We start from the raw sequence: 41,135 nt of genomic DNA, 5'->3' as shown, positions 1-41,135 counted from the left end.
AGTCTCGCACACTATTTTCAGATGCCCGTTTGGCATGCAGTAAAGCTTACATTTTTGGTGCTTCTAGGTTAATTATACGACAAATATATGAATTTGTTAAGGTGCAAAACAGAAGTTACTTCCGCAGATTTACTACGGTTAGAGATTGCTGGAATTTAATTTTTCATTTAAGTCCGTATCGGCACTCGTGTTTTCTTCTTCAATATCATCTTGTTCTGGTTACAATATCTTAGAGTTAAATGGAGAGGCTGACCATCTACATCTACTTTTTGAAGCGACTCCAGGAATGGCTTAGGCGGAATTTGTAAATGTGCTAAAGACCAAGACAACAGGATTTGCCCAGCGAGATTTTCCTACGGAAGTAGGGAGGTTTTACGGGAAGCCATACTTTGGGTCAAGTAGCTATTTTGTTGCTACTGTTAGCGAGCAAAGTCTTTCTTTGGTACAAGAATATATAAAAAATCAGTAGCATTCACCTTTTGCCTTTGCACGTTTTATGGACGTGGTACTCTGCTTAACTTTATAGAAGGTCATTCGTGAAACACCAGCTTTTTGACAAAGTTCAGAAACAGTTATTTTACTTAATGGTTTTTGAGATACCAGCAAAAGTAGAGCAGAAACGATATATTCCTTGGCCAGAATATTTGTGCGGCTTAGTCTTCTTTCATCCATGTTACAAATCAAACCTCCTTGTCACAGTATCTCCATGTTATATTGAAAAGATTTTTTGGCAATGTTACAATTTGTAACAATATTATAAATGAAGTGAAAGGATTTGCCAATGTCTTGGCAAGGAAGGGATGATAAGGGAATGGTGAATAAAGAAGCAGTTGCCAAGGGTATAAGAGTATTGTCGGTACCGCCGATTATAGTTTCCATACTGGTGTTCATCTTAGCGAGGGTAAGAAGTGACATTTTTCGGAGTGTATCAGAGGTGCTTATTATTGGCATACTATTAGGTGTCGTGCCTATCATCGCCTATCCTCTGCAAAAACTTATTCCTTCTCTGAAAGAGAAAGGCCGAGAGGGTCAGCGAAAGCTAGCGTTTATCATGAATCTTCTCGGATATGGGATAGCACTTGTTTGGGCGTTTGCAGTAAGTGCCACTAAGCAGGTAAAGCTAATCTGTCTAACGTATTTTATTTCTGTGTTATTACTGACGCTGTGCAATACGTTACTTCGCTTTCGGGCTAGTGGTCATGCTTGTAGCTTTACAGGACCATTATTGTTGCTCGTTTATTTTGTAGGCGTAAAGACAATTATACCTTGCTTGTTAGTAGCAGCCCTAATTATATGGGCATCTTTGTCTTTAAAAAGGCATACGGCGAAAGAATTATTAGGGGGGATTTCTGTCTGCGTAGTGTCTTTTATCCTTGCGCACTTAATAACCTTCTTTGTGCTATAATTATTGAAAAGTAGGAGGGTAAAGACGATGGATTGGCTTAGTGATGTTCAGAATAGAATGAAGAGAAAGAACCAGATACTCTTTGGTAAGCATAGTGAATTTCTCGCAGATTTAGAGGGACTGATTCAGCAGCAAAATCACCAAACAGTAATCTTGTGGGCGTTAGAGTTTGGCGATGAGATAGTAGTAGATATGAAAAAACGCTATCCAGATGAAGAACGATTAGCGAACGCGGTGAGTATATCTCGGGACTGGGCCGCTGGAAAGGTTAAGATGCCAGTTGCTCAGCGGGCGATTCTTGATGCCCATGCTGTAGCGAAAGAAATCTCTTCACCAGTGGATATGGCCTTATGTCACGCCGTCGGTCAAGCCTGTGGTGTAGTTCATACTAGTGGTCACGCCATGGGTCTCCCTATCTACGAGTTGACAGCGATTGTCAGAAAACACGGTGTGCCAGCGTGTCAGAATCCGGTAGAAACAAGAAAGCAAGAATACGTAGAGCGGCTTTTATATTGGCGTGAGCATAACGAGGAGTATCAGGGGGACTGGGCAGCGTTTATAACGAAGGAAAGCTAATGATTCCTAGAGGTGGGGCGCGCTTTTTTATGGGCGCGCTTGTATTCGTACATCAGCTCGTCAGCGATAGCTAGCAGCTCGGATGCGTTACGCTGCTCGCTGCTGTCGATTTCCACTACCCCATAGCTAATGCTGTATTGATAATCACAGCCTTCAGGCATAGGAAAGTTAATCATATTTGTACGCAGTTCTTCTAAAAGAGTATTTATATGCTCTTTTTTTTCGTTTTGAAGTAAAAGCATGAATTCATCACCACCGAGACGACTAACGCTCATTACCGGAATGGAGCTAGCAAGAGACTTTAAGTCGTCAGCAGCTTTTATAATATACAAGTCACCTTCTGTATGTCCGTATTTGTCATTGACGTATTTTAAGTTATCAAGATCGATGAAACATAGACAGAAATCTTTTTTTTCGTCAAGCCATTGGTAGAAAAGGGACATGCCAAAACGGCGATTGTGAAGCTGGGTCAATTCATCTAAATAAGCCATGTTTTCCAAACGCAGCATTTCTTCCCGGTTCGCACTAATGTCCTCGATAGAAAAAGCGATTACATTTTGCTTTTCAAGAGTGAGTGGATAGCATTTGACGGCTAGATAAATAGGACCTGTTCGGCTATCGACGCTTAATTGAAAAGAATCCGTGTTAGACATATCTATCTGGGAGCTTAAATAGTCCCCTAATAGAAGAGGCAGCTCTGAAGCGATTAAAGGATCCTCGGCAAAAGAACTCTTAGCGGCCGCATTTGTATAGGCCAATCTCTTTGATTGGCAATCAAGAGCGATAATCCACCCGGGAATCTCGTCGGCAATCGCCTGCAAGAAGGTGTTATTTAGAGCTAAAGCCACCCGTTGCTTTTCGATTTTCTCAATCTTATTTAGAAGCGATTGTTGGCGCTCATCAAGCTGGTGAATCATGGTGTTAAAGGCTTCGGCGAATTCACCCATAAAATCAATTTGTTGACCGTAATCGCCCTTAGCCACTTGTTGTGATTGCCAGGTAATGTGGCGGAGGGAAGATTGCAGTGATTTAAGCGGCGCAGCAAGATCGTTATCCCTAGAAGGCGGTGGCGTACTTAAGTTGCCGTGAGCCAAAGCACTTGCAAAGGTTCGCTGTTCGTTCACACAGTCACCTAGAAAAAGGAGACCTTGGCCTAGCTCTTTGAACTCAACAGGTAAAGCGTCCACATCTAAGTGGGCGCTTTGGGGATGATAGAGTAGATTTTTTAAATATTCGAATAATAAGTCAGCGACTTCTTTCATTTATCTTTTACCTCTCATCAATCCATATTAATCGTTGTTGTCTTCGCTTACTTCGCCGGAAAAGCGGCAAACGCGGTCGCCATTAGCCCAGCAATCGATTTCCTTCACTTGGTAGCTTTTGCCTGTATAGGCATTTAGGATACCGGAAATAAAGCCTTCATCATAGGTGCAGACATTTTCGTTGGTTACCGGTAGACCGCTACAGTCCAAATCTTCCCCTACGGTGAGGATGATGTTTCCGCTTTCGCTGTCAAAAGCTTCCATTTTCAAAATACCGATTTTATATTCTTGTAATTTCTGCTGGAGCTCAGCCACAAAGGTATCAAAGTCAACGTCTAGATTGAGAACGTTTTTGGCAAACTCTGTTCCTGAGAGAAAGCCGGCACGGTGAAAATAAACATTGGCCTGTTCTTCCCCTAAGTCCTTTGAAAGAACATCTAACATTGTATACTGCATCATCCGATAGACTAAGACAGGCATGCTTTCCCCGAGCTCGCCTCTACCGCCTTTGATATCCCCTAAGTTCTCCCATGCGAAATCACTATGCTTCGCCTTTGATTTAAATACATTTTCCATTTGTAAAACCCCCCAATTTTATAATGTTTTATTTTAGATATCATTTTATCACATTTGCGACAAATACTTAAGAGTAGTTTTAGAATTGTTTGAATACAGAAGTGTTACAATGATGTGTGTACAAAGAATAGGAGGAACAGAAATGTATGATGTTATAATAATTGGGGCCGGACCGGCAGGTGTGAGTGCAGGAATATACTCCGTTAGCCGGGGCAAGCGTGTGCTTGTCATTGAGAAGAAAGCGGTAGGAGGTCTCGTTGGCAATATCTCGACGGTAACCCATTACGCAGGAATTATGAGTCAGGAGACTGGCGAAAGCTTTTCTGAAAGATTAAAAGCTCAAGCGGAAGCGGCTGGTATTGATTTTGTCTACGAAGAGGTAACGAAAGTTTCTTTAATTGGCAGCACGAAGACAATCTATACAGAGAATAATAAATACGAAGGAAAAAAAGTAATCTTAGCAAGCGGTACCACTCCTCGTAAGCTAGAAATACCTGGAGAAGCGGAGCTATCTGGTAAGGGCATGGGTATGAACGCTGCCAGAGACGGTGTAAAATATGCAGGGAAGAATGTATACGTAGTGGGTGGCGCGGATGGTGCTATTAAAGAAGCGATTTTCCTTTCACGAATTGCTAAAACCGTTACGATTGTTCATTTTGAAGAAACGCTAGGATGTATCGCAGAATTCAAAAAGAAAGTGGAAGCAGCAGATAACATCAAGGTAAGACTACATTCAAGAATAACTGTTGTAGCGGGAAGTGATCGTGTAACCTCTTTAGATATCTTAGATGAAAGCACAGGAGAGACGCAGAGGATAACAGATTCAGATGTTGGTATATTCGTGTATGCAGGCGCCACACCGAATACCGAGCTCTACTCCGAACTGAAACTAGTTGAGGGCTTTGTACCCACGAATGATCAGATGGAGACAGAGCTCTCAGGTGTCTATGCCATTGGCGACATTCGCTTAAAGGAGGTTAAGCAGATTTCAACAGCAGTCTGCGACGGCACGCTTGCTGGTATTGCGGCAGCGAAAAATGAATAAGATATAATCAACACCCCTGAATCACACAAATAGGATGATTCAGGGGTGTTATCTATGTCTACTCAACGACAATGTTAAAGTTATAATTCGCCCCGCCAAAATCGGATAAATCGTCTTTTAGAGCGGTCAAGAGCTTGTCTAAATTCTTATCCCGTAGGCTGCTTAGAATAGGAGCGTGATTGCGGGTGTCAATGGATAAGGGAGTGCTGTCATAGCTATTCCAATAAAACTGAGCATAAGCTATTTTAAGACGGCTCATACAGTTTTCTAGTTCATTTAAGGCATATGCGTTTTGGCAAAAGGCCATCAGCTTTAAATGAAACTCAGTATTATATTTCCAGTGTTCCCAAATATCATTCTCGAATTCCGTACATTTGGCATCAATCTCTTCTAAGCGCTTGATTTGTGTCTCATTAATATCCTTATATTTGAGCTTTAGCAGCCCGCTTTCTAGGATGTAACGATATTGGAGCATATCGCCAACATCATCAGAGGTAATCCGCACGATTTCGTAGCCGTAACGGGGAATGTTGCGAAGGACATTATCGTTACAAAGTGCCTGTAGTGCCTCGCGAATGGGCGTCTTGCTATATCCGTATTTTTCCACCAACGTTTTCTCGTTTAGAACTTCATTTGGTCGGTATTCGTAGGATAAAATATCATTGACAATGGCTTTGTAAACGATATCTTTTATATTTTGATTATTCTTCATAGGGCCTCGCTTTACGTGTTTTTTATTGACAGCCATAGGGAGTGATATATATACTGGCTATATTGCTGATTATATCACGAATAGTAACGAGAAAGAAGAACAAAAATGTAGGGGGTGGGTACTTGAACGTTGCAGATTTAGCGAAGGAAAAGGAAGCGTACATAATCGAAAGAAGACGGTATTTTCACCAACATCCGGAGCTTTCTTTTGAAGAGAAGGAAACTACGCAAGTCCTAGCAAGCGAGCTTGCGCGAATGGGTCTTGAGGTAGAGACTTTTGCCGATTATAATGGAGTGGTGGGCGTACTTAGAGGTAGGCAGCCAGGAAAGACGGTCATGCTTAGAGCAGATATTGATGCCTTGCCGGTAAAGGAAGCCTGTGAATTGCCGTATAAATCCGAAAATGACAATATGCACGCCTGTGGTCACGATTGCCATATGGCGATGCTTTTAGGAGCAGCAGAGATTCTAAGTGAATACCGGCAGAACCTTGTGGGTACGATTAAGTTTTTATTTCAGGCGGCCGAAGAGTCTACCTACGGTGCTAAGTACTACCTGAAAAAGGGTGTGTTAGACGACGTGGACGCTATTATGGGGATGCATATTTGGTCAGGCCTTGCAGCTCATAAGCTGAGTATTGAGGGCGGTCCGCGCATGGCCTCTTGCGATAATTTCGTGATTAAAGTTAAGGGACTGAGTTCCCATGCCTGTGCCCCTCACTTAGGGAAAGATGCCATATTAGCGGCAACGGGGATACTGATGAATCTGCAATCTCAGGTAAGTCGGAATAACGATCCGAATAATCCCTTAGTTGTATCTGTAGGCACCATAAATGGCGGTACCCGCTTTAATATTGTGGCCGATCAGGTGGTGATGGAAGGTACTGTTCGCACCTTTTCGCCAGAGCAGAGGCAGAAGAACGAAGAGGAAATCCGTAATCTGGTTACGCAGACGGCGAAAGCTTTTGGTTGTACGGCCAAGCTTACGTATACGTATGGCCCAGGGGCCGTTATTAATACGGATGAAAAGTTAGTAAGTATGGTCAAAGAAGCTGGGGTAGCTCTCTACGGTGAAGACTTTATTGGCGACTATGAAAAGCAGATGGTTTCTGAGGATTTTTCTTATTATAGTGAAAAAGTGCCTTCGGTTTTTGTCTTTTTAGGGTGCCGCAATGAAGCCATAGGGGCAGCTTATGCTCATCACAACGAATGCTTTCAAGTGGATGAAAGTGTATTAAAGGAAGGGGCAGCTCTATATGCCAAGTTTGCCCTTCAGTATTTGGAAGTGGAAGAATAGGTTTATTTGGGAAAGCGAGGAAGAAAAATGGCAAAGTACAAAATTGGTTTTATCGGTTGTGGCAATATGAGTGGAGCGATTCTTAAAGGGGCTCTCGATGGCGGTGTATTAAAGGCCGCAGAAGTAGCTGTCTACGACATTAGTCCTGTAGCCAATGAGAAGGCGGCCAGCTGGGGCGTTGCCACAAAAGATAGTAGCAGCGCGTTATGCCAAGAGTCAGAGATGGTAGTCTTAGGGGTAAAACCGCAACAAGCGCCAGAGATGTTAGCAGCATGTAAAGAGGCCTTAGAGGATAAGGCCGCGTTATCGATAGTGGCAGGAATTACCGTCGAACGTCTACAGGCGATGATGGGAGATAATACCCGGATTTTACGAGTCATGCCTAATACGCCAGCTATGGTTAAAGAAGGAGCGACGGTGTTGTGCTCAGACAGTACCTTTACCAAGCAGGAGCAAGCGCTAGCTGAGGCAATCTTTAAAGGCATCGGCAGTGTAGAGTGGGTGCCGGAGAAATTAATGGATGTGGCTTGTGGCTTAAGTGGCGGTGGTCCGGCTTATGTAGCGTTATTTATTGAAGCGCTGGCTGACGGAGCGGTAAAGCAAGGGTTGCCAAGAGCTCAGGCTTATAGCTTAGCCCAGCAAACGTGTCTTGGATCAGCGAAGATGTTGATGGAGACAGATATTCATCCAGGGGCCCTAAAGGATATGGTCACCTCACCTGGTGGAACTACCATTGAAGGAATTGAAGCGTTAGAGCGCGGTGGCTTCCGCTTTGCGGTAATGGATTGCATTAAGGCGGCTTCGGAAAAATCAAAAAAATTATAAATTAGAAAAGTCTACTGCCAAATCTTACGGCAGTAGACTTTTTTTTAACGTGCGCCAGGCGGCGCACGTTTCTAACCGGTAGGTGTGGTACCCAGGGAGTTCTGTGTGATAGGCTCTGAAAGGAGTAACCACTGTACAAGGAAACGAGGCAGTGCTGAACACGCAGGAGTTAGCAGAGGAAATAGGCAAATATCTACAAGAAAATAAAGGAATACGCCTATCAAGAAAAACAATATAAGCAACAAACTTATCAAAAAAAACAATAACTATTCGTAGCGCGACACATTGACAGTAAATAGAATCGACGTGTAGTATGGCAATGGGTGCTTGTATGAGAGGGGCTTAAATTAAGAAAAAAGGATGGTAAGAAAATGAAAAGAAAAGTATTAGCACTATTTTTGGTGGGGGCTATGGTTTCCAGTTTTGTTGTAGGATGCGGTAAGTCAGATGGAACAGATAGTGGTAGCCAGTCAGAGAGTGAAAAAAACGAAGATATTGTGACGCTTAAATATGCCACATACCGAGTTGGAAATCATCCAAGTGCGGCACAGGAAAAAGCGTGTTTGGATAGGTTTGAAGAATTATACGGTGATGAGATTAAGCTAGAGATTGAGGAGCTGCCTAGCGATCAGGCATATGCTGATAAAATGAAAGTTCTGGCTGCATCAGGTGAACTACCAGATGTAGTAGATGGTAAAAACGGAATCAAGGAGTTGGCAATTGATAACGGGCAGGCAGTTGATATTCTACCGATGCTTGAGGACGACCAGGAATGGAAAGCTGACCTCAGTGAAGATGCCATTCAGGCTAATATGAGTGAAGATGGAAAGCTGTATTCTTTGGTTGCTCTGACTCAGCTATCAGGCTATTTCTATAATACAGAAATGTTTGCCGATGCCGGAATTGAACCTGCAAAGACCTGGGAAGAATTTATGGATAATTGCGAGAAGCTGGATGCGAAAGGGCATACTCCGCTAGCATTAATGACTGGCGAAAACTGCTGGGCGACAAATATTCTGCTAGCAGCAATGATTGGAACTAATGGGGAAGCGGGCAATGAATTTATGAATACTAAGTATCCCGACACCTATCAGACGCCAGAGGTGATTGATGCATTAGAGCGGATGAAAGTACTTTTAGAGAAGTACACAACAGAAGATGCCATTGGTGCGCTTTATGCTAATGCAGCTAATAACTTTATGCAAGGTGAAGCGGCAATGTTCTGTAATGGGCTATGGATGACCCCTGATTTTGAGAACCCGGAAAAGAGTATGGAAGGGTTTAGCGATAAAGTGGGGATTGCCATGTTTCCGGAGAACGGCTTAATGACAACTTATCCAGAGGGATGGGTGGTGTGTGCTGACTCGCCGGAGAAACAAGACGCGGCGATGAAACTCTTGAAAGTCTTCACTGATGCAGAGGGGCAACAAGCTGCAATGGAGTATACAAAAGATGTTCCGTGTGGCAATAATGTTGAAATTACCGATCAATTCGCAGCAGAGAATCCTCTGTTTGCACAAATGATGGAAGATCGCAAAGGCACGGAATATGCATTTGCTACTTTCGATGTAACGGCGTATCCGACAGTAGTAGACTCATTTAGTAAATATTATCCGGACTTGGTCTATGGCAATATTACTGCTGAAGAAATGGCGAAAAAGTTAGACGAGGCAGCTGAAAGCTCTAAATAAGGGAAAAGTATATGAAAATAAAAAAAAAGTGGGTTGTAGCTTTTTTAGTTCCGAGCACACTATTGTTTCTCTTTGTATATGCATTATCCCTAGTAGTTTTGCTCGTCACCTCATTTACACAGTGGAATATTGGTCAGGAAATAAAGTTTATTGGAATCCAGAATTATGTCGAGCTTTTTACGTCCACAGTTTTTAAGGCAGCTGCTCTTAATACGGTGAAGTGGGTCCTCCTGCAGAGCTCTGTGCATGTGCTTATCGGAGTGATGTTTGCGCTAGTGGTATCGAGACGGGCAAAATCGTGGCATGCACGGTTTGCCCGTACGGTATTCATGATTCCCAACATCATTTCGAGTGCAGCATGGGGAATGGTGTTTCTTTGTATATTGAATCCGAAGTTTGGCTTATTGAATTCGATTGTTCGCCTGTTGAGTCAGGAGGAGTATAGCCAGAACTGGTTTATGGATCCGAAGACGGCATTTCTGTCTGTTACAATGATCTGGTTACCTTTTGCAGCAACAGTTGCGCTGATTGTATCAGCAGAAATGACTGCGGTAGATTCGACGGTATATGAAGCTGCTTCCATAGATGGTGCGACATATTTTCAAACAAGTGTTTATATTACTCTGCCATTAATGAAAAATGCAATTGCTACCGGAACAATTCTTTCGGCGACATCGATGCTGCAAAAACTGGATATCATTCTAATGACAACAAATGGTGGACCCGGAACAACTACCATAAATATGCCGCTACTGATCTATGAGACATCAATGCGTGAGAATAACTACAGCCTAGCGAGTGCTCAGGGGATAATTTTAATCATGATGGGTCTAGTATCGATTGGTATCATCAATCGTATTTATCGTATGAATAAGGAAGACTAAAAGATGAAGAGAATAAGAAACTATATTGTAAAGGTACCAACTTTTATATTTGTTGGAGTCATTATTGTAATGTCAGTTGTACCGATCTTATGGGTACTGGTCTCATCTTTTAAACTAAATCCGGAGATTCTGTCATCGACTTTTGATTTTCCGACCGGATTACATATTCAGAACTATGTCAATGCCTTTCGGGTGTCACCTATTGCGAAGTACTATATGAATAGTTTTTTTGTATCAATAACAGCAACGGTATTGAATCTGGTGGTTATGGGAATGGCGGGATATGTTATCGCAAGGGCATCTTTTAAACTGAAACGTTTTTTTCGGGCAATGTTTTCGTTGGCGCTACTGGTGCCGGGTGCGGCTTTGCTGATTCCGTTGTACACTACGATAAAAGCAGTCGGGTTGTATGACACCAGATTGGGACTAATTCTTGTATATGCTGGTTTCGGTATACCTACGACACTATTTATTGTATCAGGTTATTTTATGGCCATCCCTCGGGAATTGGAGGAATCAGCATATATTGACGGGAGCGGGTTTCTGAATACCTTTATAAAAATAATTGTACCGTTGGGAAAACCGGCATTTGCGACGGCCGGGGTACTACAGTTCCTGACTTGCTGGAATGAGTTTCAATTCGCTATGACTTTGACGACTGGACATGAGAGCCGGACGTTACCTGTTGCGCTCTATTACTTCAAAAGTGCTTTTGCCAGCGATTATGGAGCGATGTTTGCGGCGACCGTGATGATATCTTTACCGAGCATTATCATCTACATATTAATGCAAAAACAAATTGTAACAGGACTCACGGGTGGCGCAGTAAAAGGTTAGTCGGGATGAATATGGCTATTTGTATGACATCGGAAGCGCAGATAAGGAGAATAAAAGTGAAAAAGAAAGGCGTCAAGATTACTACAATAGGAGGAGGGAGCAGTTATACTCCAGAATTAATGGAGGGATTCATTGAACGGTATGAACAGATGCCGGTTCGGGAAATATGGCTGTTAGATATTGAAGAAGGAAAAGAAAAGATGGACATTGTCGGGAAGATGGCACAACGGATGTGGGATGCATCTCCTTATGATGTCAAAGTATACCGTACCTTGGACCGGCGAAAAGCACTAATGGATGCGGATTTTGTCACGACACAGTTTCGGGTCGGACAGATGAATGCTCGAATCAAAGACGAACGGATTCCGTTTTCATACGGTCTGCTAGGACAGGAGACGAATGGAGCTGGTGGTATATTTAAAGCACTCAGGACGATTCCTGTTGTCCTTGAGATTGTAGAGGAGATGAAGGAATTATGTCCAGATGCGTGGCTTATTAATTTCACCAACCCCAGCGGAATGGTGACAGAGGCGGTGATCCGTTATGGTAAATGGGACAAGGTGATTGGTCTGTGTAATGTGCCAATAAGTGCGATGAACAAGGAATATAAATTGCTAGGAAAAGAAACAGCAGATCTGACATATAAATTTGCGGGTCTGAATCATTTCCACTGGCATCGAGTATTCGATACAGAGGGTCGGGAAGTAACAGGCCGGATTATTGAGAATTTGTATAAAGGTGATGCTGGCATGCCTAAGAATGTTCCAGAAGTTCCGTTCTATATGGAACATCTGAGAAACATAGGCATGATTCCGTGTGCATATCATCGCTATTATTATCGTCAAGAAGAAATGCTTAAACAGGGACTAGAGCAGTACCGAAGTATTGGTACGAGGGCAGAACAGGTAAGAGATACAGAAAAACAGTTATTTGAAGAGTATCGGGATGAGAAAATTAATCAAAAGCCGGAAGCTCTTTCGAAGAGGGGAGGAACACATTATTCGACGGCCGCATGCGAGACAATCGTATCGTTATATTGTGATAAGAAATCGCATATGGTTGTTTCAACAAAAAATCAAGGCGCATTGCCTGATTTGGATCCTGATTGTGTTGTTGAGGTTTCAGCTTATATCAGCGCAGCTGGGCCATTGCCCATTTTTTTTGGGCCTCTGAAACCAGCAGAACGGGGTTGGCTTCAAGTTATGAAAAATATGGAACTATGCGTGTGTGAAGCGGCAGTTACAGGAGATTACGGAATGGTTCTTCAGGCATTCACCCTCAATCCGCTGATTCCCTCCGGGGAAACATCCAGAAGAGTGCTCGATGAACTGATGATTGCACATAAAAAATATCTGCCACAGTTTAAAGGTGTGGTTAATCAAATAGAAGCTAAAGGAATAACGATTAAAGATGATTTATCTAGGAATTGATATTGGCGGATCTTATATAAAATATGCGGTGCTAGATAACCAGTACCGGATTTTAAAGGCCTGGAGGAAAGAGACGGGCTATCATACTGATAAAGATACCTTTTATGATTATATGTGTAAAGACATTGATTGCAGAGACGTGGAGTGTATCGGGATTAGCGTGCCGGGAAGAGTTCACCCTGATTCATTACAGGTGCTTTCCAGGGCGGCTGATACGATTGCTGTATTGTATGGGACTAATATCAGAGAAGAAGTAGAAAAGCGCCTCTTCAGACCGGTTCAGGCATTAAACGATGCTAAAGCGGCAGCGTACTGTGAACTGAAAATGGGGAATGGTAGGAATACATCATCTAGTGCATATTGGCTAATCGGTACAGGGATAGGGGGGTGTATCTGCTATGGTGGCGAGATTTTATCAGGCATCGACGGGATTGCGGGAGAATTTTCCCACATTCCTATAGCTGTAAAGAATTGTAAAACCCGTGGAATAGGAGATATTGCTTCGGTAAAAGCGTTGGTTGCAACGTATAACCAGAATAAAAACTATGAAAACCATGCCCGCTATGGGAAAGAGGTATGTCAAAAGTATTTGGCCGGAGATCCGGAAGCAATAGTGGCTATGGAAGAGTGGATTCAGAATCATGTACAAGGTTTGTATATTCTGACTTCTGTTTTTAATCCGGAGGTGATTTGCATTGGTGGTGGTATTAGTGAAGAGGAATGGTTTGTAGAAAAACTGGTAGAGGCCTTTGAACAGACGGATTATCGGTTTTCTCATTTGCTGACAACAAAGATAATAAAGTGTATGTATAGCAATGACGCAAATGTAATTGGAGCAGTACGCTATGGCAGAGATTTTTTTGGTAAATAATTATGCTAATATTGGATTGTTATCCAATGTCTTTTTAGGGAGGTTCTATCAATCGATGGGGCTCTCTTTTTTTGGCTCAATGTCAAATGTCAAAGCGGGATGCTAACGCATCCTGCTCTGACCCTGCTCTACTCTTTTTCTGACAATCAGGATTTGGAAGCAGCACTTACCTACGGTGAAAAATGCTTGAAAGAATACGCTTTTGCACAAGGAGTGGAAGCTTGGCAAGCAGATGGAGCAAGTAGAGGAACTGCCGTAAGATGCGGCTAGTAGACTTTTTTTATCCATATTGACAAATACAGCCGGTGATATATATAATGGGCATATCGCTAGTTATACTACTGGTTATATCATAGGTGATAAAGAGGTAAAATGGTATGGATAAGAAGATGAAAGATGGTTTTATCAGCACGCTGCGAAGAGAACTGGTTCCGGCTCTTGGGTGTACAGAGCCAATTGCTTTGGCGTACGCAGGGGCTAAGGCTCGGGAGATACTAGGATGTATGCCTGAGAAGTTGGAAATTTCTTGTAGTGGCAACATAATTAAAAACGTAAAAGGTGTTACGGTACCTAATTCAAATGGTTTGAGTGGTGTAGATGTGGCCGCTATTCTCGGAGTGGTTGGCGGTAATGCTCAGCGGGAATTGGAAGTACTAGAAGATATAACTGCAGAAGATATCGCCAAGACGAAAGAACTACTTGCTACCGATTTTTTTACATGTACTCTACAGGAGAATGTAGCCAATCTTTATATTGTTGCCACGGCGAAGGCCGGGAACGAAGAAGCTAGTGTAAAGATTGTAAATAGACATACTCTAGTAACGGAGATAGTCAAAAATGGGGAAGTGATTTTTCGTGAAAATCCAGTTGATGAAGCCAGTGAAGTAACCGACTGGTCTTTATGGAGCATAAAGAATATTTTGGATTTTGCGAAGGAAGTTGATTTATCCGAGATCGAAGAGGTAATCAGCCGCCAAATTGAAATGAATAGTGCTATTTCCGAAGCTGGTTTGGCAAACGATTATGGAGCCCAGGTAGGGCGGACGTTACTGGCTGTCTATGGTGACGATGTGAAAGTACGAGCTAGAGCAAAAGCGGCGGCAGGGTCAGACGCGCGCATGAATGGCTGTTCTCTACCAGTAGTCATTAATTCAGGAAGCGGCAATCAGGGAATGACGGTTTCGGTGCCAGTGATTGAATATGCGAAAGAATTAAAGGTGGGGACAGAAGGATTATATCGGTCTTTAGTGGTAAGTAATCTAGTCTCTATTTATCATAAGCACTATATTGGTAGTCTCTCTGCGTTTTGTGGAGCGGTAACAGCCGCTTGCGGTTGTGGAGCGGCAATTACGTATATGAGTGGTGGTACCTATGAACAAATCTGCCATACGATTATCAATGTGGTGGCTAATGTTGGCGGTATTGTTTGTGATGGCGCCAAGTCCTCCTGTGCTGCTAAAATTGCTTCCTCTGTTGATGCGGCCATTTTGGCCCATCATTTGTCAATGAAAGGTTTGGCATTTAAGGCCGGTGAGGGAATTGTCCAAAGCAACATCGAGGATACGATTAAAAGCATTGGCTATATCGGTAGAGTAGGTATGAAAAATACAGATATAGAAATTCTGAATATTATGATTGACAAGGTTTCATTAACGGAAGAGTAGGAGGGCATAAGATGAATCGGTATCCACCAAAGAGATAATGTTTAAGTAAAGGTAGCGATTATTGACAACGAAAGGACATTATCATGGAAAAAACGATAACTTTAGAATTTTTGGACAACCATAATATTAATTACGAATTTCATTCATATGAAGATTCCGGAGCCGTTCGGGGAAACGAAGTGGCAGCAGCAATCGGTAAAGACGCCAATCGATTATTTAAAACCGTGGTTATGAAGGGGCGTTCAGAGGAAGTATATGTGTTTTTAATCCCCACAATGGAGAAATTGGCCCAGCGAAAGACCGCTCAATATCTAGGGGAAAAGGCACTAGAGATGGTTAACGGTCGTGAATTGGAACCGCTAACGGGCTATACTCATGGAGGATGTTCGCCGATTGCCACAAAGAATAAGTTCCGTACGGTAATTGATTCTAGCGCGCTTGAGTGTGATACGATTCTCATTAATGGCGGCAAGATTGGTTATCTTGTTGAGCTGACCCTTGAAGAACTAAAAAAAGTGTTAGATTATGAAGTGGCTGATTTAAGGAAGTAGTGTAAAGAGAGAAGTAGAAGAGAGGACGGTAGCGTTCGTATGTTTTATTAACAACGGGCACTGCCGTTTTTTTTGAATTCCTTAGCTAATCGTGTAAGAAATGCAAGGTTTCGGGCAATAAAGGCATAAAAAAAGAAATTTTTCTCTGTATAATTAAGGTATCACTTGTTTCGAAAGGAGTTAACATGGAACTAAGAACGGCGGCGTCACCTAGAGACGTCAAACACTACACGACTGAGCGTTTACGAGAAGAATTTTTGATTGAGAAGGTCTTTCGCGAAGATGAAATCTATTTAGTTTATAGTCATATCGACCGGATTATTACCGGTTCGGCCATGCCCATTAAAAAGGAGCTAGTGCTTACGGCTGGAGATGAGCTGCGAGCGGAGTATTTCTTGCAAAGAAGAGAGATGGGCGTTATTAATATCGGTGGTCCAGGGACGATTATCGTTGATGGCAAAGCCTACGAGGTAGGAACGAAAGAGGGAATGTATATTGGCATGGGCAAAAAGGATATTGCCTTTAGTAGTCAAGATAGCGAGAACCCAGCTAAGTTCTACATCAATAGCGCTCCCGCACATATGACGTATCCGACGATTTTAATCAAACCAGAGGGAACACCTTCTGATGACGTGGTTATTGTTAAGGATGAGAATAAAGTGGAGCTCGGAACCCTAGAGGATGCCAACCACCGGACCATTTGTAAGTATATTTTGCCAGGACAGGTGGAGAGTTGCCAGTTGGAAATGGGAATAACGGCTCTTGAGCCAGGAAGCGTATGGAATACCATGCCTTGTCATACTCACGATAGACGAATGGAAGTTTATCTTTACTTTGAGATTCCGGAAGATAGTTTTGTCATGCACTTTATGGGTGAGCCCACAGAGACCAGACACCTTGTGATGCGCAATGAAGAAGCGGTAATCTCGCCGTCTTGGTCTATTCATTCGGGCTGTGGTTCCAGAAACTATACTTTCATCTGGGGAATGGTTGGTGAGAACCAGGATTTTGATGACATGGACAACGTAGATCTTAAGGATTTGAAGTAATCACTATATAGAAGGAGACGAATGAAATGAGAATCGCTTTAATTAATGAAAATAGCCAAGCGGCAAAAAATGAAATTATTTATAATGCGCTTACGAAGGTGGTTAAGCCAATGGGGATGGAAGTGCGTAACTACGGGATGTACACAGCTGATGATGAGGCTCAGCTTACTTACGTTCAAGTAGGAATATTAGCAGCTACTTTGCTCAATTCAGGAGCAGCTGATTACGTAATTACCGGTTGTGGAACTGGTGAGGGAGCCATGCTTGCCTGTAATTCTTTCCCAGGAGTAATCTGTGGACACATAGAGGATCCCCTAGATGCTTATACATTTAGCCAAATCAATGCCGGCAATGCCATTGCCATTCCCTTTGCTAAGGATTTTGGCTGGGGTGGTGAGCTTAATCTTGAGTATATCTTCGAAAAGCTTTTTGTAGAGGAAGCAGGACTTGGTTACCCTCGTGAACGAGCCGCTATTATGGCCAAAAACCGGGGAGTTTTAGACGACGTGCGAAAGGTGGCGTTCAAAGACTTTGGGTCAATTCTTAAAGAACTAGATAGAGAGCTAGTAAAAGGCGCTCTTAGTACCAAGGGCTTTGCCGAGTATTTTGCTAGTGATGCGAAATGCGAAGATATAAAGGCAATTGTAAATTCAATACTCAAATAATTAGATACGGCAGTCAGGGACGATTATCCTTGACTGCCGTATTTGTCTGTGGACAAAGCATGATGCTAGCGGTTTAAGCACCAAGATCTTGACACCAGTTAAGTGCTTCTTCCTTATTATTAAAAGGAATAACGTGCTTCGTTTGAATATCGAGTGCGATATAATTAATTTCTTTCGTCTCCGGTTGATAGTTTTCGAAGAAGAACCTTCCTACTGAAAAGGTTTTATCCAAATGTCCAGCAAGAATCTCTCCCCCAAGAAGAGCGCTTATTTCGTAAAAGGGCTCTGTTCTTTGATAATGATACAATGCATGATTTGCTGCGTTCATATTTTTCACCTCTCAAATGAAATATTACAGTTATTAGGTTCTTTCGCAATAAACGACATATCGTTGCCGATTGGATGGATAGGGATGGCAGCTGATGAGAGTAACCATATCTTTGCCTTCTCTAATAAGTATCTCTTTTATGTCGCTAGGATCGATAATCTTTACCTCGCTTACCTGATAAGTGAGTGTTTCTTTAAAGTTCTTTATATAGATAGTATCCCCAATTGTTAGTTTATCGATATGACGAAACATCTTGGCTTTATAATATCCACGGTGGGCAGCGATGACGGCATTCGTATTTAACCCACCGATAGGGTACGAAGTCTGAGTTAAGTGAGCGGCACCTTTTTTCAGATTCTCTTCACTGGCACCCAAATATAGGGGAAGAGTTTCATCAAGTTTAGGAATCGTAATAAAGCCAAATAAATTATCTTCGATGCCAAAAGTACGGAGATCGATAGCAGGGACTTGATAAGAGAAGGGATCCTTTAGTCCTTTCTGCTTGTCTTCATATAACCGCTGGTTTTCAGCTTGCAAATAGTCATAGAGGGTATCGGTATCCCTTTTATCTTGCTGCTTAGAAAAGGCGGTTTCTAACCTTTTCGTTTGGAAACGAAAGTGCTGTCTAAAGCAAGTGGGCAAGATAAGCAGGAGAAGACCGGCTGCTATAACGAAGAGCGCGAGTATTCTTTTCATGGGTATCACCTTCTTTGCTTTTACTTGTTCGTCACCTTCACTGGCAATACGGTCAAACTTTCCGCGAACTAATAGCCGATGGGAGTTGATTCCGTAGGGTGTACACGTTACCAGGGTTACGAAATAGCCGCCTTTTATATCGTAGGAAGAGAACTCCTCAGGTAGAATTACCTTTATATTATCTACCGTGTAGATAAAGGTTTTATCAAGAACGGTTATGAAAAATTCGTCGCCTTCTTCTAGGTTTACTAATTCGTCAAAGATTTTGGCACTGGGAAGTCCCGTGTGCCCGGTAAGGATACTGTGCCCATTGTCCCCAAGGGGAAAGGTGGTGCCTTCAATGTGACCGACGCCCTTTTTCAGGACTTTATCACTGGTTCCGTGATAAATGGGAAGGTCAACTTTGATAGTAGGGATTTGGATTTTCCCAATTACGTGATTGACGCCTAGGACGTCTAGGTAATTGCCCGGCAGGGACCGGCCACTTCCAGGTATAAATGGATCTTTTACCGGATCCCCGCGGAGGCTATTGTTATAGTCATAAGCTTTCGCCCACTGTTCTTCGATTTCTGCTGGCGATAAATTTGCGACCTTGCTAGTATAGGTATTTCCCACGGTTACGAAGTGGTGGTTATTATACCAAGAGCCGATAAATGGATACGCCATAATGCCGAGGCCCAGAAGAATGATGAACATTATGAATTTATTTCTTTTCAATTCGCTTACTCTTCTTAAGGGCAAAGAGGCCAATCATAACTAGGAGAAGACCGGCTGCAATAAAGATTGCCGCACCGATACCGCCAGTTAGTGGAAGACCGAAGATTGGTCCTGGACCATCGTCGCCTAGTCGCGTGTTTTCCACAGTTACAGAGGCGTTATTTTGACCGGCAGGAATGGTTACCTTGATAGCATCTGGGCGCAAGACGTATTCCCAGTCTGGATGATCTTCCGGAGCCTCAGGCGCCTTCACCTCTCGTAAGTAGTAGGATACATCGCTATCAGCACTAGCCGGTAGACCGGAGATGACGGCGTAACCTGCTACATTCCCCCCACCGGCAGCAGTGGTAACTAGGATTTCTTCCCCATCCCCATCTTTGATAAAGTTGCCGGCCTTGGCATTTGCCTCAGAAGTCGCGACCTTAAACTGAGCCCCATTTAATAGAATATCTTTTTGCTTATGATCTACTTTAAGGATTTCGATATAGGCAAGGGTGACTTTTGGCTTATCTGTAGGGGTAGCGCTGTTGTCTTCTTGAGTACCAGCGTGTTGCCAGCTTTTGGTGACATTATTTTCGATAGCTAGGTCACCTTCCTCGTTGGTGGTAACAGTTGCGCTACTATTAATAACCGTTGGCAAGATGATTTCAATTCGACCGGCACCAGTGTCTACCAATTTATCAATACCGGCTTCGGTTAGAGCGATTTTTATTCCGTGTGGCGCTTCTTCTTCCACGGTGTAGTCATCCTCTCTTTCTAACAGGATTTTCTCGTCCCCAGGGAGGATCATGTTAACGGTTTCGCTGTTCTGGGTGTAATCTAACCGAGTATCTAATTGATCGTGAAAAGAAAGAGAACCGTAAATATGGGTGCCTTCTTCGGTTCCATTAGGAAGGCGAAGATCACTAGGAACGCGGCCGTTGATTACCCAAGTTACCGTATCGCCGACTTTATAACCGTTTTCGTTATCGGTTACTGTTTTTGTTACTTCTTCCTGATTCACATTCTTAGGATAGACATGTACATCATAGTTCCAGCCGGTACCAGAGCCAGTAAATCCGTAAGGAACAGCAATGATGGTTGGCTCCATCGCCCGATAGTTCCCATTTGCCGGTGCGGTGGTTTCTTCGAGAACGTAATATCTGACGGAATCGAGTCCGTCCCAACTGGTTATGCCGTGCTCATCGGTAGTCTGCTCGGGATAGGTAGTCTCGATATGCATAAGAGCTTCAGCAGCGGACATGCCTTCTTTAAACGTCCAATCGTCGTCGGTTTCCTTAATTAGAGACAAGGTAAAGCCCACGCCTGAAAGGGGTGTTCCTAGTTTGCTAAGGGTGGTTTCGTCGGTGATTTCCAGGCCGTTAGCGGGGTTCGTCGGTTCGTGATCGGTGCCGTATTTATGGACGGTAATACTACCTTCGAGGGCTGGATTAGGCACATCAGCAGGTGCAGCTAGGGCAACTGCTGAGCTAGCGAAAAGCAGAGAGAGTGCCAAGAAGGCGGATAATAGTTTGTTAATAAATTTCTTTGTCATACGTTTTCCTCCGTTGTATGTGTGTGAATTTGTAGGCAACTAGGCCGCTAATTGTAAGAGCGAGCCCTGTGAGTAAAATAAGTAGAATTCCTTTCTGGCCGCTAAAGGGAAGGCCAAAAACATGGAAATTAGGGATGGCGTACTTACCTTCAGAATCAACCTTTACTGCTGGGGGTAAAATGCCGCTAGTGGCATACCCTTTAAAGGTGATATCATCCTCGCTTTGAATAGAGACAATCCAGTAGCCACTAGGCAGTTCAAAGCCAAACGGCGATTCCAGCTCTTTTAAAAGGTATTCACCAACTTTTATGTTGGCAAAGTATACAAGACCATTGGTATCAGATGTTTGTGTGATTGGATTTCCCCAACAAGGACTTGTGTCTGTATGGGTGTGGCTATAGGGGTTGGTGCACTGCTGAATCTGAAACTTGGCACCGGTAAGCGTTTTATCCCCTGTTTTATCAGTGAATATTTTAGTAAAAGAAAAGTCCACAAGGTGATCACGGTAAACAGTCGGCACCAAAATGTCGTATTCCATATAGGTTTCCTCTAGGTAATAAGTAAGCCAAGTCCGTCCATTAGCAACGACGCCATCAGTACCGTCCTCGGGATTGGTACCACTGGTTTGATCCTTATGAATCATGACGCCTTTATATTCATCTCTTACCTGAACGGGGTAGGTGATGCGATAATCGTAATCATCATCGTGTAAAGTGCCTAAAGGCCAAGTGATAGTATTGTGTTCCCGGCTATAAGTGGGCTGAACTTCTTGTACGGGTGTCCAGTCAGTCGTACCCTTAAGCGTCTTTTCGCCGACTAGGTCGACCCACCCGGCGAGTTCGGCGGCATACATAACATAGGGGCTAAGGGTATCGACAAGGGTTACATTCGTTACGGGAATCTTGGGGTTTTGGGGGCTTACATCTTCTCCGCTAAAGAGCACCTGAATGGTCCAATATCCAAGGGCTGGACTGATGATATCTGGCTCGGTTGGTACGGCCCATTTCCGGGAAGTGATACTGGCCTCTTCTTGGAGGGGGACGTACACGGTTGGTACCAGTATCTCTTGTTCTGTCACAAGATCTGAGGACAAATACGTATAGCCATTAGCGATTACTCCTGATATTCCCGTCTCTGGATTCTTGCCACTGGTTTGGTCCTTGTGAAGTGCTTGGCCATAAGCGGAAGCGTTGACTTTTATAAAATAGGAAAGTCGATATTGATAATCCGAATGATAGTCAGTGATTTCCGCGGTTAAAGTTGTCGGCGTCTCATGACCGACTTTTAGATTCCAGCCCTCTGTAGGCAGCGGTTCCCAGGTGTTGCCATAGTCTTTAGAGACCTCCATCTTGGTTGGCTGGCCATCGTAACCGGTATCTAGGTAAGTAACATACTCACTCATAGGATCGGTAAGGGTGACGCTGGAATGATCAATGGTCCAGGTGGTTTCTTTTATGTCATTTCCGATTTCCTGAAAGGCTACTTTAAGCTTAGTGTCCTTTGCTACCACATATTTGCTTGGCGTAGAAGCTGCGTTTTCAAGCAAATCACGAGCTTTTTGGGGTGGAGATGTTTCGCTAGAGGCTAGAAGTGCTACGGTATAGATAGTTGAACCCTTCGCTTTAATGTTATTGGCTTCCGTTAAGGCCGGTTGGAAATTTTCGCTTTCAGTCTCGTCATAGGAGCCACCAGCACTAGGAGTACGGGTGTAATATCGCTCGGACATACCATCGGTTAAGTAGATGATAATGCTTTGCCTCGTCTTGCGGTCAGCTTCACTACGAGCGTCTAACATTTCATGAGCGCCGATAAAGCCGGCTTGTGAATTTGTGCCCGTCCCTAAAGAGTATCCACCTACGCGACTGTTGCGGAGATTGGCAGGGTCTAGCTTGGAACCGTTAAAACTATAATCAAAAATTCCTTTAAGGGTGGCGGCATTTTTAGAAAGCGGATGAAGGGTTTTATGAGCCCTACTGCCACCAGCGACGTCCTTAAAACTAGAATAGCCGACGATGCCGATATTGATATCCATACTGGCAGTGTCAGAAGATGCTAAAAACATATCTATAATCGATCTTGAGGCTTGATCTAAATAAGCCCATCTACTGAACAATCCAGAGCCCATACTACCACTCAAATCAAGGGCTAAGACAATATCAACGGGCATGTTTTCCGTCGTTGTTACTGTCTTCGGCTGTCCTTGGATATCTACATTAATTTGAAAGATATCTTCGGCATCCTCTATTTCTTCGGCTTTTTTATAACCATATAGAGTAGCGGCGGTAGGATCGAGATCTCTTCCTGGCCGACTTGCTATTTGGCCTTTTGCTGAAGAGGTACTTTCATTTTCTGAAGTTATCACTTCGGTAGTGTCATCTGCGGTTTCTTTTTGAGGGACTTCGTTCGTTACCTCTTCATCGGCTGTTTTTTCATCAGTTGGTTGTTCATTATCTTCCACGAGTGTAGCGAGGAATAGACTTTGTCCGGCAATGTCTAGTGTCTCTGTGGGAGAATCCGCGATGGTTTCTGCTAATGAGGTATTTATGCTTTTCAAGCTGTGGACCATAAGGTGCTTTCCAAACTCGTCTTGCAGTGAGAGCTGGATATTTGTGGAAGCAATATTTACCCCGATGACGAGCCACTGTTTACTCTCCGGTTTAAATACAATCCAGATTTTCCCCGTCTCCTGAGGAAGGGATCTGGTCTCATAAAGGATAGTGTCCTGTGACCATTCTAAAAAAAGGTCTGCTAACTCCTTATTTTCAGTTAGTACAGGTAGGTCTTTATAATCTTCTTCACTTAAGTTAGAGATAGATAATGTCTCTGGATTATTTGCTAAAGATTCAATGGGAATCTGGAAACGGTACCGATTTTCGTCAGGATTTGCTAAGGCAGAAAAGACTGGGTAAGTGAAAAGAATTCCCGTAAGGCAGGTGCAGATTAATAACTTCATTATTCTTTTTTTTGTGTACATAACTCACCTCCTTGTCAATAAAGTAAATACCTTGCCTTAATATGATTGTAAGGTGGTTATAGGTAGTAAAACTGCTCTTTTTATCATTTATAAAAATAAAAAAGACTGTCCTTTCGGGTAGTACCAGTATAGAGGGGACATCATATAATGAACGTGGGAAGGAGGGCTTTTATGCAAAGGAATAAATATTTGCCAGGGTTTCCGCTACCAGCGGGATTTGTGAAGCGTTCTCGTCTACATGAGTTACTAGCTCAGTCGACAGAGAATACCGTAACGACGATTATCGCCGGACCAGGCTACGGTAAGACAACGCTAGTCTCCTCATATGTACAAAAGTCAAAGGCTAAAGTTATTTGGCTCAACTTTTCACCTTTAGACAATCAGACGGATTTTTTCTGGCGATCACTTGCAAACGCGACGATGAAAGAGATTCCTGAAATCGGTGAGATTATTTTGAATAGGGAATTCCCAAAATCTCTTCAGGAACTTTCTGAATTTTTCACCGTGCTAGAAGATGATGAAAAGGTTAGAGAAAGTGTGGGGAAAATCATTCTCGTATTTGACAATTTTGAAATGATAAAGAATCAGCAAGTTTTGGATTTTCTTCATAATATCCAGTCTGTTAATCAGGTATATTCTTCAGCACGAATGCAGAAAATTATTATTTCTAACGAACAAATTACGAATCTTTCAACTCACCCGATACATCTGCAATACGACAGTTCTCATAAATACCGAAGTATTAGAGCGGCAGAACTGGCTTTTACAGCCGACGAGGTGCAGCAACTGTTCCGGCTTTACGGGATTGAGTTAAAAGAGGAGAAGCTACATAAAGTTATGGACGATACGGCCGGGTGGCCTTTAGTTGTTAGTGCTTTTGCCGCGGCGGCTAAATCCCAAAGCGAAGAGTATGAGCGGGTATTACAGAATATTTATGACATGTTGCAAGCGAATTACTTTTCTAACTATCCGAAGTTCATCAGAGATATGTTGATTAAGCTCTCCGGGTTTCAGACGTTTAATCTAGAGATTATATCCCGATTACTGCCGCCAGAGATGGTTAGTGAACCTACCGAGATTATGCAACTGCTATTTCAAAATCCTTTTATTGAATATACGGTCTCTAAGCGACGCCTGCGTTTTATCAAGCCATATCAACGATTTTTGATTGCCAAATTCCTTACCCTAGGAGAAGAGGAGCAAAAGGAGACTCTTATTATTCTAGGCGAGTATCTATTTGAAAATACAGATATGCATTCGGTGATAGAACTTTACATTAAGAGCAATAATTACGAAGGTATTACCAGGTGCCTTAAAATGCTCTCGCCCTATAATCTAGGATTACCTTACACAAAGAGAATTATTCGCTACTTGCGAAGACTCCCTCAAGGATTTCGGGAGAAGAATCCTTGGATAAAGTTTTTTATCGGTCAAGAGTATTTTAAATGTAGCTGTATCACCCAGTCAGAAATGATTTTTAATGAACTGATAGAAAAACTGGAAAAGGATGAAGAGGAGAATGCATCTATCTTAGGAGAATGTTATTTTATGAAAGCTATTATCAGCCTGCGGAAAGAGGAGTTTTTTGATCTGCAGCTTTTGAAAAAAGCGGTTTCGCTTTTGCCAAATGGTAGTATTCTCACGAATCAACATAGTTTTTTGACCAATGAAAATGGTGTCTTTTTCTTGCCGGCTAATGAACGAAAGACGGTAGCGGAAATGGTTACTTTTATTTATCAGTACATATCGCTTTTTTCCAAGATAAGTAATGGTTGCCTAGCCGGATTTGACTATTTGTTTGAGGCGGAGGCTAGTTTGGCGGCTTGTCAATTCGAACGCGCCGAGTTTTGTGCAAATCAGGCGGTTTTTAGGGCGGCTTTAGAAGGACAACACGACATTGTAATGAGTGCCTATAACGTCCTTGTTAATTTGGCGTTTTACCAAGGAGATATAGAGGTTCTATGTGAATGTTTACAGAATTTCGATGATTACTGTGAAAAGAATGATACTTCTCAGTTTAATGACTTACGAGATGTATTTTACGCAATCTATAGCTTTTACCTAGGAAGACCAGAAGAGGCAGCTGATTGGATAAAAGAAGCCGATTTGCATCGACACTATGAAGGAAAAGCACCTTTTGCTGGTCGGGAGTTATTTATCTGCGCTGTGGCCGCCTATCACCAGGAGAAATATCCTCTTTTCTCCCTGTTAACAGATGAATTAGATGACTTAATCGCTAGCAATAACATCTGGAAAATGAAGGTTAGTGGGAATATGCTACATGCGCTTTCGTTTTTACGTCAAGAGCAACCAGAGCGAGCGATATCAGCTTTTAAAGAGGCATATGATATGATTTACTCGGAGAACTTATTCTATCCAGTGCTTACCTTTGGAGAACATATTTTGCCGTTACTTAAGTTAGTTCGGGAGAGTACCCTTGAAGAAATAGACGTAGAGTGGCTAGATAAGTTAGAAGAACTAACTAGAGAACACGTTAAAAAACTGCGAGCACTACGGATTGACTATGGCAAGATGGAGCAGAAGCCGGCGTTTACAGCTGCCCGCTTGACTCTCCGAGAAAAAAGGGTGTTAAAGCTTCTAGCGCAAGGATTTTCCCGGTCGGAGATTGCTCTTAACTTAGGCATATCCGTTAGCGGTGTACAGAAGTTTCTAGGAAAGATCTATATAAAATTAGGGGCGAAAAACGGAACGGATGCGGTTTCCATCGCTCACAACAACAATATAATTTAAATTACAAAGGGCGAAGAGTCAGTATCAACTCTTCGCCCTTTGCGTTGCGACTTTATTTATCAAAATTTAGGAATTATCTTTGAACACGGCCGGAACCATCACCACCGGCAAGCTTTAGCACTTCCTCTTTAGAGACCATATTATAATCTCCTTCAATAGAATGCTTTAGGCAAGAGGCAGCTACAGCAAACTCAATGACCTCAGCAGGTGCTTTTTCATCTAAGAGAGCAGTGATTAGACCGCCACCAAAGCTGTCACCACCACCGACTCGATCAACAATGCGCATGGCGTATTTCTTACTGAAGAAATAGTCGTTGCCATCGTAAAGCATAGCGGACCAGTTGTTGTCATTAGCGGAGAGTGATTCTCTTAAGGTAATGGCTACGTGAGAGAAGGAGAAGCGTTCCATCAACTCTTTTGCCACTTCTTTATAGCCTTCGTGATTGACTTCACCTGCAGTTACATCGGTATCTTTAGCCTTGATGCCGAAGACGTCACTAGCATCTTCTTCATTAGCGATGCAGACATCAACGTACTGACAAAGTTCGCTCATGACCTGTGAAGCTTTTTCCTTTGACCATAATTTATTACGGTAATTCAGATCACAGGAGATGGTAATCCCTTTTTCTTTGGCTTTTTTACACGCTTCTACACAGATGGCAGCGATATCGTCGCCAAGGGCTGGGGTGATACCGGTAAAGTGGAACCAAGAAACACCGTCAAAAATCTCATCCCAGTTAAAATCCTCAGATTTTGCGGTAGCGATAGCGGAGCCAGCGCGGTCATAGATTACCTTAGAAGGTCTTTGGGAAGCCCCTTTTTCGAGAAAATAGATGCCTACTTTATCGCCACCTCTGGTAATATAAGAGGTGTCAACGCCAAATCGACGGAGTGAGTTGACAGCTGCTTGGCCGATTTCGTGCTTAGGAAGTTTCGTTACAAAGCGGGCGTCTAACCCGTAATTTGCTAAAGATACAGCCACGTTGGCTTCGCCGCCACCGTACGTTGCGCCAAAGGAATCAGCTTGTACAAACCGGGTATAGCCCTCCGGTGCCAGTCTAAGCATCAATTCGCCAAAGGTTACTACTTTTTTACTCATGTTCTTTCTTCCTTTCCTATTTCTGTAATAGATGGATGGCAAAGCCACCAATTTCATTTTTCATATAAACGGCAATTAACTTATCGTTTTTATATTTTGCGGTGTCCATATCAAATTGGACGCCTTGGGTCTCTAGGTAATTCATCGCCCGAAGAATATTATTGGTCTTAATGGCTAGATGTCCATTACTACCTAGATAAGGGGCTTTCATCGCTTCCACCATGTTGCCGGCAAAGACAGAAGAGGAGCCGTTCTTTTCCTCCAAGCCAAAGAGATTAGCAAAAGTGCGAGCGGTATCGGTAGCACTTTCTTCATCGGCGCAATTGATACCTAAATGACCGAGCTCAAAGCCTAGCATGGTCATCACCGCTTCTTTCGTAAGTTTGGTAATTCCAGCAAAGTCTTTTGCCTTAATCAAATCGCCCTTTACCATCCAGCTACCACCGCAAGCAATGATTTTATCAAAAGCGAGATATTCATTGATGTTATGAGCACCAATACCACCAGTGGGCATAAATTTCATCGTTGTATAGGGAGCGGCCATAGACTTAATCATATTCAGCCCACCAGCTGCTTCCGCTGGGAAGAACTTAACCACCTCGAGGCCGAATTCTAAAGCAGCTTCAATATCCGAAGGGTTGGTAGTTCCTGGAGTAACAGGAATGTTATTATCCACACAGTATTTTACAACTGTTGGGTTAAGGCCTGGACTAACGATAAATTTAGCACCAGCGGCAACGGCTTTTTTAACATTTTCGATAGTTAAGACGGTTCCGGCACCGATTAACATCTCTGGGTAAGCTTCGGCCATTTGACGAATGGATTCCTCAGCCGCTGCTGTTCTAAAGGTAACTTCGGCAACGGGAAGACCACCATCGATTAGTGCTTTTGCTAAAGGAACGGCATCAGCTGCATCATCAAGGACCACCACGGGTACAATACCTAATTTTTGGATTTTCTCTAAAACTTCGTTCATTACAACCTCCTGAATTTCGCATTGTGAAACTATATTCTGCAATATGGAACTATACATATTTTCATTATAGCGTTATAATGAAAGAAGTCAATCTTTATTTCAAAAAAATGTACATTCGGAGGTAACTATGGAAGTGAAAACAAACCCGATTCAGGTCGCCGATAAATTATTTGCTGTAATCGAGTTATTAGCCGCAAAGGGAGCCATGGGGCTAATGGATTTAAGTAGTGAATTGGAGCTGAATAAAACCACCGCTCATCGGTTGTTAAATTCTCTTGCCTATATGGGCTACGTGTTTCAAGAGCCCAGTACGCATAAATATCGCTTAAGCTTTAAAATCTGCGGCCTTTCCAATCAGATTTTAAATAATATCGATATTGCCAGAGTGGTTAGACCTTATCTGCGAGAGCTGGTTAATCTTACGGGGGAGACGGTGCACTTAGTTCAACTAGACGGGATGAACGCCGTATATATCGATAAGATAGAGTCCACGAATAATTCGATCCGCCTGGTTTCACAACTGGGAAAGCAATTGCCGTTATACTGTTCCGGTGTAGGGAAAGCGCTACTTGCGGATATGCCCTCTAAAAAAGTTGCAAGAATCTGGAACGACAGCGAAATCGTCTCATTAACTCCTCATACCATCGTTGATTTCTCGGAGCTAGAAAGGGAGCTTAAGAAAGTTAGTAAAAACGGCTACGCTATCGATGACGAGGAAAATGAAGAGGGCATTCGCTGCGTAGCAGCAAGCCTAGGAACAAAAGGGTCAGAATCGGAGTATGCCTTTAGCCTTTCGGCACCGATATACCGAATGGACGATAAGCGTATGACCGAAATTGCTAAGCATATTTTAGAGACAAAAGAAAAAATAATGATAAATATTTATTGACAAACGATAAATGAATAGGTAGGATACTTTTAAGCAGGCGACACTGAATAAGGAGGATTCTACTTATGAAATATGAAAATTTGTTTTTGAAATTGACGATTATCTTAATGACTCTTGTCACACTCTTTATCTTTATGGTATGCGGCTCCGCGCTAGCTAAGAATATGCTTGGGGAGCGAACACCAGACCCTCTGCCTTACATAGGACTTGAAGTGCTCGTAGGAATCACGGCAATTCTTTTTTTAGGTGTATTAAGAGAAGGGTATAAGCTTCTTAAGCTAATTGATAAGCGGCGTGCCTTTTCTAGAGAATCCGTTACCTCTTTGATGGTAATAAAGAGAATCGCCTTTGTCATTGGTCTTCTCTACGTGCTCTTTTTGCCAGCCCTATATTTTGTAGCACAATACGAAGATGCCCCGGGCATTATTTTAATGGGGGCCTTTGCTGCTGGTGCAGCCTTTGTCGTTATGGTATTTGCGGCGGTTCTTAGACGGTTACTCGAACAGGCGCTGGAAATCAAAGCAGAAAATGAGCTGACGATATAAGGGGGAGATGAGCATGGCAATTATAATAAATATCGATGTAATGCTAGCGAAGCGGAAGATGAGTGTAACGGAGCTTACGAATAAGGTAGGGATTACCATGGCGAATATTTCGATTCTAAAAAATGGAAAAGCCAAGGCGATTCGCTTTTCGACCTTAGACGCTATCTGTAAGCATTTAGATTGTCAGCCGGGAGATATCCTTGAATACCGAGAAGACGAGGTGACGGATGATGACTAGTATACTACAGCTTCTACTGGTGTTCTTTTTCCTCGGTATGCCCCTTATCTTAACCGGGCTTAATGGATACTATCTAATGAGAAGTCCAGAAAAGCTTTATAAGAGCAAATTAGAAGTGGTGAGTGAAGTCCTTACCTTTCTTCTAGGCGTGACTTTCAGTTTGTTTTATATGGGACTTAGTGATATTTACTTCGCTGACTGGGACGCACAGCTCTACAATAATCAGAAGCATATGCCAATTTGGACCGAGGGCCTGGGAACTATCGTTTTCTTTGCCGTTATCTCTTTGCTAACGTATATTATGCTACGGGCGATCAATTACAAAAAGGCTTCGCCACTAATTTTGGTTAGCACAATTGCAGGACAATACGTGGGGATGCTACTTTGTCTTTTATGGATTATTCAAATATCCGTAGCGACAGATATGCTTCTTCTTACATTGTTTCCACTAAACTATATTTTGCTTTCTGTCAAAATGATTCGCTACTTGATTTTTAAGGGGAATAAGTGCATCTACAATGAAGAGGAGCGTTACCAAAATCGTTTCCTTCAGAATCTTAATGTTAGGCTACAAAATGCCAACCGTTGGCCTTTCTATGCCTTTGTATTCACAGTGCCCTTATTGATGGCAGGGATAATAATTCTGCTCCTCTTTGGTCAGCGGCCAGATGCGATTATTAAAGCTTGGACCGAAACCAGTGATTGGCGTCTTTCTCTAAAGGAAGGGCCCCAGAATATCTACATGGATGAGCATTACCTTTGTACCGTGGCCGCCGGTGGGCACGAGCAGGTGGTAAAGCCGCTACGATTAGGAGTCCGTCACGGACACAAGGTGATTGTTAATCGGCAGCTATGTGTGGCGAACGCTTTTGAGGAATTAATACAAGAACGATTACCGAAGACCCACCGCGTAATTCGGAGGTTCTACGATACGTATGGATTTCCAATTGCCAAAGGCATAAAGAGTAAAGTGATGGCAGACATCGTCTATATCTTAATGAAGCCATTAGAGTGGTTCTTTCTCTTTGTGCTCTATCTTTGTGACAACAAACCAGAGAACCGAATTGCGGTTCAGTACATGGGAAAAAGGAAACCGCTGGTATAAACCAGCGGTAGTTATTTATACTTAAATTTACTTTTGAAGTGCTTTCTCACATCCTCAGATGTAAGCCACCCATTTTCTTCACCGGATGTTTTCCCTCTCGTAAGTTCATTCATTAAGATCTGCACTACATCGTCTGATATCTCGGAACGCTTCCCTATATCTGGTTTTGGTTTAATATTTGACATGGCATCCTCCTTGTTAGGAATTAATTGTACATATTATAGCTGGGAAGGTCGAAAAAAACAATGACTTATGCAATAATATACCAGAGAACCGAATTGCGGTTCAATATATGGGAAAAAGGAGAACTTTAAAATGATTACAGAAATTAAAAATAAATACTTAACTGTAGAGGTGAATTCCGTCGGCGCCGAGTTTTGGTCAATTAAAGACCAAGAGGGTACCGAATACTTGTGGCAAGGAGAAAGTGAGCACTGGCGGGGCCGGGGGCCGACACTCTTTCCTTATATTGGTCGCCTAACGGAAGGAAAGTATACCTACAAAGGGACAGAGTATACCTTGCCGATTCACGGATTTTCACCGAAAATGGAGATGCCAATTGAAGAGAGCAGTGAAAGTAGCGTTACGTATCAACTAGAAGCGACGGACGAGACGAAGAAGGTATATCCTTTTGACTTTATCTTAAGGGTTAAGTATAGCCTAGAGGATAATAGGTTAAAGATTACGTACCAGGTAGACAATACTGGGAGCGAGACGATGTATTTTGGCATTGGTGGTCATCCAGGCTTTAATGTACCCCTAGAGAAAGGCGTATTTGAAGACGGTTACCTTGAGTTTAGCGAAGAGTGTAAGCCTATGCGTGTTGGCTTTACAGCGGAGTGCTTCATTAACGGAGCCGATACGCCTTATGAGTTAAAAGAAGATAGGCGAATAGATTTAGAGCATTCCTTATTTGATGAGGATGCCATTGTCTTAAAGGATATGGCAAAGGGGATTGCGCTTAAGTCAAAGGTTGATTCTCGGGAGATTCACTTCGCTTATAATGATATGGATTATCTGGGGATTTGGCACCGTCCGCATACAGAGGTAAACTACGTGTGTGTTGAGCCTTGGTCATCACTACCGGGAAAGGCGGGAGGCATTCAGGCACTAGAAGAACAGCAGGATTTAATTTCCCTAGCGCCGGCTAGTAGTTATGAGAATCAGTGGAGCATTACGATTAAAGGAAAGAACGACTTAGTGGATTCTCTGCGAGACGACACCTTAATTTAAAGCGGTTTTATCGGGTGGCGAACGACGGTTCTTTGCTTATCGATACTTCCCTTACGGGGATCGCTTAGGTAGATTTCGTGGTGATACCTAGTATCGGTAAAATCGCTAGTATAGCCGTTTTCTTCGGCAAAGGCGGTCATCTTCGCCACCGTTTTTGGTTCATCATCGTAGGCACCTATGTGCATGCACTGGACACAGAGACCTTCGTGATAGGAGAGAAATTCTACTGGGGAGAAGTCTTGTTTCTTCTTCCGAGTAGCCTCGCCGATAGCCCAATCAAAGTCCGCGGGTGTTATAAAATCAGGAAGGCGAATTAAAGAGATCCATTGAAAGTCGTTTTTGTGAGTATAGTCCACGCCTTTTATGCCTTCCTGCCACCAAAAGCCTTCAAGAGGTGGGACCACATATTGAAAATAGCCGTCAATATGGTGATCTCCTTTATAGCTCATCTTTAGAGTGTAGGCGATGGCATACAGTAGCCCTACAGCTTTCTTATAAGCACCGTCCTCTTCATTAGGGTTCCCTTTTCCAGTCACAGCCAGATAGTTCATCGCCGGCACGTCCACAATGGTTGGAGTCTTCGGTGGAAGGTAAAATTCTTTATATTCTTTCTTATAATCAAAAGCCATGTTATTTGCTTCCTCCTCGTATTTTCTTTGTTTGTCGTTTGATTTTTTTCATAGCCCAGTCATAATGACTAGCAGTAGCGCTGACGCAGTAGCTGCCAATACTATTATTACCGCTCCACGGGAAATAGGATTTTTCGAACAGTTCTTCATTCGAAAAGCCTTTAATTAGAGCGAGTACATCTTTATGGCTCTTATTTAGCATGTCGGTTGCTTGCTCATAAGGGGTGTCTTGATGTTTTTTCCAAAATTCCACATTCATCTCGCCATAAGTTCGCCAGTTATAAGGCTCTAATAAAAACGGGCGCGGGTTGCCTTTTTGATTTTCGACCACCCAGTTTAGTAGAAGCTGATGCCATTCATACAGGTGGATGAAAATGTCTCGAAGGTTCTTGTCACGTTTCCAGTGGGCTTCTTTGTCTTTAGGGTCATCACCAAATTCAAAGGGAATTTGACGTTCTTCTACAGACATATTTGCGATTAAGGTCTGCATTTTTGTAAATTGATTATTGGCTGCTTCGATTAAATCTTTTTTAGTTGTTGGTCTTGGCATGTTCGCCTCCTTTTATTTGGCGGCGAAGACGAATAAGTGTCTTCACGTTTTCTAAAATCTCGTCATCGGTAACTTCAATCATCAACCAGCGGGCACCATTCAGTTTATCTGCCTTTTTCATTAGTGTTCGCACATATTCGGTAAAAGTTGGCGCTAAGAGCTCAGCTTCGACTTCTTCCTTGCGACCAATTGTGACCATAGCAATAAAAAAGCCATCCATGGGATAAAGGGTGCAAAGAGATTTTCCAGCTTTTTGGTATTTGACATTCCATCCAGGCTGGGCACTACAGCCACTATAAGTAAACTTAGGTTCTACTTGATAATTGTCCTGGAGATAAGTAGTGAGTTTAGTCCATAGAGGATGGTTGATGTACTGAGCGATTTCTGCAGGTGTCGGTTGTGTATTGGCGCTATAAAGCGATATCCATTCCATAATGTTTCCTCCTTTTGTCTAAGTGTATCACCTATAAGATGACAAGAGCGTGTCACGTTATAAAAAGTTTTTAAATTTCTCTCTTAGACTTTCGGGTTCGATGATTTGCACCTCATTCCCATAGGAACGAAGATAATCATAAATCCAGTTATCGAGGGGCAGATAGACAGAGACTCTTAAGCTACCGTCATCGTTCTTGTGAATACAACCCTCATCGAATTCATCGTAGACTCGGTAAGCGGATTGAGGCGAGAAGACTAGGGTTAACAAGGAGAGGGAATCAGAAGGCATTCTCGGGGGTTCTAATGGCGGTGGTGAGTATTTGTCGTCAGGGAAGGAATCCTCGGTTTCAGCGATATCAAGCATCCGATTGATCTTAAAGGTACGGTAGTCGCCGCGCTTGCGGCAATACCCTTGAAGATACCAGGATTTCGATTTGAAGATTAGTTTGAGGGGAAAGATGTAGCGTTCACTTTCTTTGCCATCACTACCAATATAGCGACAGGTAATCGCATGATTTTTAAGAATCGCGCTTTTTAACGTCTCGAATTTGTACTTATCGGTATCGCCGCTACCCCAGCGGGAAAAATCAACTTCAATCCAGTTTTTTCCAGTTTTTCCGAAAAGGCTTTCTAGTTTATCAAGAACCACCTTCGTATCTGGAGTTTGTACCGCTAAGAGACCTTGTAAGGCAAAGAGGATCTGTTTCTTCTCGTCTTCACTAAGTACCGTTTTATTAAGGACGTATCCCTCCATAATCGAAATACCACCGCCTTTTCCTTGGGTGGTATATACGGGGATTCCAGCCATAGATAAAGTTTCCACATCCCGCAAAATGGTTCTTTTTGATACTTCAAAGTGTGCCGCTAGTTCCGTAGCGGTCATTTTCTTTTTGTCTAGTAAAAGATAAATAATTTCAAATAATCTTCCTGTTTGCATGGCTAATCTCCTTTAGGAAGAGTATAGCATGTAAAAGAAGACATGGGTATGTCGTGTTTATAGGGGGACACACTTTTAAACGATTGGGGACGGAGTTTTTTTGAAAAAAACTCCGTCCCCAATCGTTATCGATCCATTTCTAGTTTTGGTCCCGTACTTTGATGCTCCCTTATAATCCTTTCGATTTCCTCTAAGGTAGAAGAAGGTAAATCACCAGGAATCGTATTTTTGACCGCTCCTGTGGCGTTGCCAAATTGCATAGCCACTTTACAGTCCATATCTGTTGCCAATAGCCCGTATAGAACGCCAGAGATATAAGCGTCTCCACTGCCGATGCGATCGACCACATCGATATTCTGATAAGGCTCTTCCTCGTAGTAGATATCTTTTTTACTATCGTAGATTACAGAGCCAAAATCATGAACCTTGGGGCTATGAACGATTCGCTGCGTAGAGGCAACGACAGAGATATTGTACTCCAGGGCGAATTCCTTCATCATTTTGGCTAAATCACCTTCTTTTTTAAAGGTAAGTCTAGCAGTATCCTCAGAGCAGAAGAAGATGTCTACTAAAGGGAGAATCTCTTCAATCGTTTCTTTAGCCTCCTCGCCAGTCCAAAGGTTTCCGCGAAAATTTACATCGAAAGAGATTAGGGTGCCTTGTTCCTTGAAGCGCTTAATGGCTTCTATAGTAGTGCTTCTGGCCTGTGAACCTAGAGCTAGCATGATGCCGGTTGTGTGAAAAATTCTCGTAGAAGCGTACATCTCTGGCAGATAGTCAGCAAGATCAAGCTTATGAATGCTCGTATGACTTCTATCATAGACCACATTTGGTTTCCGAGGATAGGCGCCATTCTCGTAGTAGTAAATACCCAGTCTTTTATCATCATCGTTATCATAGGTTAAGTAATCGTCACTTACCCCGCAGAAGCGAATACGGTTTTTGACATAGCGTCCTAGACTATTTTCAGGGAGTTTGGAAAGGATACCGGTACGCAGTCCTAAAAGAGATACGCCGGAGGCGACGTTTAACTCAGCCCCGCCGACTTGTTTATAGAAGATATCCCCTCGGTCAATCCGTTCATTATTTGAGGGTGATAGACGGAGAAGAATTTCTCCCATTGTTAAAAGGTCAAAGTTTTTTTTCATAGAAGGCTCCTCGTTTTCATAATACGAAACTATGTTACACAATACGGAAACTATACTATTATTATATCTTGAATAGAGGGTAAGTCAATCAAAAAAACTATACAAAAAGACTTGATATTCTTTGGATATAATGCTGAAAAAGTAGAAGGAAATTGACAAAGGGAGAAGAGGGCAATATTATAGACATAAGACGTATGACGACGCACGACTTCAGGGAGGAGGCGAAATGAATTTATTTGATGTTAAAGGAAAGAAGGCGATTGTTACTGGTGGCACCAGAGGTCTTGGTCTAGGTATGGCAGAAGGACTAATGGAAGCTGGATGCGAGGTAGTTATCGTCGGTAGTAGCGAGAAGGTTCATCAGGTTGCGGCCGATTTTTGTGACAAAGGGTATACCTGTTTTGGTGTAAAGGCCGACTTAGCAAGTCGAGAGAAGACATATGCGGGTTTCAAGGAATGCCTAGAAAAGCTTGGCGATGACGTAGATATTCTTGTAACGGCACACGGCATTCAGAGACGGCACAGTGCAGAGGAGTTTCCTCTTGATGAGTGGGATGAAGTCCTGAATGTGAATCTAAATTCGGTCTTTATTTTCTGCCAGGAAGCGGGAAAGGTGATGCTAAGAAAAGGATATGGTAAAATCATAAATATAGCGTCTCTTAATTCTTTCTTTGGTGGGCAGACAATCCCGGCCTATGCAGCAGCAAAAGGTGGAGTTGCTCAACTTACTAAAGAACTAAGCAATGATTGGGCTAAAAGAGGTATCAATGTCAATGCTATTGCACCCGGTTATATGGCAACAGAGATGAATGAAGCACTGCTAGATCAGGAGAATCCTAGGTATAGCCAGATTACTGAACGAATCCCCAAAAACCGCTGGGGAACAGGCGAAGATATGAAGGGTGCTTGTCTCTTTTTGGCATCACCGGCAAGTGATTACGTAACAGGAACAATTCTACCAGTAGATGGTGGATATTTAGCGAAGTAGTGAGTGAGGAAGGATATATTATGTTTGGAGAAAAAATAGTAACAGGCCCCCTGTTGATGGGAATATTCATTTTGGCAATCGTAGTATTGTTGATTCTAATCATTAAGTTTAAGCTTAATGCCTTTGTAGCTCTTTTGGTGACAGCCTTTGCCACCGGGATATTGGTGAACATGCCACTGAATGAGGTGGCACAAACGGTTACCGATGGTTTTGGTGGGACTCTTGGTAGCATTGGTATGGTTACCGGATTAGGCGTTATGCTAGGCAAGTTTATGTTTGAATCCGGTGGGATTGAATCTATCTGTAACCGGATACTGGGAGTTTTTGGAGATAAGAAGTCACCGATTGCCGTGGCGCTCTCAGGCTTTATTACGGGAATTCCTGTATTTGGCGATGTTGTGTATATTATGTTTGCACCGATGCTTAGAGTGCTTTCAAAGAAGACCAAGATTTCGATGGTAACGTATGCTTGTGCGATTTCGGTAGCGACCACGTGTACATTTGCCTTGGTATTACCTACAGCCCCGCCGCTAGCCGTTGCGGAAACCATCGGTATCGATATTGGAATTTTCTTTTTTTACGCCCTGATTTCTGCTTTTGTGGGAATGATAGTGGGAGGAATTCTTTGGGGAAAGGTCCTCGATAAGCAGGACAAAAAGAACAATCATTTCTACACCTTTGAAGATTTAGATGAAGAAGAGGAGCAAATTGAAAAGAAATCTAGCAAAGAATTGATGGGTGCTGGTAAAGCTCTCTCGATTTTATTAGTACCAATTATTTTAATCCTTTTAGGTAGCTTTGTGCCTTTGGCCGTAGGAGCGGATTCACCGATTATGCCGGTTATCTCCTTTATCGGTAATAAGAACTTTGCCATGATGTGCGGGGTTATCTATGCGGCTCTGATTTCCAGAAAGTATATCGAAAAGACAGCTACAGATGTGATGACGGAAGCGGCAGATCAGGTAGGACTGATTCTTCTGATTACGGGAGCCGGTGGTGCCTTTGGTAAGATACTTCAAGCGACAGGAATCGCTGATTACGTTGCTGGAAGCCTTTCCCAGTTTAGTATTCCTATCTTGGTACTATGCTTCTTGATTGCTCAGATTATTCGCTGTGCTCAAGGGTCGACGACAGTTGCCCTGATGACGACGGCAGCGATTCTAACTAGCACCATCGCCGCTAGCGGGGTTTCGCCGATTCTTTGTTCAATAGCGATTTGTGCAGGTGGTATAGGGTTGTCATTGCCGAACGATTCGGGCTTTTGGGCGATTAGTCGCTTCTTTAAGATATCGGTTACTGATACGATTAGAGGTTGGACGATTGGTGGTTTTATTGCTGGATTAGCAATACTCGTCTTTGTCTCGGTCCTCTCATTATTCCAAGGTGTTCTACCGGGTCTCATGTAAAGAAACTTCTAAATGCTGTCCCTTTCGTGCTATACTTAAGAGTAGAAAATGTATGAATGTGGGGATAAGTTATGGAAAAAACACTTAAAGCAATTGGACAAAAAAATCAAATGCTACCGGAACAGGTAGCAGAACAGATAAAAGAATTAATTATTGGAAATAATTGGGAGGCTGGACATAAACTTCCCAATGAATTTGAAATGGCCGACCAGCTTCAAGTTGGTCGGGGAACCATTCGCGAGGCTATTAAAATACTGGTAGCCCAAAACATTGTTGAAATTAAAAGAGGAAGGGGGACCTTTGTGTGTGAGAAGCCGGGGATGGTGGATGACCCCCTAGGTCTTTCCTTTATGAATGATAAGCACAAGCTAGCAATTGATATGTGCGAAACCAGATTGATGATTGAACCGCAAATTGCCGAGATGGCAGCCCAGCGGGCGACGATAGAAGACATTGAAAAATTGGAAACCCTTTGTGACGCCGTTGAAGCGAAAATTCGCCAAAACGTTGAGCATGGGCAAGAAGATATTAGCTTTCACGAAGCGATTGCTGCCTGCACCGGGAACCAGGTGGTGCAGCAGATTGTTCCGATTATTCAGAGCAGTATTATGCTCTTTATCGATATCACGAAGTCAGGTTTGAAACACCACACAATCGAGGAGCACCGCCAGCTTGTGGAAGCGATTAAAGACCACGATGGGAAGAGAGCCAGTGAAGTAATGACAGCCCATATTCTTCAGAATCAGCGGAATATCGAGGCTATTACCAAGGCGACTCAGAAAGGTGATAGGTATGTTAAAGAGTCAGGAGCTCAGAAAAGTAGCACCGGAGCTTGATCCACTTAGATTAGGAACCGATTGGGAAATAGAAGATTTAGAGAAACCACAGATAATGATAGAAAGTACCTTTGGAGATAGCCATCCGGGAAGTGTACATTTATTAGAACTTGTAGAAGAGGCGAGAGAGGGTGTGACGGAAGCGGGTGGAAAAGGCGCTCGTTACTTTACCACCGATATCTGCGACGGGGAAGCCCAGGGTCACGATGGTATTAATTATTCTTTGGCCTCTAGGGATATGATTGCCAACATGATAGAGATTCATGCCGGTGCCACCCCTTTTGATGGCGGCGTTTTTATCGCTAGCTGCGATAAAGGTATGCCGGCTCATTTAATGGGGCTAGCCCGAGTGAACATGCCAGCTATCGTCATGACCGGTGGGGTTATGGATGCTGGTCCGAACCTACTTACCCTAGAGCAAATCGGCGCTTATAATGCCATGTATGAGCGGGGTGAGATTACGGAAGAAGAACTGAATTTTTATAAGCATAACGCCTGCCCTTCTTGTGGGGCTTGCTCCTTTATGGGGACGGCTTCTACCATGCAGGTTATGGCAGAAGCTCTTGGTCTTAGTCTACCAGGAAGCGCTCTTTTACCGGCTACCGGGGAGAAGATCAAAGAGTATGCGAAAGCGGTAGGAAAGCAAGCCGTTCACTTAGCAAAGATCGGTCTTAAGCCTAGCGATATCGTGACGATGAAATCCTTTGAAAACGCGATCATGGTGCATGCCGCTATTTCTGGATCGACCAATTCGCTGTTACATATCCCGGCGATTGCTCACGAATTTGGTCTGGAAATCGACGGTGAAACCTTCGATCGCCTTCATAGGGGCGCTCACTATCTCCTTAATATTCGTCCTGCCGGTGAGTGGCCAGCCCAGTACTTCTATTACGCTGGCGGTGTGCCTCGGGTAATGGAAGAGATTAAGAGCATGCTACATTTAGATGTTATGACAGTAACCGGCAAGACCTTAGGTGAGAATTTAGAAGACTTAAAAGCCAGTGGTTATTATGAGGAGTGTGAAAGCCACTTACAAGCAAACGGGATTAAGCGCGAAGATGTTATTCGTTCTTTCGATAACGCCATCGGTACGGATGGTAGCATCGCCGTCTTAAAAGGCAATTTGGCCCCTCTTGGTGCTGTCGTTAAGCATACAGTAGTACCGAAAGAAATGTTTGTGGCGAAGCTTAGGGCGAGAGTCTTTGACGCTGAGGAAGCGGCCATTGAGGCGATTCTTACGCACCAGATTCAGCCAGGAGATGCGGTCTTTATTCGTTATGAAGGACCGAAAGGTAGCGGTATGCCAGAGATGTTCTATACAACAGAGGCCATTGCTTCCGATGAAGAGCTAAGCGCCTCCATTGCCCTCATCACCGACGGACGGTTCTCAGGAGCTTCAAAAGGACCGGCTATCGGGCATGTTTCCCCAGAAGCCGCAGAAGGCGGGCCTATTGCCCTTGTAGAAGAGGGGGATCTAATCGAAATCAATATCCCAGAGCGGATTTTGCGAATTTGCGGTATTGCCGGAGAGGAAAAGTCAGAGGCAGAAATCCAAGCGACTCTTAGTGAGCGAAAAAGTTACTTGCAACCGTTTAAAAATAAATATACCAAAGGAGTTTTAAAACTCTTTGCGGATAGAGCGGTGTCACCGATGAAGGGTGGCTATATGGAATAAAAGTAGAGAAGGAAGGGTGCAGACAAGCTGTTGTCTGTACCCTTCCTTTTTGCAGTGCGCCTGGCGGCGCACGTTTCTAACCGGTGTAAGTCCGCAATCCGCCCGGTA

Annotated in this window: 41 protein-coding genes; 25 read left to right on the top strand and 16 right to left on the bottom strand. The window is 43.1% G+C overall.

The features are described from left to right. Positions 1 to 310 precede the first annotated feature (310 nt). Complete coding sequence (locus NHH16_RS15785) at positions 311 to 469, top strand: transposase (RefSeq protein ID WP_416389394.1); 159 nt, start codon at positions 311 to 313, stop codon at positions 467 to 469. On the opposite strand, the gene NHH16_RS13655 is transcribed toward NHH16_RS15785, so the two are convergent. Then, positions 463 to 672 carry a TetR/AcrR family transcriptional regulator gene (locus NHH16_RS13655; RefSeq protein WP_262070168.1) on the bottom strand — a complete coding sequence of 70 codons (210 nt, stop codon included), beginning with the start codon at positions 670 to 672 and terminating at the stop codon, positions 463 to 465. The genes NHH16_RS15785 and NHH16_RS13655 overlap by 7 nt on opposite strands. A 109-nt stretch (positions 673 to 781) precedes the next feature. Between NHH16_RS13655 and NHH16_RS13650 the strand changes: the two genes are divergently transcribed. Next, positions 782 to 1,405 (top strand): hypothetical protein, encoded by a 624-nt coding sequence (locus tag NHH16_RS13650; protein ID WP_262070167.1) that lies wholly within the window; start codon positions 782 to 784, stop codon positions 1,403 to 1,405. A 27-nt stretch (positions 1,406 to 1,432) separates the two neighbouring features. Continuing rightward, positions 1,433 to 1,981 carry a putative immunity protein gene (locus tag NHH16_RS13645; RefSeq protein WP_262070166.1) on the top strand — a complete coding sequence of 183 codons (549 nt, stop codon included), beginning with the start codon at positions 1,433 to 1,435 and terminating at the stop codon, positions 1,979 to 1,981. Here NHH16_RS13645 and NHH16_RS13640 read toward each other — a convergent pair. Together NHH16_RS13640 and NHH16_RS13635 are read right to left on the bottom strand one after the other, a co-directional pair. Continuing rightward, a complete protein-coding gene (locus NHH16_RS13640; protein ID WP_262070165.1) occupies positions 1,978 to 3,243 on the bottom strand; it encodes a sensor domain-containing diguanylate cyclase in 1,266 nt (421 codons plus the stop codon). The genes NHH16_RS13645 and NHH16_RS13640 overlap by 4 nt on opposite strands. Positions 3,244 to 3,270: 27 nt before the next feature. Continuing rightward, complete coding sequence (locus NHH16_RS13635) at positions 3,271 to 3,819, bottom strand: 4-vinyl reductase (protein ID WP_262070164.1); 549 nt, start codon at positions 3,817 to 3,819, stop codon at positions 3,271 to 3,273. 142 nt (positions 3,820 to 3,961) lie between these two features. Between NHH16_RS13635 and NHH16_RS13630 the strand changes: the two genes are divergently transcribed. Further along, positions 3,962 to 4,864, top strand: coding sequence for an NAD(P)/FAD-dependent oxidoreductase (locus NHH16_RS13630; RefSeq protein ID WP_262070163.1), 903 nt, complete (start codon positions 3,962 to 3,964; stop codon positions 4,862 to 4,864). A gap of 58 nt (positions 4,865 to 4,922) precedes the next feature. Here NHH16_RS13630 and NHH16_RS13625 read toward each other — a convergent pair whose 3' ends face one another. Continuing rightward, positions 4,923 to 5,576 carry a GntR family transcriptional regulator gene (locus NHH16_RS13625; protein ID WP_262070162.1) on the bottom strand — a complete coding sequence of 218 codons (654 nt, stop codon included), beginning with the start codon at positions 5,574 to 5,576 and terminating at the stop codon, positions 4,923 to 4,925. Positions 5,577 to 5,698: 122 nt separating this feature from the next. Between NHH16_RS13625 and NHH16_RS13620 the strand changes: the two genes are divergently transcribed. The 11 genes from NHH16_RS13620 to NHH16_RS13570 all read left to right on the top strand — a co-directional run bounded on the left by NHH16_RS13620 (position 5,699) and on the right by NHH16_RS13570 (position 17,338). Then, positions 5,699 to 6,871 carry a M20 metallopeptidase family protein gene (locus NHH16_RS13620; protein ID WP_262070161.1) on the top strand — a complete coding sequence of 391 codons (1,173 nt, stop codon included), beginning with the start codon at positions 5,699 to 5,701 and terminating at the stop codon, positions 6,869 to 6,871. A gap of 27 nt (positions 6,872 to 6,898) precedes the next feature. After that, positions 6,899 to 7,696, top strand: a complete 798-nt coding sequence (gene proC / locus NHH16_RS13615; RefSeq protein ID WP_262070160.1) for a pyrroline-5-carboxylate reductase — start codon at positions 6,899 to 6,901, stop codon at positions 7,694 to 7,696. Positions 7,697 to 8,067: 371 nt separating this feature from the next. Beyond that, entirely contained in the window at positions 8,068 to 9,387 is a 1,320-nt protein-coding gene (locus NHH16_RS13610) for an ABC transporter substrate-binding protein (RefSeq protein WP_262070159.1), read from the top strand. 11 nt (positions 9,388 to 9,398) lie between these two features. Next, a complete protein-coding gene (locus NHH16_RS13605) occupies positions 9,399 to 10,271 on the top strand; it encodes a carbohydrate ABC transporter permease (protein WP_262070158.1) in 873 nt (290 codons plus the stop codon). 3 nt (positions 10,272 to 10,274) lie between these two features. Beyond that, positions 10,275 to 11,108 carry a carbohydrate ABC transporter permease gene (locus NHH16_RS13600; protein WP_262070157.1) on the top strand — a complete coding sequence of 278 codons (834 nt, stop codon included), beginning with the start codon at positions 10,275 to 10,277 and terminating at the stop codon, positions 11,106 to 11,108. A gap of 56 nt (positions 11,109 to 11,164) precedes the next feature. Further along, positions 11,165 to 12,538 (top strand): 6-phospho-beta-glucosidase, encoded by a 1,374-nt coding sequence (locus NHH16_RS13595; RefSeq protein WP_262070156.1) that lies wholly within the window; start codon positions 11,165 to 11,167, stop codon positions 12,536 to 12,538. Then, on the top strand, positions 12,519 to 13,409 hold the full coding sequence (locus NHH16_RS13590; RefSeq protein ID WP_262070155.1) for an ROK family protein: 891 nt from the start codon (positions 12,519 to 12,521) through the stop codon (positions 13,407 to 13,409). The genes NHH16_RS13595 and NHH16_RS13590 overlap by 20 nt, the downstream gene beginning before the upstream one ends. Positions 13,410 to 13,786: 377 nt before the next feature. After that, positions 13,787 to 15,073 carry an L-cysteine desulfidase family protein gene (locus NHH16_RS13585; RefSeq protein ID WP_262070154.1) on the top strand — a complete coding sequence of 429 codons (1,287 nt, stop codon included), beginning with the start codon at positions 13,787 to 13,789 and terminating at the stop codon, positions 15,071 to 15,073. Between the two features lie 83 nt (positions 15,074 to 15,156). Further along, the gene (locus NHH16_RS13580) at positions 15,157 to 15,624 is read left to right on the top strand and encodes an aminoacyl-tRNA deacylase (RefSeq protein WP_262070153.1); all 468 of its coding nucleotides are present in this window, start codon (positions 15,157 to 15,159) and stop codon (positions 15,622 to 15,624) included. A 185-nt stretch (positions 15,625 to 15,809) separates the two neighbouring features. Then, entirely contained in the window at positions 15,810 to 16,673 is an 864-nt protein-coding gene (gene kduI, locus NHH16_RS13575; RefSeq protein WP_262070152.1) for a 5-dehydro-4-deoxy-D-glucuronate isomerase, read from the top strand. Between the two features lie 26 nt (positions 16,674 to 16,699). Continuing rightward, positions 16,700 to 17,338 carry an RpiB/LacA/LacB family sugar-phosphate isomerase gene (locus NHH16_RS13570; protein ID WP_262070151.1) on the top strand — a complete coding sequence of 213 codons (639 nt, stop codon included), beginning with the start codon at positions 16,700 to 16,702 and terminating at the stop codon, positions 17,336 to 17,338. 73 nt (positions 17,339 to 17,411) lie between these two features. Here the strand turns inward: NHH16_RS13570 and NHH16_RS13565 are convergent, their stop codons facing one another. From NHH16_RS13565 to NHH16_RS13550, 4 genes are read right to left on the bottom strand one after another with little or no spacing between them, the layout of a single operon-like run. Continuing rightward, complete coding sequence (locus tag NHH16_RS13565; RefSeq protein ID WP_262070150.1) at positions 17,412 to 17,666, bottom strand: hypothetical protein; 255 nt, start codon at positions 17,664 to 17,666, stop codon at positions 17,412 to 17,414. Positions 17,667 to 17,699: 33 nt separating this feature from the next. Beyond that, entirely contained in the window at positions 17,700 to 19,079 is a 1,380-nt protein-coding gene (locus tag NHH16_RS13560; RefSeq protein ID WP_262070149.1) for a class C sortase, read from the bottom strand. Further along, positions 19,066 to 20,613, bottom strand: a complete 1,548-nt coding sequence (locus NHH16_RS13555; RefSeq protein WP_262070148.1) for a SpaH/EbpB family LPXTG-anchored major pilin — start codon at positions 20,611 to 20,613, stop codon at positions 19,066 to 19,068. The genes NHH16_RS13560 and NHH16_RS13555 overlap by 14 nt, the downstream gene beginning before the upstream one ends. Continuing rightward, positions 20,594 to 23,587 (bottom strand): SpaA isopeptide-forming pilin-related protein, encoded by a 2,994-nt coding sequence (locus NHH16_RS13550; protein ID WP_262070147.1) that lies wholly within the window; start codon positions 23,585 to 23,587, stop codon positions 20,594 to 20,596. Before NHH16_RS13550 ends, NHH16_RS13555 begins: the two co-directional genes overlap by 20 nt. 171 nt (positions 23,588 to 23,758) lie before the next feature. Here NHH16_RS13550 and NHH16_RS13545 point away from each other — a divergent pair, with 171 nt between their 5' ends. Further along, positions 23,759 to 26,338 (top strand): LuxR C-terminal-related transcriptional regulator, encoded by a 2,580-nt coding sequence (locus tag NHH16_RS13545; protein WP_262070146.1) that lies wholly within the window; start codon positions 23,759 to 23,761, stop codon positions 26,336 to 26,338. Positions 26,339 to 26,411: 73 nt separating this feature from the next. Here the strand turns inward: NHH16_RS13545 and NHH16_RS13540 are convergent, their stop codons facing one another. Together NHH16_RS13540 and NHH16_RS13535 are read right to left on the bottom strand one after the other, a co-directional pair. Beyond that, a complete protein-coding gene (locus tag NHH16_RS13540) occupies positions 26,412 to 27,437 on the bottom strand; it encodes a sugar kinase (RefSeq protein ID WP_262070145.1) in 1,026 nt (341 codons plus the stop codon). 16 nt (positions 27,438 to 27,453) lie between these two features. After that, complete coding sequence (locus tag NHH16_RS13535) at positions 27,454 to 28,413, bottom strand: bifunctional 4-hydroxy-2-oxoglutarate aldolase/2-dehydro-3-deoxy-phosphogluconate aldolase (RefSeq protein WP_262070144.1); 960 nt, start codon at positions 28,411 to 28,413, stop codon at positions 27,454 to 27,456. Positions 28,414 to 28,540: 127 nt separating this feature from the next. On the opposite strand from NHH16_RS13535, the gene NHH16_RS13530 reads away from it, so the two are divergent. The 4 genes from NHH16_RS13530 to NHH16_RS13515 all read left to right on the top strand — a co-directional run bounded on the left by NHH16_RS13530 (position 28,541) and on the right by NHH16_RS13515 (position 31,190). Beyond that, entirely contained in the window at positions 28,541 to 29,302 is a 762-nt protein-coding gene (locus tag NHH16_RS13530) for an IclR family transcriptional regulator (protein WP_262070143.1), read from the top strand. 65 nt (positions 29,303 to 29,367) lie between these two features. Then, positions 29,368 to 29,847 (top strand): DUF2975 domain-containing protein, encoded by a 480-nt coding sequence (locus NHH16_RS13525; RefSeq protein ID WP_262070142.1) that lies wholly within the window; start codon positions 29,368 to 29,370, stop codon positions 29,845 to 29,847. A 13-nt stretch (positions 29,848 to 29,860) separates the two neighbouring features. Continuing rightward, positions 29,861 to 30,085, top strand: coding sequence for a helix-turn-helix domain-containing protein (locus NHH16_RS13520; RefSeq protein WP_262070141.1), 225 nt, complete (start codon positions 29,861 to 29,863; stop codon positions 30,083 to 30,085). After that, positions 30,075 to 31,190, top strand: a complete 1,116-nt coding sequence (locus tag NHH16_RS13515) for a DUF6688 domain-containing protein (protein WP_262070140.1) — start codon at positions 30,075 to 30,077, stop codon at positions 31,188 to 31,190. Before NHH16_RS13520 ends, NHH16_RS13515 begins: the two co-directional genes overlap by 11 nt. Positions 31,191 to 31,201: 11 nt before the next feature. Here NHH16_RS13515 and NHH16_RS13510 read toward each other — a convergent pair whose 3' ends face one another. Beyond that, complete coding sequence (locus NHH16_RS13510) at positions 31,202 to 31,375, bottom strand: hypothetical protein (protein ID WP_262070139.1); 174 nt, start codon at positions 31,373 to 31,375, stop codon at positions 31,202 to 31,204. 130 nt (positions 31,376 to 31,505) lie between these two features. On the opposite strand from NHH16_RS13510, the gene NHH16_RS13505 reads away from it, so the two are divergent. After that, complete coding sequence (locus NHH16_RS13505; protein WP_262070138.1) at positions 31,506 to 32,423, top strand: aldose 1-epimerase family protein; 918 nt, start codon at positions 31,506 to 31,508, stop codon at positions 32,421 to 32,423. Here the strand turns inward: NHH16_RS13505 and NHH16_RS13500 are convergent. The 5 genes from NHH16_RS13500 to NHH16_RS13480 form a co-directional block, all read right to left on the bottom strand. Further along, positions 32,420 to 33,052, bottom strand: coding sequence for a GyrI-like domain-containing protein (locus NHH16_RS13500; RefSeq protein ID WP_262070137.1), 633 nt, complete (start codon positions 33,050 to 33,052; stop codon positions 32,420 to 32,422). The genes NHH16_RS13505 and NHH16_RS13500 overlap by 4 nt on opposite strands. A 1-nt stretch (position 33,053) precedes the next feature. Then, a complete protein-coding gene (locus tag NHH16_RS13495) occupies positions 33,054 to 33,602 on the bottom strand; it encodes a ClbS/DfsB family four-helix bundle protein (RefSeq protein WP_262070136.1) in 549 nt (182 codons plus the stop codon). After that, a complete protein-coding gene (locus NHH16_RS13490) occupies positions 33,583 to 34,035 on the bottom strand; it encodes a DUF3788 domain-containing protein (protein WP_262070135.1) in 453 nt (150 codons plus the stop codon). Before NHH16_RS13490 ends, NHH16_RS13495 begins: the two co-directional genes overlap by 20 nt. Before the next feature lie 57 nt (positions 34,036 to 34,092). Further along, positions 34,093 to 34,974, bottom strand: coding sequence for a helix-turn-helix transcriptional regulator (locus tag NHH16_RS13485; RefSeq protein WP_262070134.1), 882 nt, complete (start codon positions 34,972 to 34,974; stop codon positions 34,093 to 34,095). 125 nt (positions 34,975 to 35,099) lie between these two features. Beyond that, complete coding sequence (locus NHH16_RS13480) at positions 35,100 to 36,122, bottom strand: sugar kinase (RefSeq protein ID WP_262070133.1); 1,023 nt, start codon at positions 36,120 to 36,122, stop codon at positions 35,100 to 35,102. A 226-nt stretch (positions 36,123 to 36,348) separates the two neighbouring features. On the opposite strand from NHH16_RS13480, the gene NHH16_RS13475 reads away from it, so the two are divergent. From NHH16_RS13475 to ilvD, 4 genes are all read left to right on the top strand, one after another. After that, positions 36,349 to 37,110, top strand: coding sequence for an SDR family oxidoreductase (locus NHH16_RS13475; protein ID WP_262070132.1), 762 nt, complete (start codon positions 36,349 to 36,351; stop codon positions 37,108 to 37,110). A gap of 20 nt (positions 37,111 to 37,130) precedes the next feature. After that, on the top strand, positions 37,131 to 38,516 hold the full coding sequence (locus tag NHH16_RS13470) for a GntP family permease (RefSeq protein WP_262070131.1): 1,386 nt from the start codon (positions 37,131 to 37,133) through the stop codon (positions 38,514 to 38,516). Between the two features lie 71 nt (positions 38,517 to 38,587). Then, the gene (locus NHH16_RS13465) at positions 38,588 to 39,352 is read left to right on the top strand and encodes a FadR/GntR family transcriptional regulator (protein ID WP_262070130.1); all 765 of its coding nucleotides are present in this window, start codon (positions 38,588 to 38,590) and stop codon (positions 39,350 to 39,352) included. Continuing rightward, a complete protein-coding gene (ilvD, locus tag NHH16_RS13460; protein ID WP_262070129.1) occupies positions 39,309 to 41,027 on the top strand; it encodes a dihydroxy-acid dehydratase in 1,719 nt (572 codons plus the stop codon). Before NHH16_RS13465 ends, ilvD begins: the two co-directional genes overlap by 44 nt. The last annotated feature ends 108 nt before the right edge of the window (positions 41,028 to 41,135 follow it).

Origin of the sequence: Ohessyouella blattaphilus (assembly GCF_024721265.1) — a bacterium.
Lineage (GTDB): Bacteria > Bacillota > Clostridia > Lachnospirales > Lachnospiraceae > Aequitasia > Aequitasia blattaphilus_A.
Note: the sequence above shows the minus strand (reverse complement) of the source record. Positions and strands in the feature narration are given on the sequence as shown.

Excerpts from the sequence above, each read along its gene's own strand:
- NHH16_RS13650 (WP_262070167.1), top strand. The coding sequence starts at position 782 with ATGTCTTGGCAAGGAAGGGATGATAAGGGAATGGTGAATAAAGAAGCA.
- NHH16_RS13585 (WP_262070154.1), top strand. The coding sequence starts at position 13,787 with ATGGATAAGAAGATGAAAGATGGTTTTATCAGCACGCTGCGAAGAGAA.
- NHH16_RS13655 (WP_262070168.1), bottom strand. The coding sequence starts at position 672 with ATGGATGAAAGAAGACTAAGCCGCACAAATATTCTGGCCAAGGAATAT.
- NHH16_RS13525 (WP_262070142.1), top strand. The coding sequence starts at position 29,368 with ATGAAATATGAAAATTTGTTTTTGAAATTGACGATTATCTTAATGACT.
- NHH16_RS13485 (WP_262070134.1), bottom strand. The coding sequence starts at position 34,974 with ATGCAAACAGGAAGATTATTTGAAATTATTTATCTTTTACTAGACAAA.
- NHH16_RS13540 (WP_262070145.1), bottom strand. The coding sequence starts at position 27,437 with ATGAGTAAAAAAGTAGTAACCTTTGGCGAATTGATGCTTAGACTGGCA.
- NHH16_RS13470 (WP_262070131.1), top strand. The coding sequence starts at position 37,131 with ATGTTTGGAGAAAAAATAGTAACAGGCCCCCTGTTGATGGGAATATTC.
- NHH16_RS13570 (WP_262070151.1), top strand. The coding sequence starts at position 16,700 with ATGAGAATCGCTTTAATTAATGAAAATAGCCAAGCGGCAAAAAATGAA.
- proC (WP_262070160.1), top strand. The coding sequence starts at position 6,899 with ATGGCAAAGTACAAAATTGGTTTTATCGGTTGTGGCAATATGAGTGGA.
- NHH16_RS13640 (WP_262070165.1), bottom strand. The coding sequence starts at position 3,243 with ATGAAAGAAGTCGCTGACTTATTATTCGAATATTTAAAAAATCTACTC.
- NHH16_RS13500 (WP_262070137.1), bottom strand. The coding sequence starts at position 33,052 with ATGGCTTTTGATTATAAGAAAGAATATAAAGAATTTTACCTTCCACCG.
- kduI (WP_262070152.1), top strand. The coding sequence starts at position 15,810 with ATGGAACTAAGAACGGCGGCGTCACCTAGAGACGTCAAACACTACACG.
- NHH16_RS13580 (WP_262070153.1), top strand. The coding sequence starts at position 15,157 with ATGGAAAAAACGATAACTTTAGAATTTTTGGACAACCATAATATTAAT.
- NHH16_RS13610 (WP_262070159.1), top strand. The coding sequence starts at position 8,068 with ATGAAAAGAAAAGTATTAGCACTATTTTTGGTGGGGGCTATGGTTTCC.
- NHH16_RS13545 (WP_262070146.1), top strand. The coding sequence starts at position 23,759 with ATGCAAAGGAATAAATATTTGCCAGGGTTTCCGCTACCAGCGGGATTT.
- NHH16_RS13590 (WP_262070155.1), top strand. The coding sequence starts at position 12,519 with ATGATTTATCTAGGAATTGATATTGGCGGATCTTATATAAAATATGCG.
- NHH16_RS13515 (WP_262070140.1), top strand. The coding sequence starts at position 30,075 with ATGATGACTAGTATACTACAGCTTCTACTGGTGTTCTTTTTCCTCGGT.
- NHH16_RS13535 (WP_262070144.1), bottom strand. The coding sequence starts at position 28,413 with ATGAACGAAGTTTTAGAGAAAATCCAAAAATTAGGTATTGTACCCGTG.
- ilvD (WP_262070129.1), top strand. The coding sequence starts at position 39,309 with ATGTTAAAGAGTCAGGAGCTCAGAAAAGTAGCACCGGAGCTTGATCCA.
- NHH16_RS13625 (WP_262070162.1), bottom strand. The coding sequence starts at position 5,576 with ATGAAGAATAATCAAAATATAAAAGATATCGTTTACAAAGCCATTGTC.
- NHH16_RS13550 (WP_262070147.1), bottom strand. The coding sequence starts at position 23,587 with ATGTACACAAAAAAAAGAATAATGAAGTTATTAATCTGCACCTGCCTT.
- NHH16_RS13530 (WP_262070143.1), top strand. The coding sequence starts at position 28,541 with ATGGAAGTGAAAACAAACCCGATTCAGGTCGCCGATAAATTATTTGCT.
- NHH16_RS13565 (WP_262070150.1), bottom strand. The coding sequence starts at position 17,666 with ATGAACGCAGCAAATCATGCATTGTATCATTATCAAAGAACAGAGCCC.
- NHH16_RS13645 (WP_262070166.1), top strand. The coding sequence starts at position 1,433 with ATGGATTGGCTTAGTGATGTTCAGAATAGAATGAAGAGAAAGAACCAG.
- NHH16_RS13495 (WP_262070136.1), bottom strand. The coding sequence starts at position 33,602 with ATGCCAAGACCAACAACTAAAAAAGATTTAATCGAAGCAGCCAATAAT.
- NHH16_RS13480 (WP_262070133.1), bottom strand. The coding sequence starts at position 36,122 with ATGAAAAAAAACTTTGACCTTTTAACAATGGGAGAAATTCTTCTCCGT.
- NHH16_RS13505 (WP_262070138.1), top strand. The coding sequence starts at position 31,506 with ATGATTACAGAAATTAAAAATAAATACTTAACTGTAGAGGTGAATTCC.
- NHH16_RS13630 (WP_262070163.1), top strand. The coding sequence starts at position 3,962 with ATGTATGATGTTATAATAATTGGGGCCGGACCGGCAGGTGTGAGTGCA.
- NHH16_RS13475 (WP_262070132.1), top strand. The coding sequence starts at position 36,349 with ATGAATTTATTTGATGTTAAAGGAAAGAAGGCGATTGTTACTGGTGGC.
- NHH16_RS13635 (WP_262070164.1), bottom strand. The coding sequence starts at position 3,819 with ATGGAAAATGTATTTAAATCAAAGGCGAAGCATAGTGATTTCGCATGG.
- NHH16_RS13600 (WP_262070157.1), top strand. The coding sequence starts at position 10,275 with ATGAAGAGAATAAGAAACTATATTGTAAAGGTACCAACTTTTATATTT.
- NHH16_RS13510 (WP_262070139.1), bottom strand. The coding sequence starts at position 31,375 with ATGTCAAATATTAAACCAAAACCAGATATAGGGAAGCGTTCCGAGATA.
- NHH16_RS13555 (WP_262070148.1), bottom strand. The coding sequence starts at position 20,613 with ATGACAAAGAAATTTATTAACAAACTATTATCCGCCTTCTTGGCACTC.
- NHH16_RS13605 (WP_262070158.1), top strand. The coding sequence starts at position 9,399 with ATGAAAATAAAAAAAAAGTGGGTTGTAGCTTTTTTAGTTCCGAGCACA.
- NHH16_RS13465 (WP_262070130.1), top strand. The coding sequence starts at position 38,588 with ATGGAAAAAACACTTAAAGCAATTGGACAAAAAAATCAAATGCTACCG.
- NHH16_RS13520 (WP_262070141.1), top strand. The coding sequence starts at position 29,861 with ATGGCAATTATAATAAATATCGATGTAATGCTAGCGAAGCGGAAGATG.
- NHH16_RS13490 (WP_262070135.1), bottom strand. The coding sequence starts at position 34,035 with ATGGAATGGATATCGCTTTATAGCGCCAATACACAACCGACACCTGCA.